Origin of the sequence: Roseobacter fucihabitans, from assembly GCF_014337925.2 — a bacterium.
Lineage (GTDB): Bacteria > Pseudomonadota > Alphaproteobacteria > Rhodobacterales > Rhodobacteraceae > Roseobacter > Roseobacter fucihabitans.
Window position 1 is genome coordinate 264,867 of the sequence record NZ_CP143423.1, and the last position, 55,796, is coordinate 320,662.

The window sequence follows — 55,796 nt, forward strand, 5'->3', positions numbered from 1 at the left end:
GCGTTCATCTCGCTGATCACCATCCCGGCGAAAAAGCATGCCATACCGACCGAAACCCTGATGCAGCCGGCCTATTGAAAATGACGATCCTGTCCGCATCCCTTCTGGCCTTGTTTGTCTGGTGGTTCTCCACCGGCATCATTCTTATGTCTGTGAAATATGCGGATCGGCGCGGCGCTGGTGCGGGCCTCAACACCGTGATCCTCGGCCTGCCGATGCTGATCCTCGGCCTCTGGGGCTTCTGGATCAGCCTTTCGGACACCTCCACGACCGGGGCCTGCATCGCCTTTCTGGCGGCCCTTGGCATCTGGGGATGGATCGAACTGGCATTCCTGACGGGCGTCATCACCGGCCCCAATACCTATCCCCTGCCGCCTAAAACGCCCGAATGGGAACGTTTCATACGCGCCTGGGGCACGCTGGCCTATCACGAAATGCTGCTTGTCGCCACGCTGATCGCGCTCTTCATGATCGGCTGGGATGCCCCCAATACCTTTGGTGTCTGGACCTTTGCCGTGCTGTTTTTTGCGCGCATCTCGGCCAAGCTGAACCTCTTTTTCGGGGTACCTAGGATCAACGTTGATTTCCTCCCCTCCGCCCTGATACATCTTGCGACTTACTTCCGGATCAGAGCCATGAACTGGCTGTTTCCGTTTTCGGTCAGTGCGCTGACCTTTGCGACCGCCTGCTGGTTGGAGCGGATACACGGCGCAACAAATGACGGCCAGATCATTGGCTTTACGCTGCTGACCGCCATCACGGCGCTGGCACTTCTCGAACACTGGGTGATGGTTCTGCCGATCCCGGATGAAAAACTATGGCGCTGGATGCTTCCCGCGCCCAAACAATCCACACCAAAAACAACACCACTCGAACACCAAGGGGGACATCATGGACTTTGATGCACTGTTCCAGGCACAACTCAATGAGTTGAAGGACGACGGAAACTATAGAATATTCGCAGAGCTTGAACGCAAGGCCGGTGCCTTTCCGTCAGCCAAATGTCACGATGAAGACAGTCCCGATCAGGTCACCGTTTGGTGTTCCAATGATTATCTGGGGATGGGGCAACATCCGGATGTGATCCGCTCCATGAAGGAGACGATTGACAATTGTGGTGCCGGTGCCGGTGGCACGCGCAACATCTCCGGGACCAACCACAATCACAAACTGCTGGAAGCCGAACTGGCCGACCTGCATGGCAAAGAGCAAGCACTGCTTTTTACCTCCGGTTATGTCTCGAACTGGGCCGCGCTCAGCACGCTGGGCGCACGGATCCCCGATTGTGTGATCGTCTCGGACGAGTTGAACCACGCCTCGATGATCGAAGGCATCCGCCATTCGCGCGCCAATAAGGTGCTGTGGCGTCACAATGACCCTGAAGATTTGGATCGTAAACTCTCGGCTTTGCCCGCGAATGCGCCAAAGATCGTTGCGTTTGAATCGGTCTATTCAATGGATGGTGATATCTGCCCCATGCAGGAAATCATCGAGGTCGCCGAAAAACACGGGGCGATGACCTACTTGGATGAGGTCCATGCCGTTGGCCTTTATGGCCCGCGTGGTGGCGGTGTTTCCGAGCGCGAAGGGCTTGCGGATCGTATCACCCTCATTGAGGGGACGCTCGGCAAGGCTTACGGCGTCATGGGCGGGTATATCACCGGCTCCGAGGCGCTGTGCGATTTCATCCGCTCCTTTGCCTCCGGGTTCATCTTTACCACGGCACTGCCCCCGGCTGTGGCCGCGGCAGCGCAGACCTCGATCCAGCATCTCAAGACATCTGATGTTGAACGCAAACTGCAACAGCAACGCGTCGCCTATCTGCGCAAGCGTCTGGATCAGGAAGGCATCCCGCATCTGGACAATCCAAGCCACATCATTCCCGTGATGATCAAGGATCCGGTGAAATGCCGCATGATCGCGGATTACCTGATGCAGCAATACGGCATTTACGTGCAGCCGATCAACTATCCGACGGTGCCAAAAGGGACCGAACGGTTGCGCTTCACGCCCTCCCCGATGCATAGCATTGATGACATCGAACATCTTGTTCTGGCGCTCAAAGAGCTTTGGAAACAATGCGCAATTTCCCACGCAGTCGCGTAAAGTTGCGGCAATGTGACTGTTGACTTTCGTCGTTATCTCCTACGTTGTAACGCAAGCAACTAAGGAGATAACGATGATACGTACATTTGCAGCCATCATAGCAATCAGCTTTGCCGCCCCTGTATTTGCAGCCGGTGACGCCGCCGAAGGCGAGAAGACATTCAACAAGTGCAAGTCCTGCCACATGATCGTCGCGGACGATGGCACGGAGATCGTAAAAGGCGGCAAGACCGGCCCCAACCTTTACGGTGTAATTGGTCGCACGGCGGGCTCGGCTGACTTCAAATACGGCGATGATTTGGTCGCTGCTGGCGAAGCAGGCCTGGTGTGGGACGAAGCGACGCTGGCCACCTATATCGCGGACCCGCGCGACTTCCTGCGCACGACGCTGGATGACAAGAAGGCCAAATCACGTATGGCATTCAAGCTCAAAAAGGGTGGCGAAGACGTCGCGGCCTACCTGGCATCGGTCGGCCCACAGAGTTGATCCTCGAAGGTTAAGCAAAAAGCCGTCGCTCCTTGGAGCGGCGGCTTTTTCGTGGGATGGCCTGAGGTCAATTGTCCCGGATATCGGGCTGGTGACCAAACCCGATTGCCAAGCGGTTCCAAGCATTCATCTGCGCGATAATGAGCGTCAAATCGACGATTTCGGCATCCGTGAACTGCGCTTGCAAGTTGTGAAAAAGAACGTCTGGCGCGCCCTTGTCGGACACCAGCGTCAGGGCTTCGGCCCAGCCAAGGGCAGCCTTTTCGCTGGTCGTATATAACGGCCCCTCGCGCCAAACCGTCAGACAATCGAGCCTTTGTTGGGTTTCGCCCGCCGCGCGCGCCTCGGTCGTGTGGAGGTCAACACAATAGGCGCACCCGTTGATCTGAGAGACGCGCAACTCAACCATCGCCCTGAGCCTGTGATCAATCGCGGTGATATCTTTCTTGGCTTTGGCCATGCCGGCAATCGCAGCGGCGTTGATGGCCATATAGTTCAATCGCTCAATCATCTGCTTTCTCCAATCTAATCTGCGGTGGGCGTCCTTTATAAATGGGGATTTTGGAGCAGTGGCACGCGCCAGAACGGCATTTCCAGCTTAGGGGTATATCACTTCAAATCGCCAAGAAATTCCAGAATATGGGCGGCGACGGTGCCCGGTGCTTCCTCGTGAACCAGATGGCCATTGCTTGCAATCTCAACCAAACGCGCATCCGGCATCCGCTGCGCGGCGGTCCTGGCAACCTTGGGCGGGACGGCCTTGTCGTTTTCACCGACAATGAAAAGGGTCCGCGCCTGCAGGGTCTCAATCCGCCTGGACAGTGGGATAAGGTCCCATTGCGACATCATTAAAAGGGTTGCATCAACGTGGTTTCGATCCGCCACCAACCTGCGATAAAGATCCAGACCTTCTGCATCAAGGGTGGAGCCCGTACCTGTAATCAACGCCGCGATCCGAGCAGGGTTGGCGGAGGCCGCCGAGAAGAAACGCGCGCTGAAGGGCAGGGCTGCGAGCATCTTGGCGATGACGGGAAACAGCACGCCCGCAATGCCGTCGAACGTGTCCAGCGCGGGGTTGATCCCGATGATCAAAGGCGCAAGGCCCTGCGCGTCCGAGAGGTTTTGCGATAGTTCAAGAGCCAGCGCCCCTCCGGCGGAATGACCGATAATGGCGCGGGGTTTCCAGCCTTGTTGCATACACAGCTTGGCGATATCCGTCGCCATAACGTCCAACCCGCAGCGATGCCGGGCGCCAAGCTGGGTAAACCCCTGGCCGGGCAGGTCAATTGCGACCACATGATGGGACCGGGCCAAAAGCGGTATCAGCGCACGGAAGGAATGTGTGCTGCCGCCGGCACCATGCAGCAATAAAATCGTGGGTCCGTTACCGGTTTCCTGCACATGCCAGCGATGCGGTGCGCATAGGATTTGCTGCGAGATATCCGCATTCGGCCAATCCGGGGGTGCGGGCCAGCGCATGTTTTATGCCTCCAAAGCGGCGCTTACGGCACCCGTCAGGGTCTGCGCCGTGGCGCGCGGCAGAGCAAGATACTGACCATCACAGTGACCCGCCAATGTGCGCAGGCTCATCTGGGGCCGCACGGACATATCAATAACCAGCGTGCGCGCGCCCTGGGACCGGATCATCCGGGCCATTTGCTCGGCATCCTCGCCCGCCCGCGCGCGATTTGGCGTGCCATCCAGCGCAACATTCGCCCGCCCATCGGTGAGTACGATAATGGTCGGGGTCAACCCTTTACTGCGGCTCTGGGCGGCCAGAAGGGCGGCGGTTTGCAGGCCGACCGCGAGCGGTGTGCCGCCCCCACCGGGCAGGCTCGCCAGCCGCCTTTTGGTTTGCACCAGCGAGCGCGTGGGGGGCAGCAAAACCTCGGCCTGCGTGCCGCGAAAAGACACCAGCGCCACATGATCCCGCGCGGCATAGGCCTGTGCGAGGAGCAATTCCACAGCGCCCTTGGCCTCGTTCAACCGCGACATGGCGGCAGAGCCGGAGGCATCCACGGTAAAGATCAACAAGCGATCCGATTGTTCCTGATACCGTTTCAAGCGGATATCGGCAGGGCGGATCAACAGACCCCTGGCCTTGGGCTGCTGCCGTCTGCGGATCGGTTGCCAGGGCGCGGCGGCGCGCAGGGTGGCGACCAGATCAATCCGGGCTTGACCATCAAGCCGGCCGGGCCGCGAGGGCAGGGGGCGCCCGCGCCGGTTGCCTTTGCGTTTCTGACCGGCACCGTCCCCACCAGATTGGCGCGATGTGCCGGGGGCCACGAGCCCGGCAAGCAGATCGGGCGGGAGCAACGCCTTGATCGCCTCCACGAGCATGTCGCCCTCTGGCAAATCCAAGCTCTCCTGCGTATTGCCTGCGTCCTCCGTCTCCGGTTCTGGGGGGGGCGGTGTTGCGTCTTCCGTTTCCGCTTCCGGCTCCTGGGGCACTTGCGTGGCGCGGTGGGGGAACACGAGGCTGACGGCAATTTCAAGATCACCATGGTCGATCTCGCCGCGCCCCTGAAATGCCGCATGGGCGCGGGCCACGCGCAGGGCCAACAAAGGCGCGCGCATGCTGTCGATGCCGAACTGGGCCGCCACGAGGGTCAGGGTTGTCAGATCCTCGCTCGAACAGATCACAGTCGTGGGATCATACCGGGTCGCGACAGCCGCGGGCAGCGCCCAGCCGGCGGGCATCCGACCGTCCGGCGCGATATGAAACGGCAGGCGTTCACCAAGGGCCGCAGGTGTGGCCTCATCCGCATCCACGCCCTCATCCAACGCGATGATGCAATGACCCATGTCCCGATCAAGTTGATGCGCAAGCTTGGCGCCTAGCTCGGATCCGCAACGCTCGGCCATCACCAGAAGGGCCGTGCAGGGCGCATCAAAATGCCCCCGGCTTTGCACGAGATGACTGACGGCCAGCGTGGCAGCAAGGTCGAGCCCCCCAAACAATTGTTCATCTGCAATCGTCGGGTGCAAGCGGCGCAGGTCCAGACCCTTCAAAGGGTGCATCAGCCTGTCGCGAGTGGGGCTGGCGCGCATTCGGATGATCGCGCCGCCCAGATAACCCGGTGCAAAGCGCAGCAAAGCCATTGCAACCGCTGCGCGTTCCCAGCTTTCGGCGTCGGTGCTCACCCCAGCACCTCCTCCACGATGCGCATGACGCGGGTGCCCGAACCGGCTTCATCCAGCGGATCACGTCGCAAACGGTGAGACAGGGCGGAAGGCGCGATATCGCGCAGATGCGCGCGGGTGAGAACCTTGTCACCTCGGTAGGCCGCAAGCGCGCGTGCCGTGCGCAAGAGCGTCAATTCACCGCGCAACCCGTCCGAGCCAAGCGCAATGCATAAAACTGCGCAATCGTGTAGGATAGCCTCAGGCGTATGGATTTTCGCGAGTTTCTTGCGCGCGCTGAGGATGGTTTTCTGGATCTTGGCGTCCTCGGCCCCGTATTGGGTCATAAAGGCATCGTGATCGCTTTCGAAGGCGTCGCGCCGTTTGATGACTTCAACCCGCTCGACCACCTTATTTGGCGAACGCACCTCGACGGAAAGCCCGAAGCGATCCAGCAATTGGGGCCGCAATTCGCCTTCTTCGGGGTTGCCGGAGCCCACCAGCACAAAGCGCGCGGGGTGGCGGATCGACAGCCCTTCGCGCTCCACGACATTCTCGCCGGATTGCGCGACGTCCAGCAGCAAATCAACGATGTGATCCTCCAGTAGGTTGACCTCGTCGATGTAAAGATACCCGCGATTGGCGCGCGCCAGCAGACCCGGCTCAAACGCCTTTTCGCCGCGTGTCAGCGCGCGTTCGATGTCCAGCGCGCCCACGACGCGATCTTCTGTGGCCCCCAGCGGCAAATCAATCACCGGGGTTGGGCGTGAGACCAGTTTTTTTGAGCCCAACTCGGCCCACTCCGGACACTCCGCCGCCTTTGGGGAATTCACCGGGCAGCTTTGGACAGCTTTGATCGGGGGCAACAGGGCGGCAAGCGCGCGCACGGCGGTCGATTTGCCCGTCCCACGATCGCCAAACACCAGAACGCCCCCAATGCCGGGGTCCACGGCGGTCAGGATCATCGCCTGTTTCATCGCGTTTTGGCCAACAATGGCGGAGAAGGGGAAGGGCGTCTTCATGCAGTCAATTCCAGTGTTTCAAGGGGGCTTTTCCCGCCCCAGGAGCCGGTTTCACCGAGGATGGCAAAACGGGCATAGAGTTCTTCGGAGAACCAGTTTCCGTCCCTGACCGCGGCAATGGCCTCGGCGTGCGGTCCGTTGATACGGGCGAATTTGGCCATCGACGCGGTATCGGGCCAGATGGAGAAGGTGATTTGATGCAACAGGGGAACCTCGCCGATGCCGATCTTGAAGGCGACGTTGCGGTCCGAGCCGATCATGCGGCTGATGTCGGGCACCTTTTGCCAGAATTTCAACGCGACCGACGGCTTGACGGTGGCCCGCGTCAGCGCGGCAAGGGGGCCGGTAATGGATCGTTCGGTGGCATCAAATGGCATGCGTCCCGACCAATTGCCCCGCGCCGATGCGGTTTCAAGGAATATCGTCCAATCCTCTGTCGCGCGTGCGCGGTACCGGTTGAAGATACCCGCGTCGCTGGTTTGGGCGCGCGCTGTTTCTTCATCGGGCCAGCTTGCAAGAATGGCGTAAACCGCAGTGTTGGGCAGCGGCGTGAACCCTTCGCCAGTGCCGGACCCGCAGAGTTTCCAAAATCCGATGCCGGGCACTTTTGGCAGAGCGATGCGTGCAGCGCCCATCATCGCCAATGCCCACATTCGCGCCGCCGGGCGGGCGAATCGAAAAAAGCTCAAGGATACAACGGGTGTTTTGGTCATTGCGCGCGGGTTCGCTCCATTGTGTCAGGTAATTCTGACACGCAAAGACCGGAATTGGAAGAACACAATTGTCAAGTGAACTAGACACACCTACTGTATGAGTGTGATGACACGTGTAGATACAATCGAATCTGTTGAAACCGTTAACGGACGGCGTGACCGGGCCATCGTGATCGGCGCGGGCCTTGGTGGTCTGGCGGCGGCCATGCGGCTGGGGGCCAAAGGTTACCGGGTGACAGTGATCGATAAGCTCGATGTGCCAGGAGGGCGGGGATCCGCGATCTGGCAGGACGGGCATCGCTTTGATTTGGGGCCGACCATCGTGACGGTTCCACAATTATACCGGGAACTCTGGGCCGCTTGCGGGCGTGATTTCGATGCGGATGTAACGCTGAAGGCGTTGGAGCCGTTTTACGAAATCCGCTGGCCGGATGGCACTAAATTTGTGGCCCAGCAGGACACCGAAAAGCTGCGCGCCGAGGTGGCGAGACTGGCCCCGGATGATCTGGCCGGGTTTGATAAATTCCTGGAAGACAGTGCCAAACGCTATTGGTTCGGGTTCGAGGATCTGGGTCGCCGCTCTATGCACAAGCTGTGGGATCTGGTCAAAGTCCTGCCGACATTTGCCATGCTGCGGGCGGACCGCTCGGTTTACGCTCATGCGGCGCGCCGGGTAAAAGACGAACGGTTGCGCATGGCGTTGAGTTTCCATCCGCTGTTTATTGGCGGGGACCCGCTGCATGTGACGTCGATGTATATCCTTGTGGCCTACCTCGAAAAGGAGTTCGGGGTGCATTATGCCATGGGTGGTCTGGCAGGGATGGCGCAGGCGATGGGACGCGTGATCGCGGATCAGGGCGGCACGTTGTTGATGGACACCGAGGTGGATGAGATCGTCGTACGAGATGGCACCGTCACCGGCGTGCGGCTGGCGTCCGGTTTGGAAATGGGCGCGGATGTGGTCGTGTCAAACGCGGATTCCGGCCATACCTATAACACCCTGATGCGCAATCATAAGCGGCGGCGCTGGACCTCCAAACGTCTTGCGCGGACGCGCTATTCCATGAGCTTGTTCGTGTGGTATTTCGGGACCAAAGGCACCGCCAATGAATGGCAGGACGTTGGTCATCACACCATCCTGAACGGGCCGCGCTATAAAGGTCTGCTCAAGGATATCTTTATCAAGGGCAAGCTTTGCGATGACATGAGCCTTTATGTCCACCGTCCATCCGTGACCGATCCATCAGTCGCGCCGGAAGGGGATGACAGTTTCTATGTGCTCAGCCCCGTGCCGCATCTGGGCCATGACAATGGCGTGGATTGGGCGAGCGAAGAGCCGCGTTACAAGGCCAAGATGCTCAAGGTGCTGGAAGATCAACTCCTGCCCGGTCTCGCGGATAAGATCAGCACCGAGGTCGTCTTTACCCCTGAAACCTTCCGCGACCGATATCTCAGCCCGCATGGGTCGGGGTTTTCCATCGAACCGCGTATCCTGCAAAGCGCCTGGTTCCGCCCGCATAATGTCTCCGAGGAGGCCAAAGGGCTTTATCTGGTCGGCGCGGGCACCCATCCCGGTGCGGGCGTGCCGGGCGTGATTTCAACCGCCGAAGTGCTCAGCACCCTCGTCCCGGACCCGGAGGTCGTCAAATGATCGCAGCTGCTGATCTGCAACATTGCCACGAGGCGATCCGCCATGGGTCCCTGTCATTCCATGCGGCCTCCAAACTGCTCCCGGCCAAGGTCCGTGATCCGGCCCTTGCGCTCTATGCCTTCTGCCGGTTGGCCGATGATGAGGTGGACCTCAAGGCCGAAAAAGCCGAGGCCGTTTTGCGCCTGCGCGACCGGTTGGACGCGGTCTATGCGGGGCGTCCAAAAGACGCGGCACCTGACCGTGCCTTTGCCGCCATCGTCGAAGATTTTCAGATGCCGCGCGCCTTGCCGGATGCGCTGCTCGAAGGGCTGGCCTGGGACGCAGAAGCGCGCCGTTATCGCACCCTGTCAGGCGTAAAGGATTATTCTGCCCGTGTGGCCTCGGCCGTGGGCGCGATGATGTGTGTCTTGATGGGCGTGCGTGACGGCGATGCGCTGGCGCGGGCCTGTGATCTGGGTGTTGCGATGCAGCTGACCAACATCGCGCGCGACGTTGGCGAGGATGCGCTTGAAAAACGCATCTACCTGCCGCTGGACTGGCTGGAGGAGGCCGGTGTTGATCTCGACGCGTTTCTGGCGGACCCGAAACCGACCAAAGCCGTGCGCCATATGGTCAAGCGTTTGGTGATGGAGGCCAACCGCCTTTATATCCGTTCGGAGGCTGGCGTTGGTGCTTTGCCGCGTTCCTGTCGTCCCGGCATCTATGCGGCGCGTTACATTTATGCGGGCATCGGCGGGCAATTGACCGGGATGGGGTACGATTCCATTTCCGCCCGCGCACGCACCAATAAGGCGCAGAAAATCGGCTGGCTGGGCCAGTCGATGATGCTGAGTGCCGCGAGCATGGTGATGCCACGCTCTGCTGTTCTTTATGCAAAACCGCTTGAGGAGGTCCAGTTTCTGGTCGATGCGGCCACTGTCGGGCCGGTGCGCGCCTCGCGCAGCGATGCGTTGATCTCCGTGCTGTCAACTCTGGAACAGCACAGCCGCGATCAACGGTCCCGTATGAACGGGCACCGGGCAGGGCTGACATCATGACGTTCTGGCTGCTGTTTTGTATATTTCTGGCCGCCTGTTTGGGCGCGGGGGTCACGGGCGGGCTGTTTGCGCCGGGTCCGTGGTATCGCGGGCTGAACAAGCCATGGTTCACGCCGCCTGACTGGGCCTTTCCGGTCACATGGATGGTGCTTTATGTCTGTATGGCTGTGGCCGGGGCGCGTGTCGGGATGTTGAGCGGGAACGGGATCGCCATGGCGTTTTGGGCGTTTCAGATTGCTCTCAATGCGGTTTGGTCGCCGGTGTTTTTTGGCTTGAAAAATATTCGGTTGGGCATGGCCATTGTGTCCGCGCTCTGGCTGGGCGTGTTATGCACAATGCTGGCGATGTGGCAGATCGACTGGATCGCGGGGCTCTTGTTCTTGCCCTATCTGATCTGGGTGACAATTGCCGCGGCGCTGAATGCGGGTGTTTGGCGGCTGAATATGGATGTTGCGCGCAATCCACCTCCCGCGCCTTCCTGAAGCGCGAAGGCTCATCGTCCACAGCCCGACGTGGAGGCGGTATCAAGACACCAGCTGTTTTACATGAGAAATCTCAAACCAATTTCGATTGTCAAAAAAACCCATAAACTCTTGTTGTGACAATGGGAATGGTAACGAAGTCTCGGTCTCGCCATAATGGTGAGGACCTAATTTCGTGAGGAACCCAAATGTCTGCTAAATATTACGCGCCGACCGGAGGGCATCCTGGACAGGATCAATTGCTCACCGATCGCGCCATGTTCACCCAAGCCTATGCGGTGATCCCCAAGGGCACCATGCGCGATATCGTGACGAGCTTTCTGCCGTTTTGGGACAAGACGCGGCTTTGGGTTCTATCGCGCCCGCTCAGTGGGTTTTCGGAGACCTTCTCGCAATACATCATGGAAGTCGCGCCGGGAGGGGGCTCCGAGCGCCCCGAAACGGATACGTCCGCGCAGGGTGTGTTGTTCGTGGTCGAGGGGACCGCGACCCTGACGGTCGACGGCGTCGCGCACCCTCTTGAGCCGGGCGGTTACGCATATCTGCCGCCGCAAACGGACTGGACGCTGCATAATCAGGGCGCGGAGATGTTGCGCTTTCACTGGATCCGCAAGGCCTATGAGGCGGTGGAGGGGCTGGATATGCCGGACGTAATCATCACCAATGAGAAAGATGTTGCACCCACCGTCATGCCGGAAACCGATGGGAAATGGGCGACCACCCGCTTTGTGGACCCGAGCGATTTGCGCCATGACATGCATGTCACCATCGTCACCTTCGAGCCCGGCGCGGTCATCCCGTTTCTGGAAACCCATGTGATGGAACACGGGCTTTATGTGCTGGAGGGCAAGGCGGTCTATAAGCTCAATCAGGATTGGGTTGAGGTCGAAGCGGGCGATTACATGTGGCTTCGCGCGTTCTGCCCGCAGGCCTGTTACGCGGGCGGTCCCGGCAAATTCCGCTATCTGCTCTATAAGGACGTAAACCGCCATATGCCGTTGCGGGGTTTTGGGCATTCCTTGGCTGGCGCGCGATAAACCGGCTCCTGTGCTTATGAAACGCGGTTTATGCGGTGAATTTAAATCGAATTGAAAGGATCTCCGCCACGCCATCGCGTGGCGGAGATCCTGCGTTTCAAATGTGATCGTCTTTGACCAATTCGCCTTTGCCGTGACCCGCCAGACCACCTGAAACCTCTTCTGTGGCTTCATCCGAAAGCTCTTCGGGCAGGATCAGGTTCAGGACGATCGCGATCAAAGCAGCAGGCAGCAGACCCGACGTCATCAGGATGCGCAGCGTATCAGGCAGATATTGCACCGCCTTGGGATCAAGCTGAAGCCCCAGGCCGACCGAGAGCGAGATCGCGAAGATCACCATGTTGCGCCGGTTCCAACGCACATCCGATAGCATCGAGATACCCGCCGCGACGACCATGCCGAACATCACGATGACACCGCCACCAAGAACCTCAATCGGGATGGTGCGGATCACGGCACCGACCTTGGGGATCAACCCGCAGATGATCAGGAAGATGGCACCAATGGTGACTACGTGGCGGCTCATCACGCCGGTCATGGCGATCAACCCGACGTTCTGGCTGAAGGAGGTGTTGGGAAAGCCGCCAAAGACGCCGGCGACGGCAGATCCCACACCGTCCGCATATGTTGCGCCGCTGATTTCCTTTTCCGTGGCTTCACGCCCGGCACCGCCTTTGGTGATGCCGGAAACGTCCCCGACGGTTTCAACCGCCGAGACGAAGGCCATCAGGCAAAAGCCGACGACGGCGGCAAAGCTGATCTCGAAACCGTATTTGAAGGGCGTTGGGAAGGCGATTGGTGCGGCGCGCTCCCAGCTTGTCGCGATGCCGTCCAGCGTGACCATGCCCATGGCCATCGCATAGAAATAACCGACAAAAATGCCGATTACGACAGCGGAGACCGCCAGCATGCCCTTGGCGTAAAACTTCAGAGCCAGCGTCACGAAAACAACGACCAATGCGGCCGACCAGTTCAACAGTGAGCCATATTCGGGCTGGTTGATGGCGGGCACCCCACCGGCGGCGTATTGAATGCCGACCTTGACCAGGGCCAGACCGATCATCGTCACGACCAGACCGGTGACCAGCGGCGGCAGGGCAAAGCGTATTTTACCGATGAAGGTCGCGATGAACGTATGGAAAAGCCCCCCGATGACCACCCCGCCGAACAATGCGGGCAGGGCCTCGACACCTTTGCCCGCGACTAGTGGGATCATGATCGGGATGAAGGCAAAGGACGTGCCCTGAACAATCGGCAGGCGCGCGCCGACCGGACCCATACCGATGGTCTGGAACAGGGTCGCGATCCCGGCAAAGAGCATCGACATCTGGATAAGGTACGTCATGTCCGGGAAGCCCTGCGCCCCCGCGTCAGACCCGAACCCGAACCCGGCAGCCCCGGCGACGATAATCGCGGGGGTCACGTTGGAGACAAACATCGCCAGAACATGCTGAATGCCCAGTGGGATGGCCCGATGAAGGGCGGGTGTGTAATTCGGGTCCCGAAGCTGTTCCGGTGTGCCGATGGATGCATCTGCCATGTTGTTTCTCCCTGTTCGATGCTTTGTGCTGGCATTTGCGCCAACTTCTCGTTTCATCTGTCGATTATGTAACTTTCGTCGAACCAATGTTCTTGCAGGTTCGCCCCATCGCCAATGCGATCCACAACGGCAAACAGGCCCGGTTCGCACAAAGGTGTCAAAACGCCGTGCCAGGTGCCTTTGTGAAAATTGATCGCTTGGCCCGGTGCGGTGATGAATGCGATCGGATCGACGGGCGTGCCGTCGGCATCGCTGGCGACCACAACCAGAAACGGATCAAAGGACATTGGCACAAATGCCTGGCTGCCCTCGGGGTGACGCTCGACCATTTCCAGCGCTAGGGGGAGCGTTTCCTTTTGGCCTTTGAAGATGCTGATCCCCGCCTGACCATCCGTAAAATCCAGGAAAGCCCGGTCATGGAAACGGGCGCATTTGCCCTGATTGATCATTTTGTCAGGCGTGCCCGCAGCCTCCATCACATCCCCGAAAGGGGCGAAGGCGTCTGCGGTCAAAGGCTGTATCTTGATACGTTGCGTCACGGCGCGAATTTCTCGATCAGGCGCAGTTCGGCGATGCGTTCCACCTGACGGCAGGCCTGTGCAAATTCGCTCTGTGTGTCATTGGCGATACGTTGGTTGAAGGCCGCCATGATCGAAGCTTTGGTATTGTCCCGCACGGCGATAATAAAGGGAAAGCCATGCTTTGTAACATAGGCGGTGTTGAGCGCCTGAAAGGCAGCGCGTTCTTCATCGCTCAAGACGTCCAGACCCGCACCGGCCTGCTCGGCGGTGCTTTCAGCGGTCAACTGTTTGGCCGCGGCCAGTTTCCCGGCCAGATCAGGGTGGGCATTCAGAACACCCAAACGCTGTTCCGGGGAGGCCGAACGAAACACCCGCGCCAGCGCATTGTGAACACCCTGCGCCGTGTCATGGGTCGGTCCCAGTTCCAGATCAAATGCCGCATCGGCGATCCAGGGGCTATGTTCGAAAATCCCGCCGAATTCTGCGACGAATGCATCGCGTGTCATCTGCGAGGGTCGTTTCTGTGGCATCGGCGGGTGCTCTCTGGCCCAGTGCTGCGCAATCTCGAGGCGCGTGGCGAACCAAACACCTTCATGGGATTTGAAGTGCTCAAGGGCACGGCGTAAAGCCGCGGCACGGCCAGGCCGCCCGATCAGACGGCAATGCAGCCCGATTGACAGCATTTTGGGCGCACCGTCCACACCTTCGGCATGCAAAAAATCAAAACTGTCCTTGAGGTAGCTTTCAAACTGCGCGCCATTGGTAAAACCTGCCTGAATGGCAAAGCGCATGTCGTTGCAATCCATCGTATAGGGTACGACCAACTGGTTGATGCCGTCAAAATTCATCCAATAGGGCAGATCATCCGCGTAGCTGTCCGCCACATAGGCAAATTGCCCGGTTTCGGCCGCCAGCCGTACCGTGTTGTTGGAACAGCGCCCCGTGTACCAACCTTGCGGTGGTGCACCGACGACTTCGGTATGCAGGCGGATCGCCTCAGTAATCTGCGCGCGTTCTTCCTCCTCAGCCATGTCCTTATGCTCGAGCCATTTCAGACCGTGGCTCGCGATTTCCCAATTGGCCGCCTTCATCGCGGCGACCTGTTCGGGCGCGCGCGCCAGAGCCGTGGCCACGCCGTAAACCGTCACCGGCAGGTCGGCGAGCATCCGGTGCACGCGCCAGAACCCCGCCCGCGCGCCGTATTCGTAAATCGATTCCATGTTCCAATGCCGCTGGCCGGGCCAGGGCTGCGCGCCGGTGATCTCGGACAGGAACGCCTCAGAGGCCGCATCCCCATGCAGGACGTTATTTTCGCCGCCCTCTTCATAGTTCAGAACAATTTGCACAGCGATTTTCGCTCCGTTTGGCCATGAGGCCACCGGGGGGGTCGGGCCATAGCCCGTCATGTCGCGCGGATATCTGTTCACTTTTGTCCCTCCTGAGTGGCATCGTTATATTTCAAAAGAATACATTTGTTTTTCAAATAAAACACGAAGGAGTGTTAAAGAGGATAGTGTTTGTATTCATCCCCCGTGGTTGAGACAGTGCAGCGGGAAAGAGGAGTTATTGATGTCCGGATACTTGACGACGCATGTTCTTGATACGGCCCGTGGCTGCCCGGCAAGCGGGCTGAACATAGACCTTTACCGTATTGATGGCGACAACCGGTCCCTGTTGAAGTCCGTCGTCACGAATGTCGATGGGCGCACGGACGCGCAGATTTTGCCTGCCGATGAGTTCCAAACCGGCGTCTACGAGTTGGTGTTTCACGCAGGCGATTACCTTGACAGCACGGGAACCCCCCCCGAAGCGCCCAGATTTCTCGACGTGATCCCGCTGCGGTTTGGAATGTCGCAGGCGCAGCATTACCACGTGCCGTTGTTGCTCTCCCCGTTCAGCTATTCCACCTATCGTGGCAGTTAAACCGGTTGCTGGGTTTCCTTGATCACGGTGCTGATGCGATCGTTGACGAACTCCATGAACAACCGCGATTTGGGGTCCTGATGCCGGCGATGGGTATAAAGACAGGCCATTTGAATGGGTTCTGGCGGGGTGTCCTTCCCCACAATGAGCAGCGCGCCTGACTTCAGATATTGTTCGACCTCAAATACCGGCTTCAGCGTAATCCCATGCCCGGCCAGCGCCCAGGCCAGCAACGTGTCCCCGTCATCACATTCATATCGCCCCGCCACCCGAAAGCGTTTGGGGCCGTCAGACGTGATCAGGGGCCATTGAAACTCGGTAGCGCCGGGAAAGCGCAGTTTCAGGCAGACATGATCCTGCGCGACGATTTCATCGCCCGATTTGGGATGCCCATGTGCGGCGATATAGGCCGGGGCAGCGCAGAGCACGCGTTGCACGTCCGCGATTTTCTTGATCCGCAGGGTACTGTCTTCGGGCTGGCCGAGGAAATAGGCAAGGTCGAGGCCTTCGGTCGTCAGATCGACCTTTCGATCCGTCAGGCGTAGGCGCAGGCTGACATCGGGATATTGCGCCAGAAAATCGGGCACCAGGGGCGCGATCAATCGACGGCCCACCCCCAGGGGGGCGGACACAAAGAGCGCGCCGCGCGGATGGTCGGTGATGTCCACCACCTGCGCTTCTGCGGCCTGCACGGATTCCAGCACCTGACAGGCCCCAGTGTAAAATGCCCGCCCTTGTTCGGTCGAGGTCAGGTTGCGTGTCGTGCGTTGAAACAAACGAACGCCGAGGTGTTGTTCAAGCTGGGAGATGCGCGAAGAGGTCACCGCCGGAGAAATGCGCAAATCCCGACCGGCGGCGGACATGCTGCCAAGCTCATAGACGCGGACAAAAGTACGGATATTCTCGAAATAGGACATTGTTCTGCTTTTTTTGATACAGCTTGAGAGTTTCAAGTAATACCAGAAAGATAAAATCTCGCATAGTCTGCTGGTAACGAATCTCGGGAGCCCCATCATGTATGATTTTGCCGTAATCTGGGACTGGATCGCCTTTTCGGTAAGGTGGCTGCATGTCATAACGGCCATGGCCTGGATTGGCGCGTCGTTCTTTTTCATCGCTCTGGATCTGGGTCTGCGCAAAGCGCCCAATATGCCGGTGGGTGCGCACGGCGAGGAATGGCAGGTGCATGGCGGCGGGTTTTACCACATTCAGAAATACATGGTGGCGCCCGAAAACATGCCCGACCACCTGATCTGGCACAAATGGCAAAGCTACATCACCTGGGTGTCCGGTGCGGCGTTGCTGATGATCGTGTACTGGGTGGGGGGCGAATTGTTCCTGCTGGACCCGACAAAGGCGGAATTGTCGCTTTGGCAAGGCATTCTGATCTCCGCAGGCTCGCTGACCATCGGCTGGCTGGCCTATGATCTACTATGCAAATCCAAGCTCGGTGAGCAGCCTACCGTATTGATGTTACTGCTTTTTGTGATCCTCGTGGTGATGTCCTGGGGGTACAACCAGATCTTTACCGGACGCGCGGCATTGCTGCATCTGGGCGCGTTCACCGCCACGATCATGACCGCCAATGTGTTTTTCCAGATCATGCCAAACCAACGCATTGTCGTGGCCGACCTCAAGGCCGGGCGCACGCCGGATGCTAAATACGGCAAGATCGCCAAGCTGCGCTCGACCCACAATAATTACCTGACCCTGCCGGTCGTGTTTTTGATGCTCTCCAACCATTATCCGCTGTCATTTGGCACCGAATACGCCTGGATCATTGCCAGCCTGATCTTTCTCACCGGCGTCACGATCCGTCATTATTTCAACACGCTGCATGCCACGGGCACGGGGCCGCATTGGACATGGGGTGTGACGGTTCTGTTGATGATCGCGATTGCCTGGCTGTCATCGGTCCGCCCGACCGAGACCTGGGAAGAAGCCGAAGCCCGACCCTTGACGGCTTACGAGCAGAAATACGCATCGGCGGCGGGGTTTGAAGCCGCCTATGACACGGTGGTCGGGAATTGTTCCATGTGTCACGCGCGCGAACCGGTCTGGGGCGGCATGGCCTGGGCTCCCAAGGGCGTCTATCTTGAAACGCCGGGTGATGTGGCCCGGCAGGCCAGTCAGGTTTACCTGCAGGCCGGGATCAGCCACGCGATGCCACCCCCCAATGCCATTCAGATGGACCTAGAAGCGCGAGAGACGATCATTGCCTGGGTGCGCGCAGTGGGCGCAGATTGATAGATGGTGATGCATGAAATTCCCGTGATGAACCGCCTGATATCTGGCAGGCATCGCCAGCATTTCTGGTGCTGCACTGTCTGATGCCTCGCCCAGAAAGCCGGTCTGATGCGCGCAGGGGTTCTGTGATCAGGCGGATCCAAAGTTTGCCGCCGTATAGGTTTGGATATGCGCCCGATGCCGAGGTATTTACCTGGCAGGGTTGTGACCCGCGCCCGTAAGATCGCGGCGCAATCCCCGAAATTCGCGAGGCCATGGTGAGTACGCTGGCGGATTGGGCACCACCATTTCGAGCGTCACGCGCCCCACGCTCACGGTATTATCGAACGGAATGAACACGCGATGGATTGTATCCTGTCTTCCAAGGCTGGAAAGGTAAGGCTAAACAGATGGATAAGCCGTTTTCTGTTGCTTGCGAACCGCGGATGGAGCCGTTATCAATACGCTATTGGTTCCGTAGCTCAACTGGATAGAGCAGAAATAACCCCTATGAGCTACCATTTTTGCAGAAACCCTTAAATCTTCTCGTCTTCTTAGATGGTATGCATACCATGTTGGCACCAAAGCACCGACCATTAGGTTGACACCAGTCAGAACTTGAATGAAGAGTGATCGAACGCGCCCACGTAATTCAACTGGATAGAATATCCGACTTCTAATCGGGCTGTTGGGGGTTCGAGTCCTCCCGTGGGCGCCACTTTTCCTGACTTTGTGAAACGCCAACCATAAATTGACCGTTTTGGTGGTTTTGTTGTCCATTTTACAGGCAAAGGTTGGACATAGAATGTTATGATGACGTTTGGACCACTTCTTGTAAGGCTTGTACTTGGACCTGTCGCGGTTTGATGCCGCTCCTTTGATAGCATTTACTGCACCAAAGGAGACGGACTATGGGACTGAAACGAACGGACGAATTCCGCCAAGATGCAGTGCGTATCGCATTGACCAGCGGGTTGACGCGCAAACAGGTGGCTGACGATCTGGGTGTCGGGATGTCGACGCTGAACAAATGGATCACCGCGCACCGAGATACAGACGTGGTTTCGAGGCTACGTACAAAATATCGCGTCCAAGCGCCTGAGCTAAAATTCACTTCGGTCCGCAATAAGCCAGAATTCCTCCGAGACCTTTTGCAGTTTCTTTCGGATACGTCTTCACCAATTCTAATCGAAGCAACGGATAAGAAATTCAGTCTCTGCATACACTTAATTGAGTGCCTGATTGTACCCGCAGTCGGCCCAATGGATTTTGGACCTAAAGCACGGTTAATGAAGAATATGTTTGCAGACTTCCTGGCTGACAATTTGCCGGAAGACGTGATCGAGATGTTCTGCAAAGCATGTCACGCTTGCGCACATCCATTGCCCGGCAGTGTATTGAAAATACATGAGAGGGAAGGAGCGGTCCCGTCTCAGCCCGGGCAGCTATGGTCGACCGCGCATGACTGAAGAGCTGAAGGAGATCGGTCTGAATGTTGGCCATCGTCGTGTTGGTCGTCTGATGCGTCAGAACGGAATAACCGTGGTCAGGACCCGTAAACACAAGGTCACAACCATTGCCCGGCAGGCGATTGCACAGCAATCTGCTGAGAGGGGGACAGCGACCATAAGTTCAACATAGCGCCGAACCTGCTGGATCGGGACTTCACCGCAGATGCGCCAAATCAGAAGTGGGCTGGTGACATCAGCTACGTTTGGACCCGAGAGGGTTGGTTGTACCTGGCTGTCATCCTCGACCTGCATCCTTCAAGAACTGGCTATCATGTCGCCGGAAGAGATCAACCTTGAAGAAATTGCCTTTTGTCACGGTGCCAAGGTCAAATACCGAGAGCTTGATGGCTGCGAGGCCTACCTTCTTGCCGACACCGGGTTGGGCCGCGCCATCATCTCGATCGATGATCGCGCGCACACTCGACGGCGACGATTCTCACTTGCTCATGAAATCGGACACTGGGAGCGTCATAGAGGTCAGCTGCTAATGTGCAGCAAGGAGGATATTGGCGGGTCTGGTGGACGCGCAAGAAAAGGTCTCTCACGCGAGAAGTCAGCGAACCAGTTTGCCGCGGAGCTGCTGATGCCGGAGTTCATCCTTAAACCAATCCTACGCGATTTTCGGAAGTTCAACATGCGGGCTGTCTGCGAAATTGCCAAGACCTTTACTGTAAGCAAGACAGCAATGGCTTATCGCCTCGTTGAGCTCGACCACGAGCCTTTCATCCTCGCCGCATACAGCAAGTCCGGATACCATTGGCATATTGCTTCAAAAAGTATCGATCGAAAATGGTAGCCCAGACGCCTCCTCGATCCACAGAGCAACGCATTCAGCATTCTGTTCGATGGGGCAGCTGACGATTCCACTATGTCTGATCTGGACGGCGACACCTGGTTTGATGTGCCATGGGCCGATCAAGTCGAGATTGGAGAGCAATCCTTTCGCGTTGATAACGATCTCGTCATGACGCTCCTTGTTGCGCGAAGCGATAGGATGCTTGCTGACTAAGGCATTACCTCAAGTGACGAATTTTCGTTCGTATACTTTATTGCGACTCATTTCCTTTGTGGGAGCGCTCGAATCTCGCGCCAATTTTAGTTCCCATATAGAACCATGGACGATACAGCATCCGGTAGATGTGCGCACACCACTCAGTCACGTCATTGAGATCTGCATCGAACGCATGTCAACGCCGCACTAAAATGCACCAATCGCCAGAGAGAAAGTGCACCACTTGGCTGGATCTGGCCGGACTAAAACTGCGCCAGTTTGTTGGGTTTAGGTTTATCCACAGGCCCGCACCGCGGACTGCCCCCACAGAGCGACGAAGCTGTGCGGGCCTGTGGACAAACCGGATTGCGGTGTTTGCGCTTAAGGGTTTGACTGATTGGCGGCCGTATTTGAGGCGATAGCTCTCGCCGTTCATTTCCATGATGTGGACATGATGGGTTAGGCGGTCGGGAAGAGCACCGGTAGGCGCGGTAATTGTCATGACAACGCCGTCGCAGAAAGCTTCTTCCAGCTTTTGAAGTGTGAACGGATTAGGAGGAGGACGTACCTCACATGTGACGCAGCAAGGCATGATGTGTTCGATTACATCCAGATGTTCTACACCCCAAATCGCAAGCATACGAACAACGACATGCTGTCGCCCGTTGACTATGAAGCAAAAGAGTTGAAGCTTAACCAAGCAAAGCGTCTAGGAAACTAGGTGCGCCTCAATCAGCATGAAACAGTTCACCGGAAAGATGTGGAACTTCATGCAGAATAGAAGCTGGCCTGTTTGCATTATTATCACCGGTACTTTGGAAGCCAAAAAATAATCACTCAGGATGGCGCGTTTGTTCGTCGCCTCGCCAAGGTAAAGGCTAAATCTGATGAAAATGGTACGGACGACGGGACTTGAACCTGCACGGGATTTCTTCCACCCCCTTGTAAAACCCTCAACCCGGAAAGTCTTTGGCAAGGAAGCGCGCAGACCAATTTCGCCACGCCCGCACATTCAACTTGGTCCGGGTTTCTAACTAGATCAGGCGATGGTTTGTCAAGTATAGCATCGCCCAAATTATGGCCAATTGAGCGCGGAAAGTCGATCGTGCTGTAAAAAAAGCCCCGGCGCGGTGCCGGGGCTTTAGGGTGCGTTTCGGACGCTTGTATCAGGTAAAGACGCGGCCCAGAGCGGCGTCCACGGCAGCACAAATGTGGTCGATGTCGTCCTTTTTGGCGATCAGCGCAGGCGAGAAACACAGCGTGTTGTTTTTGCCCGGCAGCGAGCGGTTGGTTGCGCCGATGATGATGCCCTGCGCCATGCAGTCCCCGACCACGGCCTGCACCATTTTCTCAGACACCGGCGCACGGGTGTCGCGGTCCTCGACCAATTCAGCACCAATGAACAGACCCTTGCCGCGCACATCCCCGATGCAGCTATGTTTTTCCGCCAGTTCGTCCAGTTTTTCGACCATGTAATGGCCTTGGGTGACGGTGTTCTCCAACAGGCCCTCGTCTTCGATGATGCCCATGTTTTCGATCGCCGCCGTGGGACCCGCCGCACAGCCGCCAAAAGTGGAAATGTCACGGAAATAATTCATTGGATCGGTGTGGTCATCCTTGAACATGTCAAACACGGCCTCGGTGGTCACAAGACAGGAGATCGCGGCATATCCCGAGGCCACGCCCTTGGCCATGGTCACCATGTCAGGTTTGATGCCGTAGTTTTGATACCCGAACCATGTGCCGGTACGACCCAGGCCGCAGACAACCTCGTCGATGTGCAGCAGGATGTCATATTTGGTACAAATCTCCTGGATCCGCTCCCAATAGCCATCCGGAGGCGTGATCACGCCGCCGCCCGCCGTGACCGGCTCAAGGCACAGGCCGCCAACCGTTTCGGGACCCTCGGCCAGAATGATCTTCTCGATCTGATCTGCAGCCCAGACGCCGTAGTTTTCAACCGGCGCGCCGTCCTGCTCGTGGCGGCGATATTCCAGACAATGGGGCACGCGCACGAAACCGGGTGTGAAGGGGCCGTATTGCGCGGAGCGTTCGTCTTGCCCGGTCGCCGACAATGCGGTGATCGTGGTGCCGTGATAATCGCGGTCGCGGAACAGGATCTTATGCTTGACGCCGCCGTAGCGTTTATGCGCGATCTGGCGGATCATCTTGAAGGCTTTCTCATTCGCCTCTGACCCGGAGTTGGCGTAATAAACGCGGCTGAGGCCGGGCATTTTGTCAATCAGTTTTTCCGCAAAGATCGAGCCCGGAATGGAACCTGCCGAGCCTGCGAAATAGTTCAGTTTGATCAGCTGATCGCGTACCGCATTGGCGATCCGCTCGCGCCCATAGCCCACGTTAACCGTCCAGACACCGCCCGAAACCGCATCCAGATGCTCTTTGCCCTTTTGATCCCAGACCTTCATGCCTTTGCCTTCGACAATGATGCGCGGGTCGGTGGTTTCATAAGGTTTATGCTGGCTCAGGTGGTGCCAGATATGCGCGCGGTCTGCTTCGACAACGCGACTGAGATCGTTTTCATTGAAGTTGCCGTCCATCGGTCGAACCTTTCGAGCAAGAGTGGAATCACTTGAAGTCATCGGGCAAAAGCGCCGAATTTGACCGACATGACGGTTTTTTGAGCAAATCACGTAGGGCCAGATTGATCATAACGATAATACCAAAGTGGACGGTCATGCAAGCCACAGCGATTTTGCGGCGCCGCGAGGGCACCGCTTGCAGGAAAACAGGGCACGTAGGCGCGCGTTGCGCTACGCGTGAAGGGCCTGTGTTGGTCAGGCGGCGCGGCGACGCCGGCGTAGGGTGGCCATGCCGCCGAGGCCACCGAGCACCAGAAGGGCTGAGGCGGGCAGCGGTACTGCGGAAACTTCTGTGATCGACAAATTCGTTACATTAGCGTTGCTTGTAGCGCCAGTGCTGGATATTGAATCAATGGCTCCCGCTATAGATGAACCACCTATGAAACTGCCTATGGACAATTGAAAATCGGTGCTGTCTCCGGCAATCCCGAAAAGAGACCCACCGCCAAAAAACAGTAAGTCGTTGGCCAGGGTGTATGAAAATCTATAATCCTGCCCAACGGCTGTCAAAGCAATTGGATCGCCAGCGACCTCAGATGAGGCAAAGCTGTTTACCGTCAAACCCGTAGTCTGGCCGCCAAGGCCGACATCCATGCTGAAGTCGTGGGTCACGGTAAAGTCAAACGAAACATCCCCCAACTGCCCACCCGAGAAGTCGCCGGTGATGTCGAAGGTTTGCGTGGCGGCCACAGTTTCAGTGGACCATGCGACCCCCACCAAAGAGAGTTGCGATAACTAGAGCGCCGGTAAAATTTTTCATTGAAAACTGTCTTACAAAAATTTCGATCCTCCAAGTATGAACTCGCCCGCTTTTTGATCAAGAACAAACCACTGCGTTTTGGCAGTGTCGTGGGCCGGAGATGAATTTTGCGCCATCCGCCGATGTCGTGCAGCGATGTGCGTCGGACGCGCATGCCGCAATCTGGACTCATGTAGCGCTCAGAATTGGACATTTGCATCGCCCTGGACACAACACCACCATGGCCGCGATTTGCAGGCAAGGATACAGGCGCTTTCGGGCGTGGTTCTGTTATACTGGCCATGATTAAAAAGAGAGGGCTCATTTTCCAATCATATGCATCAAAAAACATTGAACGTCACGACAACGCCCTTGCGGAGAGTGGAAATCTGACGTTGGATAGTTGCTGTTCAAAGCGAGAAAGACAAACGGCAAAAGCCGTGAAATACCAAACTACTAACGGCCCACAAAGGGCCGCAACAAGACCAACGGGAGAATTAAAATGATCAAAAAGACAACATGCGGATTTATCGCAGGCGCCGTCATGGCGATGAGCGCTCAAACCGCCTCGGCTGAAATCACCGCCGGGTATTTCCTCGAATGGCCCATGCCCTTCCTGGCGGCAAAAGCCTCGGGTGCCTATGATGAAGCACTGGGCATGAAAGTGAACTGGGTTTCCTTCGAAACCGGCACGGCGATGTCCGCGGCGATGGCGTCCGGGGATGTGCAATTGTCCTTGTCCCAAGGTGTGCCGCCTTTCGTTGTGGCGGCCTCCGGCGGTCAGGACATTCAGGTCGTGGACGTCGCGGTCAGCTATTCTGACAATGATAACTGCGTCGTGTCGGCGGGGCTGGAAATCGACAAAGACTCTGCGGGTGAATTGGCCGGTAAGAAAGTCGCGGTGCCTTTGGGCACAGCTGCGCATTATGGTTTCCTGCGCCAGATGGACCATTTCGGCATCCCGCTCGATAGCCTTCAGGTTGTTGACATGGCCCCCCCAGAGGGTGCGGCGGCGTTGAGCCAGGGCGCGGTTGATTTCGCCTGTGGCTATGGCGGTGGTTTGGGCCGCATGAAGGAATACGGCAACGTATTGTTGACCGGGGATGAAAAAGAAGAGTTGGGCATTCTGGTGTTTGATGTAACGTCGGCACCGGCGTCTTTCATCGCTGAAAATGGTGACACGGTTGCCAAGTTCCTGGCCGTAACAGCGGCCGCCAATGAGGCGTGGAACACCAATCCAACCGACGAAATGATGACGGTGATTGCCGAGCAGGCGGGCATGGACCTGGATGCCGCGAAATCCGCGATTGCGACCATGAAATTCCCCGGCGTTGACGATCAGCTCTCCGAGGCATGGTTGGGTGGCAATGCCGCCACCTTCATGAAGGGTGTGGCGGATGTGTTTGTTGAGGCCGGATCCATTGATTCCGCGCTCGACAGCTATGAAGATGCGGTCAACACGGGTCCGCTGACAGCTGCCAAAGGCATGTAAGACGATAGGGTCCGGCACGGGGGTCGCCTCGTGCCGGAACGCCGAAAACACCAGAGGCGGGGTCAACCCTGCCCAGCGGGCCGCGTTTTAATGAGCGGGCAACAATTGTCGCGGCTTTGGGCGCGCAACAGGTGGGGACCTCATGACCGGATTATCCATAAACAACCTTTCCATGCGTTTTGATCTGCCCAACGGCGATCATGTGCAGGCTTTGCAAGACGTCTCCATCGACCTCAAGGCGGGCGAATTGCTCAGCGTGTTGGGCCCGTCGGGCTGTGGCAAGACGACGCTTTTAAACATCGTGGCGGGGTTTCTGGCACCGACCAGCGGTGAATTGATCCTGAACGGGCATAAGGTCACCGGGCCGGACGCCGAACGCGGCATGGTGTTCCAGCAGGGCGCGTTGTTTGAGTGGATGTCGGTGCGCGAGAACGTGGCCTTTGGCCCCTCGATGAAGGGTATGCCGAAGGCTGAAAAAGACGAGATCGTGAACCACCTGCTGGATGTTGTGGGTTTGCAGGACTTCAAGGAAAAGGCGGTTTATGAATTGTCGGGCGGGATGCAGCAGCGCGTGGCGCTGGCGCGGTGTCTGGCCAATGACCCGGACGTGATACTGATGGATGAACCGCTGGGCGCGCTGGATGCGCTGACCCGCGAGAAGATGCAATCGCTGGTGCTCAAGCTGTGGAAAGAGACCGGCAAGACGATCATCCTGATTACCCACTCGGTTGAGGAGGCGCTGCTTCTGGGCGAACGCCTCATCGTGATGGCACCGCGTCCCGGACGCATCCACACCGAATATCGCCTGCCGTTCGCCGACCTTGGTGTTGATGCGGACCTGCGCGAGGTCAAGAAGCACCCTGATTTCGGGCCAAAGCGCGAAGAGATATTGAACATGATTTGGGACATGGAAGAAGAAATAATGGGCGCAAAGGAGGACGCGGCATGATCCCCCTGCTGATCTATATCCTCATTTTCATCGCGGCGTTTTTCATTGTAACCAAGGTGGTCCAGCGCGCCGGGGCAAAGGATTATACCTCGCTGAAAACCGTTACTTTTGGGGATGAAAGTGCCGTGCGCCCCAACCGGGCGGCCGGGGTTATATCGGTCCTGAGCATCTTTTTGTTGTGGGGTATCTTTACCGGCTCCAACCTGCTGCCAGGGTTCCTGCATGCGCCGGGCCCGTTTGAGGGGACCACGACATTCACCTATACCGCCCAGGGCGATGGCCAGTCCGATGATGCGACGGTGACGGTGGTGGTGCATCCGCGCGAGCAGGCGACCGACGCCCCCGAGGTGGACCCCGGCGAAGGGTTTGCCAAAAACGATACGGCCGCGATTGCGCAGTGGCGCACGGGCCTGATCCGCGTGGACAGCAATGATACGTTGGGGCGCGATGAGGGTGTGACGGTGGTTGCGATCAACGGGCAGAGTATCGCGCCCGGCCAGACCGTGCAGGTCGATGGCGGCACCGTGACGCTGAGTGATCGGGGCACGCCCAACTTCGCGCCGACCAGAGGGTGGCAGATGGAACCTTTGTATCTGCCAGCACCGGAGGCTGTTTGGACCCGCACGCTGGATATTATGAGCGAGGGTTTCCGGAATTTCACCTTGCTGGAGCATCTGGGTTTTTCGCTTTTCCGTGTGGTGGTCGGATTTATGCTGGGCGCAATCGTCGGGATTCCTCTGGGCTATGCCATGGGTCTGAGCGATTGGTTCCGCGGCTGGTTTGACCCAATCGTCGAATTCATGCGCCCGGTGCCGCCGCTTGCATTGATCCCGCTGGTGATCATCTGGGCCGGGATCGGGGAGGCGGGCAAGATCATCCTGCTGTTCCTGGCGGCGCTGTGGATCATGGCGATTGCGGCGCGTTCGGGTGTGTCGGGCGTCAAGATTTCGAAGGTGCACGCGGCCTATAGCCTCGGGGCCAGCAAGTGGCAGATCATGCGTCATGTCATCGTGCCTAACTCCCTGCCGGAGATTTTCACCGGTGCGCGCGTCGCGATGGGGGTTTGCTGGGGCACTGTCGTGGCCGCTGAACTGGTCGCGGCGGAGCAGGGTGCGGGGATGATGATCATGACCGCCTCGAAATTCCAGAACACTGATATTGTGATCATGGGCATCATTCTGATCGGGGTCATCGGTTTCGGTATCGACATGCTGATGCGCGCCGCCGAACGTATGCTGGTCCCGTGGAAGGGCAAAGGCTGAAAAAGAAAAGGTCCGGGGGACCTTTTCCAGCCTTTGCGGGCGGAGCCCCGGGGCCGGTTACTCTTGAGCCTTTTCCAGCCGATTGCGAGCTTTGCCCGAGAAAAAACGTTGCCGTGGCGCGATTGTACTCCTCCGGCTTGGAGCCCCGAATCTAATTCTCCTCGTCCAAGGTTCCGGGGGTCAGATTCACCCCCCTGTCTCTTTGCGGGCATTCTGGGGACACATACGCCCGAGAAATCCAGGCATCCGAAAAAGGGGCCCGCAGGCCCGCGTCTGCAAGAGCAATAGGGCGCGGCGTATATGATTCCCGACGCCTTTTCCAAAGATGGGCCCGCGGGAATTCCGACATGCCCCGAGACATGCTCCGGCACAAACCGTTACAAATCGAAACACAAATGCGGCATATTAACCTAAAATGGTCAAGAATTACTCAATAAGCTTGTTTAATTGTGGATGATCAGTATCCCTGTGGAAACGAGCGAATAAAGGGCAGGCATTCATGACATCTCAATCCCCCCTGCGGGGCGCGATCCCGGTGGATCCTGCGCCAAAACCTGCCGCCGCCTGGGTGAAGATTCTGGCCAAATATCGCGACCCTGACCCCGCGCGTTCCGCCTTTGAAATCGCTGTCAGCGTGATCCCGTTTCTGGCGATCTGGGCCGTGGCGTGGTGGCTGTTGTCGATCAACCCTTGGGCCGCATTTGTCCTGGCTTGTGTCAACGGGTTGTTTCTGGTGCGGCTGTTCTGCATCCAGCATGATTGCGGGCATGGCTCGTTTTTCGCCAACCGCACGCTCAGCGATTGGATCGGGCGCGCGTTGGGTGTGTTGACCTTGACCCCCTATGACACATGGCGGCGCAGCCATTCCATCCATCACGCCGGCGCGGGCAACCTTGAAAAGCGTGGCATTGGCGATGTGATTACGCTGACAGTGGCCGAATACCGGGCTCGCAACTGGCTCGGACGGTTGAAATATCGCACCTATCGCAACCCGCTGGTACTGTTCGTGCTGGGCCCGGCTTATATCTTTTATCTCGAAAACCGCGTGCCAGTGGGTCAGATGGGTGCAGGCTGGCGCATCTGGCTGAGCTCAATGGGCACCAATGTTGGCGTCGCCATCATCGTGGCGCTGATCGTCTATTTTGGGGGGTTGATGCCTTTGTTGGTAGTGTTTGTGCCAACCACATTGGTGGCGGCGACGCTGGGTGTATGGCTGTTCTATGTCCAGCATCAGTTTGAGGAAACCCATTGGGACCAACCCGAGGAGTGGGGGCTGCATGATGCCGCCCTGCACGGGTCGTCGCATTACGTGATGCCAAGTATCTTGCAGTGGTTCACCGCCAATATCGGCATTCACCACGTGCATCATCTCTATAGCCGCATCCCGTTTTATCGTCTCAAAGAGGTGCTGCGCGATCACAGCGAATTGGCCACGGCGCAGCGTATGAGCATCGCCGAAAGCATCGCCTGCGCCCGGCTGCACCTGTGGGATGAAAAGCAGCGCCGCCTGTTGTCGTTCCGTCAGATGAGCAGCGTTTACGGCGCGGCTTGAATGTCACGGTAAGATGAGCGCGGGCCAGGAACGTTAACGTGGCCCCCTCCTTTACAGCCTGCGACGCTCGCGCATCGCCATGCTGGATGCATCGCCCCCTGTGTATTGGCCATAGCGTCGCCGTCTCGATATTTTCGAAATGATCCGGCGTTGGGTGCCTTTGATTGCGCTCTACGTGGCGTTGATTTTTCTAGGCTGGTTCATCAGTGATCAGGTCTCTGCCGCGCTTGTCCTGACGGCGGGCGGCGGTGGGTTCTCCGGAATGATGTGGATGGTGGTGCTGGTCTGTGCCATCTATGTCCTGGCCTCCGCCCTGCCATTCGTGCCGGGGGCGGAAATCGGGCTGGGCTTGATTGCGGTCTTTGGCGCGCCGGTCGCCTTGTTGGTCTATCTGTGCATGATCTGTGCGCTCAGCTTATCGTTCCTGATCGGGCGTCTGGTGCCCGCGCGCTGGCTGGCGGGATTGTTTGCCTATCTGCGGCTGGACCGGGCGTCGGTTCTGGTGCGGGATCTGGCAGATCAGTCGCCCGAAGCCTGTGAAGCGCGCCTGCGCCGCGCGACTGATAACAGGTTCCTGCGCGCGCTTCTGGGCTACCGTTACATTGCGCTGGCACTGGCGATCAACCTGCCCGGCAATACGGTGCTGGGGGGTGGTGGCGGGCTGGCGCTGGTGGCGGGGATGAGCCGGTTGTTCAGCCCGTTTTGGTTTTTTGTGACCTTGCTGCTCGCCGTCGCGCCCATCCCGCTCACCGTTTTCGTGATGGGCTATCAGCCCTAGGGTTTGCGGCGCGGGGTTGCATTGGGACCCTTGCCGGGTGCTTTGCCACGCTTGTTTGGGGGCACAAATCGCTTTGATGGATCCGCCGCACGTTTCTTTGACGCTGATTGGTCGCGTGGTGCGCCGCCCTTGCCGGTGGGCGTGCGGTCGGTGCGTTTGTCGCCACCTTCACGCGCGGGGCGTTCTGCTTTGGCAGCCTCGCGGTTTTCCTTAGTCCAGACCGCTTTGGCACGCGGCGGGCGTGCGCCCTCTGGCGCGGGGCTGGATTTGGGCTTCGGCTTGGCACCCGGCTTCATCGGGGAGCGCTCAGTTTTATGTGACTTTGGCGGCTTCTTGCCCTTGGGTGCAGCGCTCGGTTTATAGGGTTTGTCCGACACCTCGGCACGGGGCTTTTCGCGTGTGCGCGGGGCCTCTGCGGGTGGGGCCGCGTCGATCGGGTCATAGCGCGGCTTGTCCCGCTGCGGTTTCTTGAAATCCGGTTTGGGGCCGCGGGGTTTGCGGTCGGGCTTGGGGCCACGGTCCAGATTGGGCGGGGCGTCCAGACGAGTCAGTTTCGCGCCTGCTTCCAACACCATATCCGGACCCACGGCGGCCACAAAGGCATCTGCGCTGGCGGCCAGCACTTCGACAAAAGAGTGGCTGGGCTGAATACGGATCGCGCCGATGTCATCCTTGGTCAGGTTGCCCTTGTTGCAGACCATCGGCAGCAAGGTGCGCGGTTCCGCCCCGTCCTGACGGCCTTGCGAGATCGAAAACCAGACCGAAGGGCCAAAGGCCTTGCGCGGACCTTCATCGCGCACACCGGGCTCTGAAAGCTCCTCGGGTGCGGATTGGCGCGCGCGCATCAGGTTCACGAAGGCGGCGGCGAGTTGTTCGGGCGTGAATTCAGCGGTCAGACGCGCGACGATATCCTGTGCGTCCTCCGGCACCGGGTCGGTCCAGGACGGATCGGCCAGCAGTCGCGTTTCATCTGCGGCCAGCACCTCGGCGGCGGAGGGCGGTTCGGCCCATTCCACCTTGAGCTTGGCCCCGCCGATCAGACGGTTGGCTTTGGAGCGCAGCTTGGGTGGTACGATCAGTGCGGAAACCCCCTTGCGTCCGGCACGCCCGGTGCGGCCCGAGCGGTGCAGCAATGTATCGGAGTTGGAGGGCAGATCGGCATGGATAACCAGTTCCAGGTTGGGCAAATCAATCCCGCGCGCGGCCACATCGGTGGCCACACAGACCCGCGCGCGCCCGTCGCGCAGCGATTGCAGCGCGTTGGTGCGTTCGGATTGCGTCAATTCCCCCGATAGGGCGACAACAGAGAAATTCCGGTTCGTCAGACGCGACGTCATCCGCGCCACGGCGGCACGTGTGTTGCAGAAGACGATGGCGTTTTTGGCCTCATAAAACCGCAGCACATTGATGATCGCATTGTCGATGTCGCGCGGGTTTGTGACCATCGCACGGTATTCGATATCGGAATGTTGACGTGTGTCCCCGGCGGTGGCGACGCGCTGCGCATCACGCTGATAGCTTTTGGCCAGCTTGGCGATGGCGGCGGGAACGGTCGCGGAGAACATCAGGGTGCGGCGGTCTTCGGGGGCCTCGGAGAGGATAAATTCCAGCTCTTCGCGGAAACCGAGATCGAGCATTTCGTCGGCCTCGTCCAGCACCACGGCACGGATGGAAGAAAGGTCGATATTGTTACGCTTGATGTGATCACACAGACGCCCCGGCGTGGCCACGACCACATGCGCACCGCGGTCCAGCGCGCGCCGTTCGGTGCGCGTGTCCATGCCGCCCACACAGGAGGTCACAACCGCGCCCGCCATCCCATAGAGCCACGTGAGTTCTCGGTTGACCTGCATCGCCAATTCGCGCGTCGGCGCAATGATCAGGGCCAAAGGCGCGCTGGCGGGGCCGAAATGGGTCGCCTCGCCCAGAAGCGTCGGGGCGATGGCAAGGCCGAAGCCCACGGTCTTGCCCGAGCCGGTTTGGGCGGAGACCAGCAGATCGGCCTGTTCGAGCGCCGGGTCGGTCACGGCCTCCTGAACGGGGGTGAGTGTTTCATAGCCTTGTTTGGCCAAGGCGTCGGAGAGCGTCTGTATCACGGATTTACCTGCGTTTTGGGCGGCGCATGGCCGCGGGACCGCACGGGCGTGCAGTTGAGTTGCGGCGTCGTTATGCCTTTGGCGGCCAAGAGTCGATGGGGATTTGCGAAAGGGTTAAAAAGACGGCGCGTAGCGGTGCTTTTTGGGGCCGATCCACGCATCAATGTTCATTCCGGCCCCTGATATATTGCGCAACCTGACGCGCATCCACCACGGCTTCGCGTACCAGCCAGTCAAAGTGGTTGGACAGCGACCGGACCCGCTCGATTTCGCGAAACGCGAGATAACATTGCCCTACATAGATCACAGCGAGGTTGGGCCCGAACACCGTGACCGGCGCGCTGAACACCTTATGCGCGTCAAACAGGAAAATCCGCAGGCGCGGAAAGAGGAGATCGCATTGATCAGCGATAAACGCCAGTTGCGCGCGCCGCATGTCCCGGTTGGCCCCCGCGTAATAGGCGGTTCCGGCTGCGCAGGCGTCCACCTCATGCAGGGGCAGGGCGATTTCATAATCCGACACACCCGACGTCAACCAGTCCAACTGGCTTTTCTGCGCATCCAGAGTTTCGGGCAGGCGGCGTTCGCGACAGGAGGCATATTCCCAATCCATCATGCGTTCGGTCTTGAGGATGTCTGGCAGCGTCGCTGGGACATGGCGGACCTTGTACCCCGCAGCCTCATGGTGCCAGGCCAGAAGCTGGTCATCCGCTGAACTGCGCTCGGCCGGGCTCAGCGAGAGGGCGGCGGCAACAATGTCACCGGGCGTTTCGGGCCGGTTCGTGAGGCCCAGCAGCCAATCGGTGCTGACGCCAAGCACCTGCGCGGCATCGGCGGCCAATTGCGCGTTCGGCAGGCGGGGGTGATCGTCTTTGAGCAATTGTCCAATGGTTGAACGATCCACCTGCGCGCCTCGGGCCAGCCCGCTCTTGGTCATGTTCTTATGCGCCATCGCCTCTTGAAGGCGTCTGCGAAACAGGTCGGCGCGTTGTCGTTTGTCCATTTGAATCCGCTTTGCAGAAAATATTCACCAAAATGGAGCTTATGCAGCAAAGTCTCTAAATGTCCATGATGCGCTAAACCTCCTATCGATGAACGGGTCGAAACACATTACGGATCACGACCTATGGACAGCACAATCAGATTGATCACCAAGGCCACGACCTGGCAAGTCCTGGGGCTCTTCTCGATGATGCTGATTGGTTATCTGGTAACGGGTTCCGTGGCGGCTGGAGGGGGTATCGCCCTGGCGGGCGCGATCACCGGGTTTGTGGCCTATTTTATACATGAATTGATCTGGTCAAAGATTGCCTGGGGTCGGGTGCAGAATGGCGTTTCAGATCCCAAAGCGTTGTAGGCGTACGCGCCGATGGGTCCAGGGTCGCATTCTGCTGAGTGCACAGGGGCGATCGCCCCAAGACGCCTGAAAGCCAAGTTTGGTGGCAAAACGCAAATCCCCAGACGAGACCGTGATGTCGCGGTTCAGGAGAGTTTAGACGGATTTAGCGTACCACTTCGTATGACACTTGGGCTACTGTTAAGTCCTGATGTCTGGTCGTCGGACTTCCAATCCTGAGCCTCTGTGTGATCTTTTTTGCTACATATATTGTCTCGGAAACCAAAAATTTGAGGGTGAAGAGCAAAAAAGGGGGGAGTAAATCCTGGCTCCTGATATCATATTCTATACGATTCGATGCTTGCGCTTTTGAAATCAGTGCCGACTCCGCTGTGTTTTGCGGACGTGAGGTGTCCTGTAAGACCCAATCCGACACTATGGTCGATCCCGCAGCGTGTTTTCTGTGCAGCAGCTGGCCTGTCGATCAGTCTTTCGAGAGCCAACTGAGATGCGGGTTGGCGGCACAGGCGCGTCACGAAGCGCTCATAATCACCAACCCCACAGCCACACTCCAATCCTGCTTGATCAGCAGGGATACTACTGTGCACATATGAGACATTCTAACTGTGCGGTGACAGTGCGCTGTCAAATCGGCAATACCATATAGCGAATAACGAAGGATGATAAGGAACACATAGTAGTTCCTTTTTCAGCTATAAAAATGAAATGAAATCAAGGGGCATAAGTTTGAACTGCGCAGCCAAGCTTGCTTTTCGGCAGCATAAATATTCCCTTCAACGCCAAAGAAAAAGCCAGCGGAACACTGGCTCTGTTTCGAAGTGGCGGGGTAATCCTCCCATTTGTGGGGCTGTTTCAAACTAGAATTACGTGGTCATTTTGTACTGGTTCAGTTTCATAGCGGGAGTTACCCCGCCGATGCCCATGTTGGGGCGGTCATTGTTGTAAGTCCATAGCCACTGTGTTGCGTATTCCTGCACCTCCTGAATGCTGTGGAAGATGTTGATGCCCAACCATTCGCTGCGCACAGTTCGGTTGTATCGTTCGATATATGCGTTCTGCTGCGGCTTCCCCGGTTGAATGTAACATAGGGTGATATGGTGCTTTGAAGCCCATTCAATCAGCTTGGCGCTGACGTATTCTGGACCGTTGTCCACACGTATCATCGCGGGCTTTCCGCGCCATTGGATGACTTGATTAAGACTGCGCACAACCCGTGCTGCTGGCAGCGAGAAGTCCACATCAATGGCCAGACCTTCCCGATTGAAGTCATCAATGATGTTCAATGTCCTGAACGATTTCCCGTTCCACAGCTGGTCAGCCATAAAATCCATAGACCACACTTAATTTGGTCGGTCCGGGACTGCCAACGGATCCGGGCGCTCCCGTTTCAAGCGTTTGCGAGGCTTAATCCGCAAGTTCAGCTCCAACTCGCAGTAAATCCGAAGCACACGCTTATGGTTCCATCCGAACCCTTTCACATTACGCAAATACAAATAGCACAGCCCAAAGCCCCAGTTCTTACGCGCCCTGGTCAACGCCACCAACCAGTCCTCAATTTCTCCATTCTCGTCAACCAACAGCGGCACATACCGATAACACCATCGGCTGATCTCAAATGCGCGGCATGCTAGCGCAACGCTGACACCACGCGCTGCAACTGCTTGTTGGGCCATCTCCCGTCGGAAAGACGGCCTCATTACTTTTTTGCCAGCGCTTCCTTCACCAGTTCATTTTGCATAGCAATATCAGCGTACATGCGCTTCAAACGCGCATTCTCAGCCTGCAACTGCTTCATCTCAGAAATGAGCGACGCGTCCATGCCGCCATACTTTGAGCGCCACTGGTAAAAGGCAGCGCTGCTCATACCGTGCGTACGACAAAGGTCGGAAACAGGCACCCCGCTCTTAGCTTCTTTCAAGATCGAGACAATCTGAGCCTCTGAATAACGTGACTTCTTAATCGTGAATCTCCTTGGCTTATCTTGCCGCGAAAATTCTAGCTTTCAACACAACCCTTTTTCGGGGGGATTACCCTGCCGTGTGTCGACAGGGGACTGTAGCTGAATCATTTTCAACGTGTCGGTCAGTGCTGTGGCACCATATCCGCTGTTCATCAGTAGTGTCTTTAGGCTGCTTCACATCGCATCCTTTCCGTTAAGTCCTTCGGCTTTCGACAATGCTTAAGGTGCCCGTGTCTGCGACAGCATGCAAGTTGCCAACTTAGCCTGCTCAACTGAATAAATTTGGCAAAGCTGCCAATTTGCCTGCAAAAGGGGAAAACTATGCTGCCAAAAAGGAACTGCTGCGGGGTGCTTATCAAAGGAAGTTTGGTGGAGCCTAGCGGGATCGAACCGCTGACCTCCTGCATGCCATGCAGGCGCTCTCCCAGCTGAGCTAAGGCCCCGATGTGCGGCCCGGTCGGGCCTCACGGGATGGGTCATGCGACCCGGTGCGCCGGTGAATAGGCGCAACGCGGGGCGGGATCAAGTCAAAAAACCTGCCGCCCTGCGCGAATTTTCATTTAGCTGTCGTCATCATCAGACGCCACATCCGCGATCTCTTCGAGCGGCACTGTGTCATCATCGTCTTCGTCGTCATCCAGGATGTCATCACCCAGATCCACATCGACGTCATCTTCATCGTCCAACACGACTTCTTCGTCATCCGCCGTGTCTTTGGCTTTTGCCTTTGCGGTCACGGCATCCTCGGCATCCGCGGCGATCATCCGGGATTTGCTGAGGTCAACTTCGACAACTTCGCCCGTGTAGGGGCTGATAATCGGGTTCTTGTTCAGATCATAAAAACGTTTGCCGCTGGTGGGGCAGAGGCGCTTCGTTCCCCATTCTTCGTTGGGCATGAAAAACCCCCTTTTGGATTGCGATTCTGGTGTAGATGATTAGGGCCGCAAGTGCCATATGAAGCGCAGGCTGTAAAGGCCTGCTGCGCAGAAGGTCGCCCCGGAGAGCCCGTTATGTCCCAGATGTTCCTTACCGGTGATCCGCCCATCACTCTGATGCTGCGCCGCTCTGCCCGCGCGCGGCGGATTTCGCTGCGCATTTCACAGCTGGACGGGCGGGTGACTTTGACCCTGCCCAAGCGGGTGCCTGAACGCGAGGCGCTGGCGTTCGCGCGCGAAAAAGAGACATGGATTCGCAAACATCTGGCCGCTCGGGGAGAGGATGTCGACGTGGTTCTGGGTGCTGTGCTGCCGGTGGGGGGGCGCATGCATGAGGTGGCGGCCGGGTCCGGGCGCAAGGTGCGTTTCGAGGAGGGCCGTGTGTTGGTGCCGGGCGTTGCAGAGCGCACGGGGCCGCGCCTGATGGGCCATCTCAAGGCCATCGCACGGGCGCGGCTGGCCGAAGCCTCGGACCACTATGCCGCAAAACTGGGCCGCCCCTATAGTGCGCTGACCCTGCGCGATACCCGTTCGCGGTGGGGCTCCTGCACGTCGGAGGGGCGGTTGATGTATTCATGGCGGCTGATTCTCGCGCCGCCGGATGTGCTGGATTACGTTGCGGCCCATGAGGTTGCGCATCTGGCTGAAATGAACCACGCGCCGGAATTTTGGGAACAGGTCCAGCGGATTTATGGCGACTACAAGGCACCGCGTGCCTGGTTGCGCAAACAGGGCGGCGATCTGCACCGTTACCGGTTTGACCGATAACAGCAGCCCTTGACGCAGGGCTGATTTGTGATCACAGATCGCGGATGATCTTGAATCCGCGCCCCGTTGATGCCACCCCTGTCGCGCATGACCGTGTTTACCGTGCGTTGCGCGGGCGTATCATGCAGGGCGATCTGCATCCCGGTCAGGGCCTGACCCTGCGTGGGATCGGTAAGGAATACGGCGTCTCCATGACACCTGCGCGCGAAGCTGTACGCCGATTGGTGGCCGAAGGGGCGCTGACCATGTCCTCCTCCGGGCGGGTGGCAACGCCGGAGTTGAGCAACGAACGAATCGAGGAACTCGCAGCGTTGCGTGCGCTGCTCGAGGTGGAACTGGCCAGCCGCGCCTTGCCGCGCGCACATATGGCGCTGATCGAACGGTTGCAGAGCATCAATGCCAGTGTCGCCGAGGCCGTGGCCCATCGCGATGCCGTCAGCTACATCCGTACCAACTTGGAATTCCACCGAACGCTCTATCTGCGCGCACAGGCCCCGGCGATGCTGGCCATGGCCGAAACCGTCTGGTTGCAGATGGGCCCGACCATGCGCGCGCTCTATGGGCGTTTGCGTAAAACCGAACCGCCACAGTTTCACCGTTTGATCATTGCGGCCCTGCGCGCGGGGGACGAACCGGGCCTGCGCCTTGCCGTGCGCTCGGATGTGACCCAGGGTCTACGGATGCTCGCCAGCTGAACTGACGAAATTAAGCGACGTTTGCCCTTGAAAAATTCAACCATATGTAGAATTTTACCAAAATTCTGCCCTTAATCAGACACAATTTTAGGAAATATTTGGTCTGCGGTGTCACAGGGGCAGTGCAAGCTTTGGGCGGTAAGTATCTGTAATGAATATCGAAAAAAGAGAATTCTACGGGATGATCAGACCCGCGCGCGAACATGATCTTGAGGTCGTTCGTGATATGATATCCAGTCTGGCAAGTCATCACGGGGATGTGGCCACGCTCACATCGGCGCAACTGGCCCGCGATATCCTCGGTCCGCGCCCCTGGGTGCGTGTCTTGCTGGCCGAATGTCGGGGCGTTTGCATCGGCTATGTCGCTCTTTGTCCGCTGTCAAAGATGCAGTTTGGGATGCGGGGCATGGATTTGCTCAACCTCTATGTGGTGCCCGATGCGCGACGAACAGGCGTGGCGAAAGCCCTGATAAAAGCCAGTCAGGATGTCGCCGAACAGGAAAAATGTGATTTTCTTGCCGTGGGCACGCACCCGGACAACACGGTGGCACAGGACATTTACCGGGCGCTGGGATTTGACAGCCTTGAGGCCCCCGGCCCGCGTTTCAGCATTGCTTTAAAGCCACAGGTTTAAGCTGCGAGCCCCTTGGCTCCGAGGTCGATGAATTTGCTGCGTCGGTCCTTGATGAGAGCGGCGGCATCTTTGCCCTTTAGGTCTTTCAGCATGCCCTCCAGCGCGCGACCAACAGCGGCAATGGCCTCGCCTGAATTACGATGCGCGCCGCCTGTGGGCTCGGGGATGATACGGTCGATGACGCCCAATTGCTTGAGGTCTTCCGCCGTGAGGCGCAAAGCCTCCGCAGCTTCGCGCATCTTCTCGGCGTCTTTCCACAGGATTGAGGCACAGCCCTCTGGGCTGATCACGGAATAAACCGAATGTTCCAGCATCGCGACGCGGTTGGCCGTGGCAAAAGCCACCGCACCGCCGGAGCCGCCTTCGCCAATGATTACCGACACCAGCGGCACGCCGATCTGGAGGCATTTTTCAGTGGCGCGCGCAATGGCCTCGGACTGGCCGCGCTCTTCGGCACCTTTGCCCGGATAGGCACCGGGCGTGTCCACCAGCGTGATCACCGGCAGGCCAAAACGATGTGCGATGTCCATCAGCCGGATCGCCTTGCGGTATCCCTCGGGACGCGCCATGCCGAAATTATGTTCAATGCGGGATTTGGTATCATTGCCTTTTTCGTGGCCGATCACCATCACCGGCTGATCGTTGAATCGTGCCAGCCCGCCCATGACCGCATGATCATCGGCAAAATTGCGATCCCCGGCCAGTGGCGTGTAATCCGTAAACAGCGCATCGATATAGTCGTGACAATGCGGGCGTTCGGGGTGACGCGCGACCTGGCATTTGCGCCAGGGGGTCAGGGATTTATACAGATCAACCAGCATCGCGCTGGCCTTGGCATCCAGAGCGGCGGCCTCGTCGGTAACGTCCATCTCGTCGCTGGCACGGGCAAGGGCGCGCAGCTCTTCGGCTTTGCCTTCGATTTCCGCCAGCGGTTTTTCGAAATCCATATATTGGGTCACGGGGCGCCTATCTGTTGTTCAATGCTCCCGTATATGGCGCGCCGCGCGCGGCATTGCAACGGGTCTCAACCCGGCCAGAGCACCGGGTAAAGCGAGGCGATCAGCAATCCTGCCATGCTCCAGTTGAAGATTTGCAACCGGGCGGGGTTGGTCAGGAAGCGGGCCATCTGCTGGCCCATCATGGTCCAGAGCGTGATGGAGGGCAGATTTACCAGACCAAAGACCAGCGCCACAACGGCGAAGGCCGTGAGCGTCTGGCCGGGTGCATAGACCGACAGGGCGGTCAGCGCCATCGCCCAGGCCTTGGGGTTGACCCATTGAAAGGCCGCCGCTTGCAGGAAGGTCATGGGCGTGCCTTGCGAGGTGTCCTTTTTGATCGGGGCGGCGGTTGCGATCTTCCATGCCAGATAGGCGAGATAGGCCACGGAGATGATTTTCAGGATCGTATGGCTGATTGGGTAGGTCTCAAATATCTGCGACAGCCCGGCCCCGACAAGCACGATCATCACCGAAAAGCCGATCGAGATGCCCAGCATATGCGGGATCGAGCGGGTGAAGCCGTAATTTGCCCCCGACGCCATGAGCATCAGATTGTTCGGCCCCGGTGTTGCAGAGCTGACGAAGGCAAAGAGGGCCAGAGCGGAGAGGATTTCAAATGTCATGACCGCAATTATTGGCGGGGTTGGTCGATTTGAAATTGCGTTTTGGTGCGTTTGGGGATTAAGTTTGCAACTTATGATCAGAATTGATGATAAATCCGAGCGTATATTGCGTGAATTGAAACGGGACGGGCGGATCAGCAATATCGAACTGGCCGACCGCGTTGGGTTGTCGCCCTCTGCCTGTCTGCGCCGGGTGCAGGAGCTGGAGCGCAGCGGTATCATCAAGGGGTACCGCGTCGTGCTTGACCCGGTGCCTTTGGGGATCGGGTTCGTCGCCTATATCGGTGTCGGGCTGGGCGACCATTCCAAGGCCTCCCAGGAGGCGTTCGAGCGGGCAATTTCGCGCGCGCCCGAGGTGGTGGAGTGCCACAATATCACCGGCGCCATCGAATATCTGCTCAGGATTGAATGCGCTGACCTGCCCAGCTACAAGCGGTTCCACACCGATATGCTGGGGGCATTGCCGCAGGTGAATTCGATCACATCCTATGTGGTGATGGGCTCGCCCAAGGACGAACGGGCATAGGGGCTATTGCGTGGCCGAACGGGCGATCTGCTCGAAAGTGGTGTCCAGTTCCGACGCCAGCGTGCGCAGGGCATCGCCGCCTTCCTCCAGATAGGGGGCGAATACGAAGCCCGGCGTTTTATAGGAGAGCGTCGCGGTGGCGTCCGGATTTTCGGTAACATAAAACCGGATCGGGGCCTCGATCATCGCGGCGGTCGATGTTTCCAGCACCCGCACGGCAAAGTCATTGTTGAACACGCCAATGACGCGGTTTTCGGGGATGGTGATGCCACGATTGCGCGCCGCCCCCGTTGGTCCCGCCTGCGTGACTACGCCCATTTTATGCGCTTTCACCGCAGTTTTCAGATCGTCCAGCAACGCGGCGTGGGTCTTTTGCGTGTCGATCACAACCCAGCCTTCGCGCGGTGCGATGGATTGCGCCGGGGCTGTGGTGGCCCAGAGCAGGGTCGCGATGATCGCGAGAAAATGGTGCATGGCGGGCTCCTATGGGCTCACTCAGTCACGCCCAGGCGCGAAAGCCAAATCAAACCTGCGTCACCCGCTGATCATTTCGGATTGGCGCACGATGACTTCGGCCTGTTTGATCGAGGCGATGTCGACAAGGCGGCCCTTATAGACGGTCGCGCCTTCGCCCTTGGCCTTGGCCGCTTCCATGGCGGCGAGGATTTCGCGGGCCTCTGCGACGGCTTCAGCGGAGGGGGTGAAGACCTCATTGGCGATGGCCACCTGTTTGGGGTGGATCGCCCATTTGCCAACCATACCCAGCGTGGCAGAACGGCGCGCCTGCGCACGGAACCCCTCGTCGTCGGAGAAATCCCCAAACGGGCCATCCACGGGCAAAACGCCGTGCGTGCGGCAGGCCGCAACGATGGCCGCCTGCGCCCAATGCCAGGGATCGGACCAGTGCTTTTGCCCGTCGCGGTGCATGTAGTAGTTCTCCTGCGTCCCGCCGATGCCGGTCGTCTGCATCCCCATGGAGGCCGCGAAATCCGCAGCACCCAGGCTCATGGCTTGCAGGCGCGGCGAGGCGGCCGCGATTTCCTCGACATGGGCAATACCGGCGGCGGATTCGATGATGACCTCAAAGCTGATCCTCTTGGCGCGCCCCTTGGCGGCCTCCACGGCAGTGACCAGCGCATCGACAGCATAGATGTCACCGGCACAGCCAACCTTGGGGATCATGATTTGATCGAGGCGTTCGCCCGCCTGCTCCAGAAGGTCCACGACGTCGCGATACCAAAAAGGCGTATCCAACCCGTTGATTCGCACGGAGAAGGTTTTGTTCCCCCAATCGACGTCCGAAATCGCCGCGATCACATTGGCGCGGGCGCTGTCCTTGTCCGAGGGCGCAACGCTGTCTTCAAGGTCGAGGTTGATCACATCCGCGTCCGATGCCGCCATTTTCTCAAATATTGCCGGGCGCGAACCGGGGCCAAAGAGCTGGCAGCGGTTGGGGCGGGCAGGGGCGGCGGGCTGGATCTTGAAACTCATGGCGGACCTCGGTGAAATAAAATGTCGGAAAGCTCGCCCCAGCAGTTATTAAATTGCGCAACACCTCGCAAGCGGATTTTGCAGGTGCAGCATTGCGCGCGTGCTTGAAGTGTGCGCTTAATTCTTGCACATATGCATCATATATTCGAAGGTATTTGCAGAAATTCATGTCACAGGCAGATTTCTGCGATGTCTTTGCGCCAAACATGAGCAAGATTCCCGTAAACCACTACCTCGGGGGATTTACCGTGATCGAAACACCATATCTGTTGTTCCTAGGCGATGCGCCCGACCAATTGGCCGCCAAGGTTGCACAGGGCATCAAGGACTGGCGCCCGGAAAACGCCGTCGGCCAGTTCCGCATGGAGGGCTGCAAGGCGGACGTCGGCTTGCAGGACATGGGCCTGCAGGAAGCCAAGGAGGCCGGTGCCAAAACCGTTGTGATCGGCGTGGCCAACCGGGGCGGTTACATCAGCAAGGAATGGCGCCGCGTGCTGGTGCAGGCGCTGGAGATGGAGTTCGATCTGGCCAGCGGATTGCACAACCTGCTGCGCGACGAATCCGAGCTTGTGGCGGCGGCCCAGGTGCATGGCGGCACCCTGCATGACGTGCGCGTGCCCACGGATGCCTATCCGATCGCGAACGGCGTGAAGCGCACCGGCAAGCGCGTCTTGGCCGTGGGCACCGATTGTTCAGCGGGCAAAATGTATACGGCATTGGCGCTGGACGCATCGATGCGGGAGCGCGGCATGAAAAGCACGTTTCGCGCCACCGGTCAGACGGGGATTTTGATCACGGGCCACGGTGTGCCGCTGGATGCGGTCATCGCGGATTTCATGGCCGGGGCGGTGGAATATCTGACGCCGGACAATGAGGCGGATCACTGGGACATCATCGAGGGGCAGGGCAGCCTGTTCCATGTGTCCTATTCCGGGGTGACGCTGGCCCTGATCCACGGCGGTCAGCCGGATGCGTTGATCATTTGCCACGAGCCAACCCGCAAACACATGCGCGGCTTGCCGGGGTATCAATTGCCCAGCATCGAGGCGGTGCGCGATATGTCGTTGCAACTGGCGCAGGTCGCCAATCCGGGGTGTCAGGTCGTTGGCGCGTCGATTAACACGCAGCATCTGAATGAGCAGGAGGCCAAGGCGTATTGCGCTGAGGTCGAGGCGCGCCTTGGGGTTCCGACCATTGATCCGTTCCGCCATGGTGCGGCACGTCTGGCTGACGCCCTCGCGGCGCTTTAAGGTATGGATTTCCCGCTGGGATGACTGCTGGGGATGCTTGCAACAGGAAATGTGGACCATGCAAATCAACGTAAGCCGGGACGTCTTTCGCCTGGCGCAGACCTTTCGGATCAGCCGCGAGTCCCGGACGGAGGCAAAGGTTCTGACTGTGCGGATCAGAGACGGGGCGCATGAAGGATGGGGCGAATCTGTGCCCTATGCGCGCTACGACGAGACGCTGGAGAGCGTCACAGCACAGATCGAGAGCCTGCCGGGGGATGTCACGCGGGAGGCGCTATATGGTCTGTTATCCGCCGGGGCCGCGCGCAATGCGGTGGATTGTGCGCTCTGGGATCTGGAGGCCAAACGCGCGGGTAAAAGGGTGTGGGAGCTTGCCGGATTGCCCGCGCCAAAGCCCGAGATCACCGCCTTTACGCTATCGCTGGATACAGCCGAAAAGATGCGGGAGCAGGCCGCGCAGCATGCACATCGCCCCTTACTGAAAATCAAGCTTGGCACGCCGGATGATATGCCCCGGCTCGAAGCGGTGCGCGTCGGGGCACCGGAGGCGCGCATTATCATCGATGCCAATGAGGGCTGGAGCGCGGAAGTTTATGCCGACCTGGCCCCTCATCTCGTGCGCCTTGGCGTGCAGTTGGTAGAGCAGCCCTTACCTGCCGGGGAGGATGATGCGCTGATCGGGATGGCGCGCCCGGTGCCGGTCTGTGCGGATGAAAGCTGTCATGATCGCGCCAGCCTGCCCGGCCTCAAGGGCAAATATGATATGATCAACATCAAGCTGGACAAGGCGGGGGGGCTGACCGAGGCGCTGGCACTGCGGCGCGAAGGTTTGGCGCTTGGCTATGACGTCATGGTGGGCTGTATGGTCGGCTCCAGCCTCGCGATGGCACCGGCGACGATCCTGGCGCAGGGGGCGGCGGTGACGGATCTGGATGGGCCGCTTTTATTGGCGCAGGACCGGGAAACCCCGCTGGTTTTTGATGAAAACGGCGTGCATCCCCCGCAAGCCCGCTTGTGGGGCTAGGCCTCGAGGGGTATTGCGATGGTGTGGTGCCGGTGCAGCCCCGGCAAAAGGAGAATGAAATGCGCACAGTTTATCTGAACGGCCAATACCTGCCCGAAAATGAAGCATCCGTTTCGATCTTTGATCGCGGTTTCCTGATGGCGGATGGTGTCTATGAGGTGACGTCGGTTCTGGGCGGCAAGCTGATTGATTTTGACGGGCATGCGGTCCGTTTGCAACGGTCTCTGGACGCACTGGATATACGTAACCCGATCAGCGTAGCGGATCTTTTGGAAGTGCACCGCGAATTGGTGCGCCTCAACGAAATCGACGAGGGTATGATTTACCTCCAGATCACACGTGGCGCGCCCGGAGATCGGGATTTCGTATTTCCAGACCCCGAAACGACCGAACCCACGATTGTGTTGTTTACGCAGGCCAAGCCCGGTCTGGCCGATAGCCCCGCGGCGAAAATCGGTATGAAGGTGATCAGCATTGAGGACATCCGCTGGGGACGTCGGGACATCAAGACGGTGCAATTGCTCTACCCCTCGATGGGCAAGATGATGGCGAAAAAGGCCGGGGCAGATGACGCCTGGATGATCGAGGACGGTTTCGTGACCGAGGGCACCAGCAACAACGCCTATATTGTGAAGGGCAACAAGATCATCACGCGCGCGCTGAGCAATGATATCCTGCACGGGATCACGCGGGCGGCGGTGCTGCGGTTTGCCCAAGAGGCGCAGATGGAGGTCGAGGAGCGCAATTTCACGATTGAGGAAGCCAAAGCAGCAGATGAGGCATTTGTTACCTCGGCGAGCACCTTTGTCATGCCGGTCGTGGAGATTGACGGTGTTGCGCTGGGCGCGGGCGTGCCAGGGCGTGTTGCCCCAAGGTTGCGCGAAATTTACCTCGAAGAAAGTCTCAAAACGGCGGTTTAACGGGGATCACCACGTCTGAGCGTGGTTCCCTGAGGGTTTGTCATGGCGCTGCGCATGCCAGCGAGACGGCATGCGCAGCACTTGATCAATAGGTGAAGAAGGGACTCGCGAGCCCGGTGGACAGGGTTTTGCCAACCGACTGGATACCACCCTTGCGCCGCCCGATTTCATAGGTCAGCCCGAAACTGATGGCGTCCCCGTCGAACTGGTTGAAAGCGTCGATCTTGTGGTAAGCGATCTCTGCGGAAACACCTTCCGCGACAAGGTAACGCCCGCCGAGGAACGTCTGTGTCGTGCCGTCGCCGCCCTTGGTATTTGTGTTGGATATGCCACCGATTATGGCGAATTTAGGGTTAAGATCATACCCTCCGCTCAGGCTTGTGTAGGTCTCATCGTCGTTATCTACGAAATCAAAGGTCACGTCGATCAACCCGGCTTCATAGTCGCCAAACAGGTAGCTGTAGGTATTGCTGTTGATCTCAAATGCCCCACCGCCGACCAACAGACCATTGTCCATCTCATAGGAGGCAAAGATAATCGGGTTGGTTTCGTCAAAATCAGAGCGCCTGCCGGGCCCGGTGCTGGTCAGGTCAAAGTTGAAAAACCCAAGACCGGCAATCAGACCATCGCGCTGGTATTGGCCATAAACCGTTGCGGTGGTGATCTGGTTATCGGTGAAATTTGAACTCGGATCGGATGTATCAAAATCGTTGCGGGTCATATTGGCACCAAGCGCGAATTCACCAAAGCTGTATTCGCCACCCAATTCGAACAAGCGCTCGTCATTTACACCATTGGCGCGGCTGTTGGCGTTGAAATCCGCACGGTCCAGAACCAATGATCCATAGGCGGTTATCGCGCCCAGTTGGTAGACAAATTCGCCGGAAAGATTGCGTTGATCGTCGAAGTCACCCTCTAGACCGGGGCGATCGATTTCGCCATTGAGCACGGTTGCGCCAAGGCTGAGATGGGTGATGCCATCCGCCAGGGCGGGTGTGGCGGCAAGAAGAGCGATGACGGGGGTTAGCGTTTTGATATGCATGAGCGATAATCCACAAGTTAACAAATGTGTCGATATAATATTCGCGCCATCCCCCCCCGCAAGGCTCGGCGATATGACGCTGATACGCATCACGTGCGCTGTGGTAAAAAGGTGACAGGTCCGCAGGGTCATTCCTGCCCGACATTCTCCTTGAACGCCGTTTTGAAAGCCTTTTGTTGGTCATCCGTGGCCTCGGTCTGATAGGTGGCCTTCCACTCTTGCATGCTCATCCCGTAAAACAATTCACGCGCCTCTTCCTTGCCGATCTCGATGCCCTTCTCGGCGGCGGCCTCAGCGTACCAGCGGCTCAGGCAATTGCGGCAAAACCCGGCGAGGTTCATCATGTCGATGTTTTGCACATCGGTTCGGTCTTCCATCAGATGTTTTTGTAACCGGCGGAAGGCGGCGGCCTGTAATTCGATCTCTTGCTGCGTGGGCATGGTGCTCTCCTATTTCCTCCCTTTCAGATTGGGATGCGGCTGGCACATGTCAACCGCGATGGGTTTGCTTGCACCCCTGGCACCTGTCATGTCATCAAAGGGTCAAGAAGACCCATCAAGATGAGGGTGGTTGCTCTGTCACCTGTGATGGGACATAAGATGCCAAAGCCGTTAGCGGTAACAAACCAGTAAGGACGACAATCAAGATGAGACGCACCCGCAACGTCAAAATCGTGGCCACCCTTGGGCCAGCTTCCGACACCTATGACATGATCAAGGCCCTTTTCACGGCGGGCGCGGATGTATTCCGGCTCAACATGAGCCACGGCAGCCACGATGAGATCCGCGAAAAGCACCGGATCATTCGACAGATCGAAGAAGAAAGCGGTGGCAGCATCTGCATTCTGGCGGACCTGCAAGGTCCCAAGCTGCGCGTCGGTGTTTTTGCCAGTGAAGACGGCGAGATGCTCGAGGAAGGTGCGCGTTTCCGCATGGATCTGGATACCGCCGAGGGCGATGCCACGCGTGTCTGCTTGCCACATCCTGAAATTTTTGCAGCGCTTGAGCCGGGGTCTAGCCTCTTGGTGAATGACGGTAAAATTCGCCTGAAGGTCGATGAATGTGGTCCGGATTTCGCCAATTGCACGGTGATCGCGGGGGGCGTGATTTCCAACCGTAAGGGTGTGAACGTGCCGGACGTGGTGCTGCCGCTCGCCGCGCTCTCGAATAAGGACCGCAAGGATTTGGAGTTTGTGTGCGAATTGGGTGTCGATTGGCTGGCGCTCAGCTTCGTGCAACGCGCCGAAGACGTTTTGGAGGCCTCCGACTTGGCCAATGGGCGCGCTGCGATCCTGTCCAAGATCGAAAAACCCGCGGCGGTGAAGAATTTTGAAGAAATTCTGAAAGTCAGCGATGGCATCATGGTTGCGCGCGGCGATCTGGGGGTGGAATTGCCGGTGCAGAACGTGCCGCCGATCCAGAAACGTCTGGTGCGCAAATGTCGCTCGGCGGCCAAGCCGGTGATCGTGGCCACGCAGATGATGGAGAGCATGATCGACAGCCCCGTACCCACGCGCGCGGAAGTTTCCGACGTCGCCACGGCGATCTATGAGGGTGCGGATGCGGTGATGTTGTCTGCGGAGTCGGCGGCGGGTTCCTACCCGATTGAGGCCGTCACAACCATGAACAACGTGGCCACCGAAGTGGAGCGCGACCCGACCTATACCCAGATCATCGAGGCCTCGCGCGAAAGCAAGGGGGCCACCATCGCGGATGGCATCGTCTCGGCGGCACGGGAAATCGCGGAGACGACAAACATCAAGGCCATTTGCTGCTTTTCCCAAAGCGGGACGACGGCGGCTCTGGTGGCGCGCGAGCGGCCCCGCGTGCCGATCATCGCGATGACATCCGTGGCGCGGACCGCACGGCAATTGACGCTCTACTGGGGCACCAATTGCGTGATCGTCGAACCATTGGACCGATTCAAAATGGCCGTTGTGCAATCGGCGCGCGCGGCAACGCGGCAGGGGTATGCCGAAAAGGATGATATGATCGTGGTCACGGCGGGCGTGCCGTTTAACGTGCCGGGCAGCACCAATATCTTGCGCGTGGCCCCTTGCGATGAACGTCTGATTTTCAACTCGGACCCTGAATAGAGCGCAGAGGGCATTTGCGGGGTACAATCTGCTCTTGCCATGGAGCGCACAACCGCTTAGAGAGCGCTTTCTTACTGCGGGACCGGCCAATGTGGCATGCCGAGTCGCGCTTGAAACCGATCTAGACGTTAGGAGACGGAAATGCCCAAGATGAAGACGAAATCGAGCGCCAAAAAGCGCTTCAAGGTGACGGCCACCGGCAAGGTCCTCGGCGGACAGGCTGGCAAACGCCACGGTATGATCAAGCGGACACGCAAGTTCATTCGCGATGCACGCGGGACGACAACTTTGTCGGCCCCTGATGCCAAGATCATCAAGGGCTTCATGCCCTACGACCGTTAAGGAGAGCCGATATGTCCCGAGTTAAAGGTGGTACAGTCACCCACGCCCGTCACAAGAAGGTCATCAAGGCCGCAAAAGGCTATTACGGTCGCCGCAAGAATACCTTCAAGGTTGCGCGCCAGGCCGTTGATAAAGCCAACCAATATGCGACCCGTGACCGTAAAAACCGCAAGCGTAATTTCCGCGCGCTGTGGATTCAGCGGATCAACGCCGCCGTGCGCAGCCATGATGAGGCGCTGACATACAGCCGATTTATCAATGGGTTGAGCATTGCCGGTATCGAAGTGGACCGCAAGGTTCTCGCCGATCTGGCCGTGCATGAGCCCGATGCGTTTGGCGCGATCGTCAAGCAAGCACAGGATGCTCTGGCAGCCTGATACAGCGTTGCATCACAAGAATACGAAAGCCGCTCCGATCTGGGGCGGCTTTTTGCTTTGCGCGCGCAAGAACCGTCGTGAACTGGTGTCGACAGCCTATTGAGCAGGCGCATTTAAGTGCTACAACCGCGACACTCAAACAAGCGTAAAGCCCTGATGACAGCCAAACCTTCCAAGACCCAGATCAGCGATGAGGACGTCAGTCCGAGAGACCGGATCGTCAGCACGGTGATCATTGGCATCATCCGCTGTCTGACGCTTTTGCCCTACCGTCGGCGGGTGCCCGTCGGGGGCTGGGTGATTTCGCGTCTCGTCGCCCCGTTGATCGGGTATCGCGGCCGTATCCGTGACAATCTGCGGCTCATCTTTCCCGATATGTCGGAGGAGGAGGTCGTGCAGATGACCTTCGACGTGCCGGATCAGATCGGGCGCACCCTGTGCGAATTGTTTTCCCCGAAAAACCTGGTGGCGATGGCGGAGCAGACCCCGATCACAGGTGACGGTATCGCCGCCGTTGATGCCGCGCGCGCAGCGGGCCGTCCGATTATTATCGTGTCCGGGCATATCGGGAACTACGATATCGCGCGCTCCAAGCTGATCCAGCGTGGCCATAAGGTTGGCGGGCTTTATCGGAGCATGAATTACAAGGGTTTCAACGATTTCTACGTGTCGCGGATTTCGCAAGTGGGCACGCCGTTGTTCCTGCGCGGGCGGCGCGGCATGGGAGAGATGCTCAAATTCCTGAAGGCGGGCAATGCCATTGCGATGCTGATCGACCAGCATATGACCGCCGGGGCGCCGCTCAAATTCTTCGGGCATACCGCCTATACGGCGTTGTCGGCGGCGGAACTGGCGTTGCGCTATGACGCGCTTTTGGTGCCGTGCTATGGCATCCGGCAAGCCGATGGGCTGAGTTTCGAGATGATCGTAGAATCGCCGATCCCGCATACGACGCCCGAGGAAATGACGCAGGCCCTGAACGACAGCCTTGAAGCCCAGGTGCGCGCGAACATGTCACAATGGCTCTGGGTCCATCGACGCTGGAAGGCGTAGCCGTTTGCATCTTGGGTGCGACGATACAGGCTTGCGTGTGATGCGTGCAAAATGGATAGTTACCTCAGCAAAACAAATGATTTCAGGGAGAGATCACCATGTGGAAACTTCTGACAACCGCCGCCTTGGGAACCGTTCTGATGGCAGGCACCGTGGCGGCGCAGAGCTGTGCGGAGGGCAAGACCCTTACGGAGGGCAAATTGACCATCGCCACCGGCAATCCTGCCTATTACCCTTGGGCGATTGATGACACGCCAGAAAACGGGCAGGGGTTCGAGCCTGCCGTGGCCTATGCGCTCGCGTTGGAAATGGGTTTTGCGCGCGAGGATGTGGTCTGGACGCGCACTTCTTTTGATCAGGCGATCCAGCCTGGTACCAAAGATTTTGACGTGAACATGCAGCAGTTTTCGATCACGCCGGCCCGCGACAAGATTGTCGACTTTTCCGAGCCCTATTACACGGCCCCGATGGCGGTTCTGGTGCGTGGCGGTGATGGGATCGAGCCCAACCTTGCCGCGCTCAAGGCGTTGAAATGGGGGGTTGTGGCCACGACAACCGCCTTGCCCGTAGTGATGCAGACCATCGCTCCGACCTCCAGCCCGCTTGTCTATGACGACACGGCCAATGTGGCCGAGGCCATGAAGGCTGGGCAGATCGACGCCGCGCTTTTTGATTTGCCAACGGCGCTTTACCTGTCGGCGGTTGTGCTGGAGGGCGGGCAGGTCCTGGGCCAGTTCGCCGCCGATGAGAGCGACAATCCGGATCATTTCGGCATGATCATGACTGAGGGGAACCCGCTCAAGGAATGCGTGGATGCCGCACTCGGCAGGCTCAAGAAAGACGGATCATTGGCGGGCATCGAGGCGGAATGGTTGCAGGAAGCCACAGGCGTGCCGCTGATCCAGTAAGCGCGCGTGAACCGCAGACAGGCATATGAGGCGGCAGAGCGACGTCGGTCGTTAACCATCGCCGGGATCAGCACCGTTGTGGTGATCTTGGCGATTATGTTCTTGGTCCCGCTCGCCCCCGGCTGGCCGCAGGTCAAGGCCAGCTTCTTTGACGGTGCGGTGTTTGCGGACACCTTTCCGACGCTGCTCAAGGCGTTCATGATCGATGTGATGATCTTTGCCTGGTCGGTGCCGATCATTCTGGTGCTGGGTCTGGCCATCGCTTTGGCGCGCGGTGCGCAGGCTCCGGCGCTTTTTCCGCTGCGCATTTTCGGCGCGGTTTATGTAGATGTCTTCCGCGGTGTCCCGGTGGTTCTGACGATCTATCTCATCGGGTTCGGGGTGCCGGGCCTGGGCCTGCCGCGCCCCTGGAACAGCCCCTATATCTGGGGGACCGTCGCGCTGGTGCTGACCTATTCGGCCTATGTCGCCGAAGTGCTGCGTTCCGGCATCGAGAGTATTCATGCCAGCCAGCGTAACGCGGCGATCTGTCTGGGACTGAATGAACGCGACACCATGCGCTATGTGATCCTGCCGCAGGCGATCCGCCGTGTGGTTCCGGCAAATATGAATATGCTGGTGGCCCTCCAAAAGGATGTCGCGCTTCTAAGCTTCATCGGTCCGGTGGAGATCCTGCGCCAGGCGGGGATTTACAAAAGCCTGCTGGCAAATTTCACGCCCTATGTGGTCGCAGCGGTGATTTTCCTGCTGGTGACGGTCCCGGCCACGCGGTACGCGGATTATCTGTTGAACCGGGACCGAAATGCCAGAAGCTAAGCTCATTTTGCGCGGTTTGCATAAGTCGTTTGGCGACAATGACGTGTTGCGCGGCATCGATATGGAGGTCCAAGCGGGCGAAATGATCTGTCTGATCGGAGCGTCAGGGTCGGGGAAATCCACGCTTTTGCGCTGCATCAACCAGTTGGAACCCATCGATGATGGTGCTGTTTTGCTGGAGGGGCAGGACATATCGGAACCGGGGCTCGATCTGGGCCCGGTGCGGCGACGGATCGGTATCGTGTTTCAATCCTACAACCTTTTTCCGCATATGAGCGCGTTGGAAAACGTCCTGCTGGCCCCGCGCCGTGTGCTGCAAGAGGCACCCGCCGCGTCGCGGGCGCGCGTTGAGGCATTATTCGCCCGGTTCGGATTGGGTGAGCATATGGAGAAGTTCCCCGACCAACTCTCTGGCGGGCAACAGCAACGGGTTGCGGTTATTCGGGCGCTGGCCATGCGACCGGAAATCATGCTGTTTGATGAAATCACGGCGGCGCTGGACCCTGAGCTTGTCGGCGAGGTGCTGAGCGTGCTGCGCCAGCTGCGCGAGGAAGGTATGACCATGATTTTGGCCACACATGAGATGGGGTTTGCGCGCGAATTGGCAGATCGGGTGTGTTTCATGGACGGTGGCGTGATCGTGGAGGAGGGGCGGCCGGAGGCGATATTTACGGCCCCGCAGATGGCGCGCACGCAGGCGTTTCTGCGATCCGTGCTGCGGTAGTCAAGCGTCCCGATCAGGCCGGTTTTGGCCTGAGGGCGTGATTTTATAACCCATGGAAGCATATGACCCCTTGTGCCAACACAGATCGATCCGCCTTGACATAGCGCAAAGCCGACCTGCGATATCTGTCCTATGATCCGTTACACGTTGCCTGATGCAAACAAAATGGAGGTCGGATCATGTATAAGAATATTCTCGTCCCGGTGCTTTTTGACGAAGGACACGATACGCAGGCCTCTTACCGAGCGGCGCATGCTTTGGCGAGCGAGGGCGCGCGTTATTCCGTGATCCATGTGCTCGAAGAGATACCGGCCTATGCCTCTTCCGAGATTCCGCATGATGTTCTGGAGAAAAGCCAACAGGTTGCGGCGGACGCGTTGAAAGACTCCGCGCAGGCATTGCCGGGTGCAAAGGTGGCGTTGATCTCGGGTCATGCGGGAAAAACCATCGTCGATTACGCCAGTGAGAATGGTATCGACTGCATCGTCATGGCGTCCCATCGTCCGGGTATTGAGGATTTCTTTCTCGGGTCCACCGCGTCGCGCGTTGTGCGCCATGCAAAGTGCTCGGTTCACATCATCCGATAAACCACATGAATGCCTGCGGGAGCCCGCGACACCCCTGTCACGATCCCGCTGCGAAGGGATCATTATTGTCGGACGGTGAGGCACCCGCCTTGCATTCATCGGACATTCTGCTAGCACCTCTGCAACCTGAATGTGTGAGGCAGAGATGGACGATCTCAAGCAGAAATACCTGAGCCAGATTGCGGAAGCTGCGGATGAGGCCGCGCTGGAGTCGATCCGGCTGGCGGCTGTGGGCAAAAAAGGCGAGGTCGCGCTCAAGATGCGCGAGCTTGGCAAGATGACGGCTGAGGAACGGCAGGTCGCAGGCCCCGTACTCAACGCGCTCAAGGATGAGATCAACTCCGCGCTCAGCGCCAAGAAAGTCGGCCTGGCGGATGCCGCCCTGGATGCGCGTCTGCGCGATGAATGGCTGGATGTGACGCTGCCTGGACGGACGCGCCCGCAAGGCAGTATTCACCCGATTTCGCAAGTCACCGAAGAGGTTACCGCGATTTTTGCCGAGATGGGGTTTTCGGTGGCCGAAGGGCCGCGCATCGACACTGATTGGTATAATTTCGACGCGTTGAACATCCCCGGCCATCACCCGGCGCGCGCGGAAATGGACACATTCTACATGCACCGCGCCGAGGGCGATGACCGTCCGCCCCATGTGTTGCGCACCCATACCAGCCCGGTACAGATCCGGTCGATGGAAAAGAGGGGCGCGCCGCTCCGCATTATCTGTCCCGGCGGTGTGTACCGTGCGGATTATGACCAGACGCACACGCCGATGTTTCACCAGGTCGAAGGGCTGGCCATCGACAAGGACATCTCCATGGCGCATCTGAAATGGGTGCTGGAGGAGTTCGTGAAGGCCTATTTCGAGGTGGACGGCGTGGATTTGCGCTTTCGCGCGTCGCACTTCCCTTTCACCGAACCCTCTGCCGAGGTCGACATCCGTTGTTCCTGGGAAGGCGGCACGCTCAAGGTCGGAGAGGGCGATGATTGGCTCGAAATTCTCGGTTCCGGCATGGTACACCCCAAGGTGCTGGCCGCTGGTGGGATCGATCCCGAGCAGTGGCAGGGCTTTGCCTTTGGCATGGGGATCGACCGGATTGCGATGCTGAAATACGGCGTACCGGATTTGCGCGCGTTTTTTGACTCCGATCTGCGCTGGCTGCGTCACTACGGGTTTTCGAGCCTCGATCAGCCGACCCTGCATGGCGGGCTTAGCCGATAGGCGTCGACCTACTCCGAAAAACATGATATCATAACGTGTATGGACGATGATCAGGACAATTCTGGGTTGGGTTCCCGCGCCATTTTGGTGGGCATAATGGTATGTCTTATCGTGGTGGCGCATGTCTTTATGTGGCTGTCCGACATGCCGCGTGATCTCAAAATTGCCTTCACGGTTCTGAATGCGGCCGGGTGGACAATTGTTCTGGCCCCGATTCTGTTGGTGGACAGATGGCTCGCCTCTATCCGCTCGCGCAATCGCGACGACTGATTGCCCAACATCCCTGGCGGTATTACACAGTCGTGATGTGACAAGCGCCCGTGGGTCGGTAGCCTGTGATCCATGAAATTACTGGTTTTAGTGTTCGCCCTGATGGTCACACCTGTGCTTGCCATGGGGCCTTGGAAAGAGGCCTGCGAGGGTGCCGTGCCCTGTCCGCTTGGGGAGCGTAGTTATCATATCAAAGAACCTGATGGTTGGGATGGGGTGTCGCCGCTTCCTCTTTTGATGCATTTTCACGGCTGGCAGCGCCAGGGCACGCTGCAGGGCACGCTGATTGTGCGCCATGACCGTATTTCTGGTGCGACGCGCAAACGCGGCGTTCTGCTCGTGGCACCCAATGGTCTGCGGCGCAGTTGGGACTTCTGGAAACCCGGCAGCGGTGATGTGGATTTCGCGCGCGCCGTGCTGGAGGATGTGAAAGCCCGCTATCAGGTGCGCGACAAACAGGTCTTTGTTTCCGGCTATTCCTGGGGCAGCAACATGGCATGGCGCTTTGTCTGTGAGGATGGCAATGACATCGCGGCCCTTCTGGCCATTTCTGGCGCGCTGGATCAGCGGGAAACCTGCGCGACCGCGCCAACAGAAGTGCGCCAGGTTTACGGTTTGAACGATCAGGTGCTGCGCTTTCCTCAAGGGCCGAACGGCGAACAGGATCACGCGGTACGCCTGCGGCGTGACAAATTTGGCTGTGGCACCGGCCAATCTTTCGGCACCTGGCAGCAGGTTCCCTTCCTGACGCTCGAACGCACTGTCTGGGAGGATTGCATTTCCGGACGTATCAGCCTCGATATCCACCCCGGCGGACACTTTATTCCGCATGGCTGGATCGCGCGCCAGTTGGATGAATTGCTGGGTCTGACGAATTCATACCCGTAGGGTGGGCCTTTGGGCCACCTATGGCTTTCCCCCCCGCGCGCTTTGGGCTATCACGGCGCGATACAGAATTGACGCTGGTGATACCCCATGAAATTCACGCTCTCCTGGTTGAAAGACCATCTGGACACAACTGCCACGCTGGACGAGATCGTCTATGCCCTCACCGACCTTGGGCTGGAGGTCGAGGGCGTCGAGGATCGCGGCGCGAAGCTGGGTGATTTTACCATCGGCTATGTGAAATCCGCCGAAAAACACCCCGACGCGGACCGCCTGCGGGTGTGCCAGGTGGACACGGATGAGGGCGTAAAGCAGATCATCTGCGGTGCGCCCAATGCGCGCCAAGGCATCACCGTGGTGGTGGCCAAGCCCGGCGTCTACGTTCCTGGCATCGACACGACCATCGGCGTCGGCAAAATCCGCGGCATTGAGAGCTTCGGGATGATGGCCTCCGAGCGC

Annotated in this window: 56 protein-coding genes, 2 tRNA genes and 4 pseudogenes (2 of these 62 cut by a window edge); 39 read left to right on the forward strand and 23 right to left on the reverse strand. The window is 58.4% G+C overall.

The genetic code is table 11. From position 1 onward, the window contains the following. The 4 genes from acsF to ROLI_RS01280 all read left to right on the forward strand — a co-directional run. Positions 1 to 78, forward strand: partial view of a magnesium-protoporphyrin IX monomethyl ester (oxidative) cyclase gene (gene acsF / locus ROLI_RS01265; protein WP_187428132.1) — the final stretch only. 1,071 nt of this gene lie to the left of the window's left edge; 78 of the gene's 1,149 nt are visible here — the last part of the coding sequence; its start codon lies beyond the left edge, outside the window; the stop codon is at positions 76 to 78. A gap of 2 nt (positions 79 to 80) precedes the next feature. Continuing rightward, a complete protein-coding gene (gene puhE, locus ROLI_RS01270; protein WP_187428133.1) occupies positions 81 to 902 on the forward strand; it encodes a putative photosynthetic complex assembly protein PuhE in 822 nt (273 codons plus the stop codon). Next, on the forward strand, positions 892 to 2,106 hold the full coding sequence (gene hemA, locus ROLI_RS01275) for a 5-aminolevulinate synthase (protein WP_187428134.1): 1,215 nt from the start codon (positions 892 to 894) through the stop codon (positions 2,104 to 2,106). Before puhE ends, hemA begins: the two co-directional genes overlap by 11 nt. 73 nt (positions 2,107 to 2,179) lie before the next feature. Next, complete coding sequence (locus ROLI_RS01280) at positions 2,180 to 2,593, forward strand: cytochrome c family protein (RefSeq protein WP_187428135.1); 414 nt, start codon at positions 2,180 to 2,182, stop codon at positions 2,591 to 2,593. A gap of 67 nt (positions 2,594 to 2,660) precedes the next feature. Here the strand turns inward: ROLI_RS01280 and ROLI_RS01285 are convergent, their stop codons facing one another. From ROLI_RS01285 to crtA, 5 genes are all read right to left on the reverse strand, one after another. Then, complete coding sequence (locus ROLI_RS01285; RefSeq protein ID WP_187428136.1) at positions 2,661 to 3,104, reverse strand: carboxymuconolactone decarboxylase family protein; 444 nt, start codon at positions 3,102 to 3,104, stop codon at positions 2,661 to 2,663. 98 nt (positions 3,105 to 3,202) lie between these two features. Further along, positions 3,203 to 4,072, reverse strand: a complete 870-nt coding sequence (bchO, locus tag ROLI_RS01290) for an alpha/beta fold hydrolase BchO (RefSeq protein WP_187428137.1) — start codon at positions 4,070 to 4,072, stop codon at positions 3,203 to 3,205. A 3-nt stretch (positions 4,073 to 4,075) separates the two neighbouring features. After that, positions 4,076 to 5,737, reverse strand: a complete 1,662-nt coding sequence (locus tag ROLI_RS01295; RefSeq protein WP_187428138.1) for a magnesium chelatase subunit D — start codon at positions 5,735 to 5,737, stop codon at positions 4,076 to 4,078. Beyond that, entirely contained in the window at positions 5,734 to 6,738 is a 1,005-nt protein-coding gene (gene bchI / locus ROLI_RS01300) for a magnesium chelatase ATPase subunit I (protein WP_187428139.1), read from the reverse strand. The genes ROLI_RS01295 and bchI overlap by 4 nt, the downstream gene beginning before the upstream one ends. Further along, positions 6,735 to 7,451: a spheroidene monooxygenase gene (crtA, locus tag ROLI_RS01305; RefSeq protein ID WP_187428140.1), complete on the reverse strand. Its 717-nt coding sequence runs from the start codon at positions 7,449 to 7,451 to the stop codon at positions 6,735 to 6,737. The genes bchI and crtA overlap by 4 nt, the downstream gene beginning before the upstream one ends. 106 nt (positions 7,452 to 7,557) lie before the next feature. On the opposite strand from crtA, the gene ROLI_RS01310 reads away from it, so the two are divergent. The 4 genes from ROLI_RS01310 (at position 7,558) to ROLI_RS01325 (ending at position 11,658) form a co-directional block, all read left to right on the forward strand. Beyond that, positions 7,558 to 9,102, forward strand: a complete 1,545-nt coding sequence (locus ROLI_RS01310) for a phytoene desaturase (RefSeq protein WP_187428141.1) — start codon at positions 7,558 to 7,560, stop codon at positions 9,100 to 9,102. Beyond that, positions 9,099 to 10,139 carry a 15-cis-phytoene synthase gene (gene crtB / locus ROLI_RS01315; protein ID WP_187428142.1) on the forward strand — a complete coding sequence of 347 codons (1,041 nt, stop codon included), beginning with the start codon at positions 9,099 to 9,101 and terminating at the stop codon, positions 10,137 to 10,139. Before ROLI_RS01310 ends, crtB begins: the two co-directional genes overlap by 4 nt. After that, on the forward strand, positions 10,136 to 10,621 hold the full coding sequence (locus ROLI_RS01320) for a tryptophan-rich sensory protein TspO (RefSeq protein ID WP_187428143.1): 486 nt from the start codon (positions 10,136 to 10,138) through the stop codon (positions 10,619 to 10,621). The genes crtB and ROLI_RS01320 overlap by 4 nt, the downstream gene beginning before the upstream one ends. Before the next feature lie 188 nt (positions 10,622 to 10,809). After that, positions 10,810 to 11,658: a bifunctional allantoicase/(S)-ureidoglycine aminohydrolase gene (locus ROLI_RS01325; protein ID WP_187428144.1), complete on the forward strand. Its 849-nt coding sequence runs from the start codon at positions 10,810 to 10,812 to the stop codon at positions 11,656 to 11,658. 97 nt (positions 11,659 to 11,755) lie between these two features. On the opposite strand, the gene ROLI_RS01330 is transcribed toward ROLI_RS01325, so the two are convergent. The 3 genes from ROLI_RS01330 to puuE are packed head-to-tail and all read right to left on the reverse strand — an operon-like array spanning position 11,756 to position 15,146. After that, entirely contained in the window at positions 11,756 to 13,198 is a 1,443-nt protein-coding gene (locus tag ROLI_RS01330; protein WP_187428145.1) for a uracil-xanthine permease family protein, read from the reverse strand. 53 nt (positions 13,199 to 13,251) lie between these two features. Further along, complete coding sequence (locus ROLI_RS01335; protein ID WP_187428146.1) at positions 13,252 to 13,737, reverse strand: ureidoglycolate lyase; 486 nt, start codon at positions 13,735 to 13,737, stop codon at positions 13,252 to 13,254. Continuing rightward, a complete protein-coding gene (puuE, locus tag ROLI_RS01340) occupies positions 13,734 to 15,146 on the reverse strand; it encodes an allantoinase PuuE (RefSeq protein ID WP_316247388.1) in 1,413 nt (470 codons plus the stop codon). Before puuE ends, ROLI_RS01335 begins: the two co-directional genes overlap by 4 nt. A gap of 142 nt (positions 15,147 to 15,288) precedes the next feature. Here puuE and uraH point away from each other — a divergent pair, with 142 nt between their 5' ends. Beyond that, complete coding sequence (gene uraH, locus ROLI_RS01345) at positions 15,289 to 15,642, forward strand: hydroxyisourate hydrolase (protein WP_187428147.1); 354 nt, start codon at positions 15,289 to 15,291, stop codon at positions 15,640 to 15,642. On the opposite strand, the gene ROLI_RS01350 is transcribed toward uraH, so the two are convergent. Further along, positions 15,639 to 16,559, reverse strand: coding sequence for a LysR family transcriptional regulator (locus ROLI_RS01350; protein WP_187428148.1), 921 nt, complete (start codon positions 16,557 to 16,559; stop codon positions 15,639 to 15,641). The genes uraH and ROLI_RS01350 overlap by 4 nt on opposite strands. 97 nt (positions 16,560 to 16,656) lie before the next feature. Here ROLI_RS01350 and ROLI_RS01355 point away from each other — a divergent pair, with 97 nt between their 5' ends. The 4 genes and pseudogenes from ROLI_RS01355 (at position 16,657) to ROLI_RS01375 (ending at position 20,175) form a co-directional block, all read left to right on the forward strand. Then, positions 16,657 to 17,889: a urate hydroxylase PuuD gene (locus ROLI_RS01355; protein WP_187428149.1), complete on the forward strand. Its 1,233-nt coding sequence runs from the start codon at positions 16,657 to 16,659 to the stop codon at positions 17,887 to 17,889. A 620-nt stretch (positions 17,890 to 18,509) separates the two neighbouring features. Continuing rightward, a tRNA-Arg gene (locus ROLI_RS01360) sits at positions 18,510 to 18,586 on the forward strand. 193 nt (positions 18,587 to 18,779) lie between these two features. After that, positions 18,780 to 19,664, forward strand: a pseudogene (locus ROLI_RS23925) (IS3 family transposase); the annotation flags it as partial. After that, a complete protein-coding gene (locus tag ROLI_RS01375) occupies positions 19,651 to 20,175 on the forward strand; it encodes an ImmA/IrrE family metallo-endopeptidase (protein ID WP_262386350.1) in 525 nt (174 codons plus the stop codon). The pseudogene ROLI_RS23925 and the gene ROLI_RS01375, both read left to right, overlap by 14 nt. A gap of 595 nt (positions 20,176 to 20,770) precedes the next feature. On the opposite strand, the pseudogene ROLI_RS01380 reads toward ROLI_RS01375, so the two are convergent. Then, positions 20,771 to 20,854, reverse strand: a pseudogene (locus ROLI_RS01380) (ATP-binding protein); the annotation flags it as partial. Between ROLI_RS01380 and ROLI_RS01385 the strand changes: the two are divergent. Continuing rightward, positions 20,846 to 21,091, forward strand: a pseudogene (locus ROLI_RS01385) (IS3 family transposase); the annotation flags it as partial. The pseudogenes ROLI_RS01380 and ROLI_RS01385 sit on opposite strands and share 9 nt — an antisense overlap. A 445-nt stretch (positions 21,092 to 21,536) precedes the next feature. On the opposite strand, the gene ROLI_RS01390 reads toward ROLI_RS01385, so the two are convergent. Further along, entirely contained in the window at positions 21,537 to 22,928 is a 1,392-nt protein-coding gene (locus ROLI_RS01390; RefSeq protein ID WP_187428150.1) for an aspartate aminotransferase family protein, read from the reverse strand. A 237-nt stretch (positions 22,929 to 23,165) separates the two neighbouring features. After that, the gene (locus tag ROLI_RS01395) at positions 23,166 to 23,660 is read right to left on the reverse strand and encodes a VPLPA-CTERM sorting domain-containing protein (RefSeq protein WP_187428151.1); all 495 of its coding nucleotides are present in this window, start codon (positions 23,658 to 23,660) and stop codon (positions 23,166 to 23,168) included. Between the two features lie 551 nt (positions 23,661 to 24,211). Between ROLI_RS01395 and ROLI_RS01400 the strand changes: the two genes are divergently transcribed. The 5 genes from ROLI_RS01400 to ROLI_RS01420 all read left to right on the forward strand — a co-directional run bounded on the left by ROLI_RS01400 (position 24,212) and on the right by ROLI_RS01420 (position 29,742). After that, positions 24,212 to 25,201, forward strand: a complete 990-nt coding sequence (locus tag ROLI_RS01400) for an ABC transporter substrate-binding protein (RefSeq protein ID WP_187428152.1) — start codon at positions 24,212 to 24,214, stop codon at positions 25,199 to 25,201. 142 nt (positions 25,202 to 25,343) lie between these two features. Further along, a complete protein-coding gene (locus ROLI_RS01405) occupies positions 25,344 to 26,150 on the forward strand; it encodes a taurine ABC transporter ATP-binding protein (RefSeq protein WP_187428153.1) in 807 nt (268 codons plus the stop codon). Beyond that, positions 26,147 to 27,412, forward strand: coding sequence for an ABC transporter permease (locus ROLI_RS01410; RefSeq protein ID WP_187428154.1), 1,266 nt, complete (start codon positions 26,147 to 26,149; stop codon positions 27,410 to 27,412). Before ROLI_RS01405 ends, ROLI_RS01410 begins: the two co-directional genes overlap by 4 nt. A 499-nt stretch (positions 27,413 to 27,911) precedes the next feature. Next, positions 27,912 to 28,964, forward strand: coding sequence for a fatty acid desaturase (locus tag ROLI_RS01415; protein ID WP_187428155.1), 1,053 nt, complete (start codon positions 27,912 to 27,914; stop codon positions 28,962 to 28,964). 139 nt (positions 28,965 to 29,103) lie between these two features. After that, positions 29,104 to 29,742 carry a hypothetical protein gene (locus ROLI_RS01420; protein ID WP_187428156.1) on the forward strand — a complete coding sequence of 213 codons (639 nt, stop codon included), beginning with the start codon at positions 29,104 to 29,106 and terminating at the stop codon, positions 29,740 to 29,742. Here ROLI_RS01420 and ROLI_RS01425 read toward each other — a convergent pair. Both ROLI_RS01425 and ROLI_RS01430 read right to left on the reverse strand, forming a co-directional pair. Then, complete coding sequence (locus tag ROLI_RS01425) at positions 29,739 to 31,838, reverse strand: DEAD/DEAH box helicase (protein ID WP_187428157.1); 2,100 nt, start codon at positions 31,836 to 31,838, stop codon at positions 29,739 to 29,741. The two genes, ROLI_RS01420 and ROLI_RS01425, sit on opposite strands and share 4 nt — an antisense overlap. A 160-nt stretch (positions 31,839 to 31,998) precedes the next feature. Next, positions 31,999 to 32,841 carry a helix-turn-helix transcriptional regulator gene (locus tag ROLI_RS01430; RefSeq protein WP_187428158.1) on the reverse strand — a complete coding sequence of 281 codons (843 nt, stop codon included), beginning with the start codon at positions 32,839 to 32,841 and terminating at the stop codon, positions 31,999 to 32,001. 123 nt (positions 32,842 to 32,964) lie between these two features. Between ROLI_RS01430 and ROLI_RS01435 the strand changes: the two genes are divergently transcribed. After that, on the forward strand, positions 32,965 to 33,195 hold the full coding sequence (locus ROLI_RS01435; RefSeq protein WP_187428159.1) for a DUF2061 domain-containing protein: 231 nt from the start codon (positions 32,965 to 32,967) through the stop codon (positions 33,193 to 33,195). A gap of 863 nt (positions 33,196 to 34,058) precedes the next feature. On the opposite strand, the pseudogene ROLI_RS01440 reads toward ROLI_RS01435, so the two are convergent. From ROLI_RS01440 to ROLI_RS01450, 3 genes and pseudogenes are all read right to left on the reverse strand, one after another. Beyond that, positions 34,059 to 35,155 (reverse strand): annotated as a pseudogene (locus ROLI_RS01440) (IS3 family transposase). A gap of 367 nt (positions 35,156 to 35,522) precedes the next feature. Next, positions 35,523 to 35,598: transfer RNA gene (locus ROLI_RS01445), tRNA-Ala, on the reverse strand. Positions 35,599 to 35,715: 117 nt separating this feature from the next. Further along, the gene (locus ROLI_RS01450; protein ID WP_187428160.1) at positions 35,716 to 36,051 is read right to left on the reverse strand and encodes a TIGR02300 family protein; all 336 of its coding nucleotides are present in this window, start codon (positions 36,049 to 36,051) and stop codon (positions 35,716 to 35,718) included. A gap of 114 nt (positions 36,052 to 36,165) precedes the next feature. On the opposite strand from ROLI_RS01450, the gene ROLI_RS01455 reads away from it, so the two are divergent. The 3 genes from ROLI_RS01455 (at position 36,166) to ROLI_RS01465 (ending at position 38,187) form a co-directional block, all read left to right on the forward strand. Next, complete coding sequence (locus ROLI_RS01455) at positions 36,166 to 36,858, forward strand: M48 family metallopeptidase (RefSeq protein ID WP_187428161.1); 693 nt, start codon at positions 36,166 to 36,168, stop codon at positions 36,856 to 36,858. Between the two features lie 44 nt (positions 36,859 to 36,902). Beyond that, a complete protein-coding gene (locus ROLI_RS01460; protein WP_187428162.1) occupies positions 36,903 to 37,553 on the forward strand; it encodes a GntR family transcriptional regulator in 651 nt (216 codons plus the stop codon). A gap of 151 nt (positions 37,554 to 37,704) precedes the next feature. Next, positions 37,705 to 38,187, forward strand: a complete 483-nt coding sequence (locus tag ROLI_RS01465; RefSeq protein ID WP_222869336.1) for a GNAT family N-acetyltransferase — start codon at positions 37,705 to 37,707, stop codon at positions 38,185 to 38,187. On the opposite strand, the gene ROLI_RS01470 is transcribed toward ROLI_RS01465, so the two are convergent. Next, a complete protein-coding gene (locus tag ROLI_RS01470; protein ID WP_187428164.1) occupies positions 38,184 to 39,146 on the reverse strand; it encodes an acetyl-CoA carboxylase carboxyltransferase subunit alpha in 963 nt (320 codons plus the stop codon). The two genes, ROLI_RS01465 and ROLI_RS01470, sit on opposite strands and share 4 nt — an antisense overlap. Before the next feature lie 65 nt (positions 39,147 to 39,211). Then, complete coding sequence (locus ROLI_RS01475) at positions 39,212 to 39,808, reverse strand: LysE family translocator (RefSeq protein ID WP_187428165.1); 597 nt, start codon at positions 39,806 to 39,808, stop codon at positions 39,212 to 39,214. A 73-nt stretch (positions 39,809 to 39,881) separates the two neighbouring features. Between ROLI_RS01475 and ROLI_RS01480 the strand changes: the two genes are divergently transcribed. Then, positions 39,882 to 40,334 carry an Lrp/AsnC family transcriptional regulator gene (locus tag ROLI_RS01480; protein ID WP_187428166.1) on the forward strand — a complete coding sequence of 151 codons (453 nt, stop codon included), beginning with the start codon at positions 39,882 to 39,884 and terminating at the stop codon, positions 40,332 to 40,334. 3 nt (positions 40,335 to 40,337) lie between these two features. Here ROLI_RS01480 and ROLI_RS01485 read toward each other — a convergent pair whose 3' ends face one another. Further along, positions 40,338 to 40,808 (reverse strand): DUF302 domain-containing protein, encoded by a 471-nt coding sequence (locus ROLI_RS01485; protein WP_187428167.1) that lies wholly within the window; start codon positions 40,806 to 40,808, stop codon positions 40,338 to 40,340. Between the two features lie 60 nt (positions 40,809 to 40,868). Further along, positions 40,869 to 41,825: an L-malyl-CoA/beta-methylmalyl-CoA lyase gene (locus ROLI_RS01490; RefSeq protein WP_187428168.1), complete on the reverse strand. Its 957-nt coding sequence runs from the start codon at positions 41,823 to 41,825 to the stop codon at positions 40,869 to 40,871. Between the two features lie 248 nt (positions 41,826 to 42,073). Between ROLI_RS01490 and dgcN the strand changes: the two genes are divergently transcribed. Genes dgcN through ROLI_RS01505 form a run of 3 tightly spaced genes read left to right on the forward strand, consistent with a single transcriptional unit; the run spans position 42,074 to position 45,019 of the window. Beyond that, on the forward strand, positions 42,074 to 43,075 hold the full coding sequence (gene dgcN, locus ROLI_RS01495) for an N-acetyltransferase DgcN (protein WP_187428345.1): 1,002 nt from the start codon (positions 42,074 to 42,076) through the stop codon (positions 43,073 to 43,075). Between the two features lie 58 nt (positions 43,076 to 43,133). Further along, entirely contained in the window at positions 43,134 to 44,099 is a 966-nt protein-coding gene (gene dgcA, locus ROLI_RS01500) for an N-acetyl-D-Glu racemase DgcA (RefSeq protein WP_187428169.1), read from the forward strand. A 59-nt stretch (positions 44,100 to 44,158) separates the two neighbouring features. Further along, positions 44,159 to 45,019 (forward strand): D-amino-acid transaminase, encoded by an 861-nt coding sequence (locus ROLI_RS01505; protein WP_187428170.1) that lies wholly within the window; start codon positions 44,159 to 44,161, stop codon positions 45,017 to 45,019. A gap of 85 nt (positions 45,020 to 45,104) precedes the next feature. On the opposite strand, the gene ROLI_RS01510 is transcribed toward ROLI_RS01505, so the two are convergent. Together ROLI_RS01510 and ROLI_RS01515 are read right to left on the reverse strand one after the other, a co-directional pair. Further along, entirely contained in the window at positions 45,105 to 46,061 is a 957-nt protein-coding gene (locus ROLI_RS01510; protein WP_187428171.1) for a hypothetical protein, read from the reverse strand. Between the two features lie 128 nt (positions 46,062 to 46,189). Next, a complete protein-coding gene (locus ROLI_RS01515; RefSeq protein ID WP_187428172.1) occupies positions 46,190 to 46,501 on the reverse strand; it encodes a DUF1244 domain-containing protein in 312 nt (103 codons plus the stop codon). 206 nt (positions 46,502 to 46,707) lie between these two features. Here ROLI_RS01515 and pyk point away from each other — a divergent pair, with 206 nt between their 5' ends. From pyk to pheT, 12 genes are all read left to right on the forward strand, one after another. Beyond that, positions 46,708 to 48,156 carry a pyruvate kinase gene (gene pyk, locus ROLI_RS01520; protein ID WP_187428173.1) on the forward strand — a complete coding sequence of 483 codons (1,449 nt, stop codon included), beginning with the start codon at positions 46,708 to 46,710 and terminating at the stop codon, positions 48,154 to 48,156. A gap of 141 nt (positions 48,157 to 48,297) precedes the next feature. Next, the gene (rpmI, locus tag ROLI_RS01525; RefSeq protein WP_187428174.1) at positions 48,298 to 48,498 is read left to right on the forward strand and encodes a 50S ribosomal protein L35; all 201 of its coding nucleotides are present in this window, start codon (positions 48,298 to 48,300) and stop codon (positions 48,496 to 48,498) included. Positions 48,499 to 48,509: 11 nt separating this feature from the next. Then, complete coding sequence (gene rplT / locus ROLI_RS01530) at positions 48,510 to 48,875, forward strand: 50S ribosomal protein L20 (protein ID WP_187428175.1); 366 nt, start codon at positions 48,510 to 48,512, stop codon at positions 48,873 to 48,875. 156 nt (positions 48,876 to 49,031) lie between these two features. Beyond that, complete coding sequence (locus ROLI_RS01535; protein WP_187428176.1) at positions 49,032 to 49,928, forward strand: lysophospholipid acyltransferase family protein; 897 nt, start codon at positions 49,032 to 49,034, stop codon at positions 49,926 to 49,928. A gap of 98 nt (positions 49,929 to 50,026) precedes the next feature. Then, a complete protein-coding gene (locus tag ROLI_RS01540) occupies positions 50,027 to 50,836 on the forward strand; it encodes an ABC transporter substrate-binding protein (RefSeq protein ID WP_187428177.1) in 810 nt (269 codons plus the stop codon). Positions 50,837 to 50,842: 6 nt separating this feature from the next. Beyond that, on the forward strand, positions 50,843 to 51,652 hold the full coding sequence (locus ROLI_RS01545; RefSeq protein ID WP_187428178.1) for an amino acid ABC transporter permease: 810 nt from the start codon (positions 50,843 to 50,845) through the stop codon (positions 51,650 to 51,652). Beyond that, positions 51,639 to 52,376: an amino acid ABC transporter ATP-binding protein gene (locus ROLI_RS01550; RefSeq protein WP_187428179.1), complete on the forward strand. Its 738-nt coding sequence runs from the start codon at positions 51,639 to 51,641 to the stop codon at positions 52,374 to 52,376. Before ROLI_RS01545 ends, ROLI_RS01550 begins: the two co-directional genes overlap by 14 nt. Positions 52,377 to 52,555: 179 nt before the next feature. Then, positions 52,556 to 52,963: a universal stress protein gene (locus ROLI_RS01555; RefSeq protein WP_187428180.1), complete on the forward strand. Its 408-nt coding sequence runs from the start codon at positions 52,556 to 52,558 to the stop codon at positions 52,961 to 52,963. Between the two features lie 145 nt (positions 52,964 to 53,108). Beyond that, positions 53,109 to 54,182 (forward strand): phenylalanine--tRNA ligase subunit alpha, encoded by a 1,074-nt coding sequence (gene pheS / locus ROLI_RS01560; protein WP_187428181.1) that lies wholly within the window; start codon positions 53,109 to 53,111, stop codon positions 54,180 to 54,182. Positions 54,183 to 54,278: 96 nt separating this feature from the next. Then, entirely contained in the window at positions 54,279 to 54,452 is a 174-nt protein-coding gene (locus ROLI_RS01565) for a phenylalanyl-tRNA synthetase subunit beta (protein ID WP_187428182.1), read from the forward strand. A gap of 72 nt (positions 54,453 to 54,524) precedes the next feature. Then, on the forward strand, positions 54,525 to 55,340 hold the full coding sequence (locus tag ROLI_RS01570) for a PHB depolymerase family esterase (RefSeq protein WP_187428183.1): 816 nt from the start codon (positions 54,525 to 54,527) through the stop codon (positions 55,338 to 55,340). 87 nt (positions 55,341 to 55,427) lie between these two features. Then, positions 55,428 to 55,796: the 5' portion of a phenylalanine--tRNA ligase subunit beta gene (gene pheT / locus ROLI_RS01575; protein ID WP_187428184.1), read on the forward strand. The gene runs 2,031 nt beyond the window's last position; only the first 369 of its 2,400 coding nucleotides appear in the window; its start codon is at positions 55,428 to 55,430; its stop codon lies off the right edge, out of view.

Bases quoted from the DNA above. Each gene is read 5' to 3' on its own strand.
- ROLI_RS01510 (WP_187428171.1), bottom strand. From the start codon at position 46,061: ATGCATATCAAAACGCTAACCCCCGTCATCGCTCTTCTTGCCGCCACA.
- ROLI_RS01400 (WP_187428152.1), top strand. From the start codon at position 24,212: ATGATCAAAAAGACAACATGCGGATTTATCGCAGGCGCCGTCATGGCG.
- ROLI_RS01435 (WP_187428159.1), top strand. From the start codon at position 32,965: ATGGACAGCACAATCAGATTGATCACCAAGGCCACGACCTGGCAAGTC.
- uraH (WP_187428147.1), top strand. From the start codon at position 15,289: ATGTCCGGATACTTGACGACGCATGTTCTTGATACGGCCCGTGGCTGC.
- ROLI_RS01355 (WP_187428149.1), top strand. From the start codon at position 16,657: ATGTATGATTTTGCCGTAATCTGGGACTGGATCGCCTTTTCGGTAAGG.
- ROLI_RS01505 (WP_187428170.1), top strand. From the start codon at position 44,159: ATGCGCACAGTTTATCTGAACGGCCAATACCTGCCCGAAAATGAAGCA.
- rplT (WP_187428175.1), top strand. From the start codon at position 48,510: ATGTCCCGAGTTAAAGGTGGTACAGTCACCCACGCCCGTCACAAGAAG.
- ROLI_RS01375 (WP_262386350.1), top strand. From the start codon at position 19,651: ATGTCGCCGGAAGAGATCAACCTTGAAGAAATTGCCTTTTGTCACGGT.
- ROLI_RS01285 (WP_187428136.1), bottom strand. From the start codon at position 3,104: ATGATTGAGCGATTGAACTATATGGCCATCAACGCCGCTGCGATTGCC.
- bchO (WP_187428137.1), bottom strand. From the start codon at position 4,072: ATGCGCTGGCCCGCACCCCCGGATTGGCCGAATGCGGATATCTCGCAG.
- ROLI_RS01490 (WP_187428168.1), bottom strand. From the start codon at position 41,825: ATGAGTTTCAAGATCCAGCCCGCCGCCCCTGCCCGCCCCAACCGCTGC.
- hemA (WP_187428134.1), top strand. From the start codon at position 892: ATGGACTTTGATGCACTGTTCCAGGCACAACTCAATGAGTTGAAGGAC.
- ROLI_RS01515 (WP_187428172.1), bottom strand. From the start codon at position 46,501: ATGCCCACGCAGCAAGAGATCGAATTACAGGCCGCCGCCTTCCGCCGG.
- ROLI_RS01460 (WP_187428162.1), top strand. From the start codon at position 36,903: ATGATCTTGAATCCGCGCCCCGTTGATGCCACCCCTGTCGCGCATGAC.
- rpmI (WP_187428174.1), top strand. From the start codon at position 48,298: ATGCCCAAGATGAAGACGAAATCGAGCGCCAAAAAGCGCTTCAAGGTG.
- ROLI_RS01555 (WP_187428180.1), top strand. From the start codon at position 52,556: ATGTATAAGAATATTCTCGTCCCGGTGCTTTTTGACGAAGGACACGAT.
- crtB (WP_187428142.1), top strand. From the start codon at position 9,099: ATGATCGCAGCTGCTGATCTGCAACATTGCCACGAGGCGATCCGCCAT.
- ROLI_RS01325 (WP_187428144.1), top strand. From the start codon at position 10,810: ATGTCTGCTAAATATTACGCGCCGACCGGAGGGCATCCTGGACAGGAT.
- dgcA (WP_187428169.1), top strand. From the start codon at position 43,134: ATGCAAATCAACGTAAGCCGGGACGTCTTTCGCCTGGCGCAGACCTTT.
- ROLI_RS01570 (WP_187428183.1), top strand. From the start codon at position 54,525: ATGAAATTACTGGTTTTAGTGTTCGCCCTGATGGTCACACCTGTGCTT.
- ROLI_RS01330 (WP_187428145.1), bottom strand. From the start codon at position 13,198: ATGGCAGATGCATCCATCGGCACACCGGAACAGCTTCGGGACCCGAAT.
- ROLI_RS01280 (WP_187428135.1), top strand. From the start codon at position 2,180: ATGATACGTACATTTGCAGCCATCATAGCAATCAGCTTTGCCGCCCCT.
- ROLI_RS01485 (WP_187428167.1), bottom strand. From the start codon at position 40,808: ATGCACCATTTTCTCGCGATCATCGCGACCCTGCTCTGGGCCACCACA.
- ROLI_RS01455 (WP_187428161.1), top strand. From the start codon at position 36,166: ATGTCCCAGATGTTCCTTACCGGTGATCCGCCCATCACTCTGATGCTG.
- ROLI_RS01540 (WP_187428177.1), top strand. From the start codon at position 50,027: ATGTGGAAACTTCTGACAACCGCCGCCTTGGGAACCGTTCTGATGGCA.
- bchI (WP_187428139.1), bottom strand. From the start codon at position 6,738: ATGAAGACGCCCTTCCCCTTCTCCGCCATTGTTGGCCAAAACGCGATG.
- ROLI_RS01480 (WP_187428166.1), top strand. From the start codon at position 39,882: ATGATCAGAATTGATGATAAATCCGAGCGTATATTGCGTGAATTGAAA.
- ROLI_RS01405 (WP_187428153.1), top strand. From the start codon at position 25,344: ATGACCGGATTATCCATAAACAACCTTTCCATGCGTTTTGATCTGCCC.
- ROLI_RS01310 (WP_187428141.1), top strand. From the start codon at position 7,558: ATGACACGTGTAGATACAATCGAATCTGTTGAAACCGTTAACGGACGG.
- ROLI_RS01390 (WP_187428150.1), bottom strand. From the start codon at position 22,928: ATGGACGGCAACTTCAATGAAAACGATCTCAGTCGCGTTGTCGAAGCA.
- ROLI_RS01415 (WP_187428155.1), top strand. From the start codon at position 27,912: ATGACATCTCAATCCCCCCTGCGGGGCGCGATCCCGGTGGATCCTGCG.
- pyk (WP_187428173.1), top strand. From the start codon at position 46,708: ATGAGACGCACCCGCAACGTCAAAATCGTGGCCACCCTTGGGCCAGCT.
- ROLI_RS01475 (WP_187428165.1), bottom strand. From the start codon at position 39,808: ATGACATTTGAAATCCTCTCCGCTCTGGCCCTCTTTGCCTTCGTCAGC.
- pheS (WP_187428181.1), top strand. From the start codon at position 53,109: ATGGACGATCTCAAGCAGAAATACCTGAGCCAGATTGCGGAAGCTGCG.
- ROLI_RS01550 (WP_187428179.1), top strand. From the start codon at position 51,639: ATGCCAGAAGCTAAGCTCATTTTGCGCGGTTTGCATAAGTCGTTTGGC.
- puhE (WP_187428133.1), top strand. From the start codon at position 81: ATGACGATCCTGTCCGCATCCCTTCTGGCCTTGTTTGTCTGGTGGTTC.
- ROLI_RS01565 (WP_187428182.1), top strand. From the start codon at position 54,279: ATGGTATGTCTTATCGTGGTGGCGCATGTCTTTATGTGGCTGTCCGAC.
- ROLI_RS01410 (WP_187428154.1), top strand. From the start codon at position 26,147: ATGATCCCCCTGCTGATCTATATCCTCATTTTCATCGCGGCGTTTTTC.
- ROLI_RS01430 (WP_187428158.1), bottom strand. From the start codon at position 32,841: ATGGACAAACGACAACGCGCCGACCTGTTTCGCAGACGCCTTCAAGAG.
- ROLI_RS01465 (WP_222869336.1), top strand. From the start codon at position 37,705: ATGAATATCGAAAAAAGAGAATTCTACGGGATGATCAGACCCGCGCGC.
- ROLI_RS01420 (WP_187428156.1), top strand. From the start codon at position 29,104: ATGATCCGGCGTTGGGTGCCTTTGATTGCGCTCTACGTGGCGTTGATT.
- ROLI_RS01535 (WP_187428176.1), top strand. From the start codon at position 49,032: ATGACAGCCAAACCTTCCAAGACCCAGATCAGCGATGAGGACGTCAGT.
- ROLI_RS01320 (WP_187428143.1), top strand. From the start codon at position 10,136: ATGACGTTCTGGCTGCTGTTTTGTATATTTCTGGCCGCCTGTTTGGGC.
- ROLI_RS01350 (WP_187428148.1), bottom strand. From the start codon at position 16,559: ATGTCCTATTTCGAGAATATCCGTACTTTTGTCCGCGTCTATGAGCTT.
- ROLI_RS01450 (WP_187428160.1), bottom strand. From the start codon at position 36,051: ATGCCCAACGAAGAATGGGGAACGAAGCGCCTCTGCCCCACCAGCGGC.
- crtA (WP_187428140.1), bottom strand. From the start codon at position 7,451: ATGACCAAAACACCCGTTGTATCCTTGAGCTTTTTTCGATTCGCCCGC.